This is a genomic window from Bacillus cereus group sp. Bce041 (genome assembly GCF_052646455.1).
The window spans coordinates 1-57,671 of the sequence record NZ_JBQXON010000010.1 but is presented as its reverse complement, the minus strand read 5'-3'; the positions used below and the strand labels follow the sequence as shown (position 1 = coordinate 57,671).

The following is a 57,671-nucleotide window of genomic DNA, read 5'->3' as shown; positions in this document are numbered from 1 at the left end:
TAGTATGGATTTTTTTAAGCAGGCCGTTATATATAAGGTTATATTTGATGAAAGGAAGTGCCGCATAAGTGGATTTTAAGCAATATTCACCAGAAGAGCTAAAAGAATGTTCAATGATTGAAGTTGTACATAGCGTTTTAGGGGATAAAAAACAAGCAACGACATTCAACGAGTTGGTTCAAGAAATCGCTCAAGTGCTGGGACTATCTCAAGAGCAAGTTAATGCGAAAATCGCACAATTTTATACAGACTTAAACATCGATGGACGTTTCATTAATTTAGGAGAAAATCGTTGGGGGCTACGCAGCTGGTACCCATACGAGCAAATTGATGAAGAAATCTTGCCTCAACCAAAACCGAAGAAGAAACGTAAAGTTGAAGAAGACGGTTTTGACGACTACATTGAAGAAGATGAAGATGACTTCGACGATGCAGATGTAAATGAAGATGAAGATGATGATGTAGAAGATTTGGACAAGGTTCTTGAAGAAGAAGACGGAGATGACGACGATCTTGATGATTTAGACGAAGATGACGACGACTTCGCTGAAGAAGAACTTGAGTATGACGAAACTGAAGAAGAAGAAGAGGAAGAACTGTAGTTCTTGACTTTTCATTATCGTCCATGTAGAATCATTTTTGGGCTCTTTAAAAAAGGACGATAATACTTTTAAAGTGTAAATATAAAAGAAAATTGCTCCCTACTTATTACTTTTTGTGATGAGGGGAGCAATTTTCTTTTTTGTTTTTTGTTTAGAAAATAAAAAGAGTCTAACAATAAGATGGATACAGTGTTATCTACATACGTTGCGCTTTGCAACGGTGATTATATAACAGCAAAATAGAAGGGAGCTTTTTCATGACTAAGTATATTTTTGTAACAGGCGGTGTAGTATCGTCTTTAGGAAAAGGTATTACAGCAGCATCTCTTGGAAGACTTTTAAAAAATCGTGGTTTAAACGTAACGATTCAAAAGTTTGATCCATACATTAACGTAGACCCAGGGACTATGAGCCCATATCAACACGGTGAGGTATTCGTAACAGATGATGGCGCAGAAACTGACTTAGACCTTGGTCACTATGAGCGTTTTATCGACATTAACTTAAATAAATACAGCAACGTAACAACAGGTAAAATTTACTCTTCAGTTCTTCAAAAAGAGCGTCGCGGTGAATATTTAGGAGGAACAGTTCAAGTTATTCCTCACATTACTAACGAAATTAAAGAACGCGTATATCGTTCTGGTCGTGAAACAAATGCGGATGTTGTTATTACAGAAATCGGTGGAACTGTTGGTGACATCGAGTCTCTACCATTCTTAGAAGCAATCCGTCAAATTAAGAGCGACATCGGTCGTGACAATGTAATGTACATTCACTGTACGTTAATCCCGTACTTAAAAGCAGCGGGTGAAATGAAGACAAAACCAACACAACATAGTGTTAAAGAACTTCGTAGCTTAGGTATTCAACCAAACATTATCGTTGTTCGTACAGAAATGCCTGTTTCTCAAGATATGAAAGACAAGCTTGCATTATTCTGTGACATCGATACAAAAGCGGTTATCGAAGCTCGCGATGCAGATACTTTATATGCGGTCCCATTATCTCTTCAAGAACAAAACATGGACCAAATCGTTTGTGACCACTTAAAATTAGACAATCCAGCTGCAGATATGACAGAGTGGACTGCTCTAGTTAACAAAGTGCGTAATCTTTCTAAGAAAACAAAAATCGCTCTTGTTGGTAAATATGTAGAACTTCAAGATGCTTATATTTCTGTTGTAGAAGCACTTCGTCATGCTGGTTACTCATTCGACACAGATGTAGAAGTAAAATGGGTAAATGCTGAGCACGTAACAGCAGAAAACGTAAAAGAATTAGTTGGCGATACAGATGGTATCCTTGTACCAGGTGGCTTCGGTGATCGTGGTGTAGAAGGTAAAATCGTTGCGATTCAATATGCTCGTGAAAACAAAGTTCCATTCTTAGGAATTTGCTTAGGTATGCAACTTGCATCAATCGAATTTGCACGTAATGTATTAGGTTTAGAAGGTGCTAACTCTTCTGAAATCAACCCTGACACACCATATGCAATCATCGACTTATTACCAGAACAAAAAGATGTAGAGGACCTAGGTGGTACACTTCGTCTTGGTCTATACCCATGTAAGCTTGCTGAAGAAACAAATGCTTACAATGCTTATAATGAGCCGGTTGTATATGAACGTCATCGTCATCGTTATGAGTTCAACAACCAGTTCCGTCCGGATATGGAAAAAGAAGGATTTGTATTCTCTGGTACAAGCCCAGACGGTCGTCTAGTTGAAATTATTGAATTAAAAGATCATCCTTGGTTCGTGGCAGCACAGTTCCACCCAGAACTTGTTTCTCGTCCAAACCGTCCACAACCATTGTTCCATGACTTCGTAAGAGCTTCTATTACGAATAAAGAGAGCAAGTAATAAAAAAAGCGCCTGAAATAAGGCGCTTTTTTTAATATTCATTTAACATTTCATCGATTGTGAATTTGATCCCGTGATAAGCAAATAAGGCTACTATTAAACTTGGGAATCCGTAGCGATTACCTTCATCATCTGGAATAAGACCTTTTAACAGTTTTGTATCAATATGTACGTCTGTATATCGTTCGAGTGATTCCGTACCTTCTTGAAGAGCAGAAATGCCGACAATAGAGTGTCCCTCTTCTTGTAGTTTTTTTGCAATTTCTACAACCGCTTCATCTGTTGAAAAACGGCTAATAAGAAGTACACGATCCGCAGAGGTTACTTCTGCTTCTTTACCATTTTTAAATAAGCGTTTTGCTTGCTTCATTGGTTCAGCACCGAATAGTGCCTCGGCAACAACGCCCTCCATTTCATTTGTACCATGTAAATAAATGAAACCATCGCCAACTAGTGCTTGAGCAAGTAAACGAGCGCTATCTTCTATATTCATTTCTTCTTTTTGAGAAACTCTGGAGAAATAACCACTTAATTGAGTTGAAAAAATTTTTAACATAATGTTACTCCCTTCGTACGTGTTTGCCGGCTTTCATTATAATTTATTTTTTTAGAAAGGTGAAATCGTAGGGTAGCATAACAAAATAGGAAACGGTAAAATAAGAAAGAATAGGAAGGAATTTGCCAAAGAATAGCGAAATTAAATCGTTAAGATATAAGAAGCTTTAAATCTTGTACTTACACAGAAAGGTTGGGAATTATGGAAGGTAAAATTTTAATCGTTGATGATCAATATGGGATTCGTGTGTTATTACATGAAGTGTTCCAAAAAGAAGGTTATCAGACATTCCAAGCAGCGAATGGATTTCAAGCTTTAGATATCGTGAAAAAAGATAATCCAGATTTATTAGTGTTAGATATGAAAATTCCAGGCATGGATGGTATAGAGATTTTAAAGCATGTAAAAGAAATTGATGAGAGTATTAAAGTAATTTTAATGACTGCTTATGGAGAGCTTGATATGATCCAAGAAGCAAAAGATTTAGGAGCTTTAATGCATTTTGCTAAACCATTTGATATTGATGAAATTCGTCAAGCTGTGAGAAATGAGCTCGCTGTAGAGGCATAAAAATGAATTTTTTATAAAAAATATGGAAAAAAGCGTTTACATGGACTATTGTGCAGGTGAATACGGTTGAGTTTTTGAGTACAAGTTGTTATCCTATTGAGTGTAGAAAAAAGTCCGGTATGTAGATATACATATTTTACCTTATTCTGGTCATACTACCAGCGATAAGAACTTATCGGATACAAAAAACGTTTTTTAGGAGGATTCACCATGCCTTTAGTTTCTATGAAAGAAATGCTAAACAAAGCACTAGAAGGAAAATACGCAGTTGGTCAATTCAACATGAACAACTTAGAGTGGACTCAAGCTATCTTAGCTGCTGCGGAAGAAGAAAAATCTCCTGTAATCCTAGGTGTATCTGAGGGTGCAGCTCGTCATATGACTGGTTTCAAAACAGTTGTAGCTATGGTTAAAGCTTTAATCGAAGAAATGAACATCACTGTTCCTGTAGCGATTCACCTTGACCATGGTTCAAGCTTCGAAAAATGTAAAGAAGCAATCGATGCAGGTTTCACATCTGTAATGATCGACGCTTCTCACCACCCATTCGAAGAAAACGTTGAAACTACTAAACAAGTAGTAGAATACGCACACGCTCGTAACGTATCTGTTGAAGCTGAGCTTGGAACAGTTGGCGGACAAGAAGACGACGTAATCGCTGAAGGCGTAATTTACGCTGACCCAGCAGAGTGTAAGCACCTTGTTGAAGCAACAGGTATCGATTGCCTAGCTCCAGCTTTAGGTTCTGTACACGGTCCTTACAAAGGTGAGCCTAACTTAGGATTCGCTGAAATGGAACAAGTTCGTGACTTCACTGGCGTACCTTTAGTATTACATGGTGGTACTGGTATCCCAACTGCTGATATCGAAAAAGCTATCTCTTTAGGTACTTCAAAAATCAACGTAAACACTGAGAACCAAATCGAGTTTACAAAAGCTGTTCGTGAAGTATTAAACAAAGACCAAGAAGTTTACGATCCTCGTAAATTTATCGGACCTGGCCGCGACGCTATCAAAGCAACTGTTATTGGTAAAATTCGCGAATTCGGTTCTAACGGTAAAGCGTAAGAATAAAATTCCGTTTTGGAAACCGTCTAGTCTTTTAGACGGTTTCCTTTCGTTGTATAATGAAAGCGTGAACAAGTCTAAAGATTTTATCATTTTTGGTTTTTAAATAGAAAATAATGTGCATAGTCCTATTAATAAATGTGATAACGTATCTAAATTGATAAAGTAAATTCGATGAATAGTTGATCTTTATCTATTCGTGCTACAGGAGAAATGAAGATAATGGTTTCCTATTTATTGAGTTTTGGGATGGAAAGAGTAATTGAGATTCTTAAGGGGAGCTTTCTATAAAAAGATAGAAAGTAAATACATTCACAAGAAGGGAGCTCAATATGGAAAAATTGCTAATTGAAGGCGGAAGAGCTTTAAATGGAACAATTCGAGTAAGTGGTGCAAAGAACAGTGCCGTTGCATTAATTCCAGCGACAATTTTAGCAGATACTCCAGTAACTATTGGTGGTGTCCCTAATATTTCGGACGTGAAAATGTTAGGAGACTTACTAGAGGAAATTGGAGGGAAAGTAACTTATGGACAGGAGGAAGAGATGGTAGTCGATCCTTCTAACATGGTTGCAATGCCTTTGCCAAATGGAAAAGTGAAAAAATTGCGCGCTTCTTATTATTTAATGGGTGCAATGCTTGGCCGTTTTAAAAAAGCTGTTATTGGGCTTCCGGGTGGATGTCATTTAGGACCGAGGCCGATTGATCAGCATATTAAAGGGTTTGAAGCGCTAGGTGCACATGTTACGAATGAACAAGGTGCCATCTATTTAAGAGCAGATGAGCTACGCGGGGCACGTATTTATTTAGATGTTGTTAGTGTAGGAGCTACGATTAATATTATGCTAGCAGCTGTACGAGCGAAAGGTAGAACTGTTATTGAAAATGCAGCGAAAGAGCCTGAGATCATTGATGTAGCTACATTGTTAACAAGCATGGGAGCACGTATTAAAGGTGCTGGTACTGACGTAATCCGAATAGATGGTGTTGACTCTTTACATGGTTGTCACCATACTATCATCCCAGATCGTATTGAAGCTGGTACGTATATGATTCTAGGAGCTGCATCAGGAGGAGAAGTAACGGTTGATAACGTTATTCCTCAGCATTTAGAATCAGTTACTGCAAAGCTAAGAGAAGCTGGTGTTCAAGTTGAAACGAACGATGATCAAATTACGGTGAACGGTAATAGAAAGTTAAAAGTAGTTGATATCAAAACGCTTGTATATCCAGGTTTTCCAACGGATTTACAACAGCCGTTTACGACGCTTTTAACAAAGGCACACGGGACAGGAGTTGTAACAGATACAATTTACGGTGCCCGTTTCAAACACATTGATGAATTACGTCGTATGAATGCTCAAATTAAAGTAGAGGGTCGTTCGGCAATTGTAACTGGTCCTGTGTTACTGCAAGGTGCAAAAGTGAAGGCGAGTGATTTACGAGCAGGAGCGGCACTTGTTATTGCAGGGTTAATGGCAGATGGAATTACAGAAGTAACAGGACTTGAGCATATTGATCGAGGTTATGAGAATATAGTGGACAAGCTTAAAGGGCTTGGTGCAAACATTTGGCGAGAACAAATGACAAAGCAAGAAATTGAAGAAATGAAGAACGCATAAGTGATACTTCCGCAAGGGGGAAGCGAAGCATCACTACTTGCGGAAGTACACTTTATAGAAAAATACGGTTCACAAAATACGGCAGAAATATAAAGGCTTAAAGGAGAGGGATTATCGTGGAAAGAAGTTTATCTATGGAGTTAGTACGTGTAACAGAGGCTGCAGCTTTATCATCAGCGCGTTGGATGGGGCGCGGGAAAAAGGATGAGGCAGACGGTGCAGCAACATCAGCTATGCGTGATGTATTTGATACAATTCCGATGAAAGGTACAGTTGTAATTGGTGAAGGTGAGATGGATGAAGCACCAATGCTATATATCGGAGAGAAATTAGGTACAGGATATGGACCACGTGTAGACGTTGCGGTTGATCCTTTAGAAGGGACAAACATCGTAGCAGCTGGTGGCTGGAATGCTCTTGCTGTCATTGCAATTGCAGACCACGGTAATTTGTTACATGCCCCTGACATGTACATGGATAAAATCGCGGTTGGCCCAGAAGCAGTTGGGGCGGTCGACATTGATGCGCCTATTATTGATAACTTACGTGCAGTTGCGAAAGCGAAAAATAAAGATATTGAAGATGTTGTAGCGACAGTTTTAAATCGTCCACGTCATCAAGAAATTATCGAAGAAATTCGTAAAGCTGGTGCGCGCATTAAATTGATTAATGATGGAGATGTAGCTGGAGCGATTAATACAGCGTTTGATCGTACAGGTGTAGATATTTTATTTGGATCTGGTGGAGCACCTGAAGGTGTATTAGCAGCAGTTGCTTTAAAATGTTTAGGTGGAGAAATTCACGGAAAATTATTGCCACAAAACGAAGCTGAATTAGCACGTTGTAAAAAAATGGGCATAGAAGACATTAATCGTATCCTTCGTATGGAGGACTTAGTAAAAGGTGACGATGCAATCTTTGCAGCAACAGGCGTAACAGATGGAGAACTATTACGCGGTGTTCAATTTAAAGGTAGCGTAGGAACAACGCAATCCCTTGTTATGCGCGCGAAATCAGGCACAGTTCGCTTCGTAGATGGTCGTCATAGCTTAAATAAAAAACCGAACTTGGTTATTAAGTAAAAAGCGTAAGCAGCTCCTTCAGAAAGGTTAAAATGGTCGATCTTTCTAACTATCGGAGCTAGAACTAAATTAAATAAGAAGCGAAGACAAATTTTCTTGTCTTCGCTTCTTGTATTTGTGTTCCAACGTATTGATTAAAACTAGATAAAAGGGTTACAATAGTGAATATTACCCTACTTGAACTTATTGCCTTTCATTATTAATTATTTGCCTTCCGTATTTTTTCCCTTTACCCATGAAAAAAGAGAATAACGTTAAAGTGTGGTGTCTGAATGAATTTGTCAATTGCAGCATTAGAAAACATGAAATTAAAAGAGTTATACGAGCTTGCGAAAGAATTTAAGATTTCGTATTATAGCAAGTTAACGAAAAAAGAGCTGATTTTTTCTATTTTGAAAGCTCGAGCAGAAAAAGAAGGTTTCTTTTTCATGGAAGGCGTATTAGAAATTATTCAATCAGAAGGATTTGGATTCCTACGTCCTATCAACTATTCTCCAAGCTCAGAAGATATTTATATCTCAGCTTCGCAAATTCGTCGTTTCGATTTACGTAATGGAGATAAAGTTTCTGGTAAAGTACGACCTCCGAAAGAAAATGAACGCTATTTTGGGTTATTACAAGTTGAAGCTGTAAACGGAGATGATCCAGATTCAGCAAAAGAGCGTGTGCATTTCCCTGCATTAACACCATTATACCCAGATCGCCAAATGAAATTGGAAACGGAACCGAAAAAGTTACCGACACGCATCATGGATTTAATCGCACCAGTTGGATTTGGACAACGTGGTTTAATTGTTGCGCCTCCAAAGGCTGGTAAAACAAGTCTATTAAAAGAAATCGCGCACAGTGTTACAACAAATCATCCGGAAGCAGAACTAATTGTACTTTTAATTGATGAGCGTCCAGAGGAAGTAACAGACATTGAACGTTCTGTTAAAGGAGATGTTGTAAGTTCTACTTTTGATGAAGTACCAGAAAATCATATTAAAGTAGCTGAGCTTGTGTTAGAACGTGCGATGCGTCTTGTAGAGCACAAGAAAGATGTTATCATTTTAATGGATAGTATTACCCGTTTAGCTCGAGCTTACAACCTCGTTATTCCACCAAGTGGTAGAACATTATCAGGTGGTATCGATCCAGCTGCCTTCCATAGACCGAAGCGTTTCTTTGGAGCTGCACGTAATATTGAAGAAGGCGGTAGCTTAACAATTTTAGCAACAGCCCTTGTTGATACAGGATCACGTATGGACGATGTTATTTACGAGGAATTTAAAGGAACTGGAAATATGGAACTTCACTTAGATCGTTCATTAGCTGAACGTCGTATCTTCCCAGCGATTGATATTCGTCGTTCTGGTACACGTAAAGAAGATCTATTAATTCCAAAAGAACATTTAGACAAGTTATGGGGCATTCGTAAGACAATGCGTGATACACCAGACTTTGTTGAAAGTTTCTTACGTAAGCTTCGTCAAACGAAAACAAATGAAGAGTTTTTACAAAACATTGTTGCAGACTCGAAAAGGTATGTAACAACTAAGTAAAGGGAAAAAATCAAGACTCGCTTATTTTATAGTAAGCGAGTTTTTTATGCTGTTTAGGTGATATTAAAGAGAGAAATAAGTGAAAGAACCTGAGCTAGTCAGAGCTGGATGAGCTCCCTCCAGCGGCTAAAATCTCTGGTCATTTCGCTCTCTCGCATGAAGCAAAAAGCGCTTCAAGATCGAGAGTTCGAAGTGTCCTGGATTCTTAAGTAATATCCAGTTCTGGTGGCTAGCTCTTCGCATCTAAGAACCTTCCGCCCGAAAGGTAAAAAGCACCTTTAGGGCGAAAGAGCCTTAACTGGTCAGAGCTGAGCGAGCCACCTCCACTTTTAAGATAATATCCAGCTCCAGCGGCTAGAATGGTCGGTGGCTTCGCGTCTTCCTACAAGGTAAAAAGCACCTCTACGTCAGAAGCTCCATCCCCCTCCCATTCTGAACGAGCCGCTTCTGCTTTTAAAATCAAAAAGACAAAAACAGGTAGTTGCAAAATGAAGTTAGCCTTGTTATAATTTCATCATATGTGTTTCATCAATATAGTTGTGTATGCAACTGAAGATGAAAAACTCTGTTTCGAAAATGATTCAGGGCGGAAGGAGATGAAAAGAATGAAAGCAGGAATTCACCCAGATTACAAGAAAGTTGTATTCATGGACACAAACACAGGCTTCAAATTCTTAAGCGGATCTACTAAAGGATCTAACGAAACTGTTGAGTGGGAAGATGGTAACACTTATCCATTACTAAAAGTTGAGATCAGTTCTGATTCTCACCCATTCTACACTGGACGTCAGAAGTTTGCTACTGCAGATGGACGCGTTGACCGCTTCAATAAGAAATACGGTCTTAAGTAATAAAAACATAAAACAGGCAAGTGTATGTATTCGCTTGTCTGTTTTTTTTGCGAAAATATTATACCTTTACCCTACTTTTAACTGAAAAGTAGATGAAAGGAGAGCTTCATGTACTTAATAAATCAAAATGGCTGGATTGAAGTGATTTGCGGTAGTATGTTTTCTGGCAAGTCAGAAGAGCTAATCCGCCGTGTGCGCCGTACGCAATTTGCAAAACAACATGCAATTGTATTTAAACCATGTATTGATAATCGATATAGTGAAGAAGATGTTGTATCACATAACGGATTAAAGGTAAAAGCAGTTCCTGTTTCAGCTTCAAAGGATATATTTGAACATATTACAGAAGAGCTGGATGTTATTGCAATCGATGAGGTGCAATTTTTTGATGAGGACATTGTGGAAGTGGTGCAAGTATTGGCAAATCGTGGCTATCGTGTCATTGTAGCTGGTTTAGACCAAGATTTCCGTGGTCTACCATTTGGACAAGTTCCTCAGCTGATGGCGATTGCTGAACATGTGACAAAACTACAAGCAGTATGTTCTGTATGTGGATCTCCAGCAAGTCGTACACAACGATTAATTGATGGAGAACCAGCGGCATTTGATGATCCAATTATTTTAGTTGGAGCTTCAGAATCGTATGAACCACGTTGTCGTCATTGTCATGCAGTACCTGCAAACAAAGATAAGTAAAACTCGCTGCGCAAGGCGGGTTTTTTCAAAATAGAGAGAATGAGCGGTGTGAGCCGCTTACGCTTTTAAATATAATTTGCGTTTTTTTGAGTAAGTACCATATACTATTTGTATTAGATACTAGGATGTAGAGGTGAATGATGTGTTAGATCGTTTGCAAGCTGTAGAAAATCGTTATGAGAAGTTAAATGAATTATTAAGTGATCCAGCGATTATTAGTGATTCAAATAAGCTTCGTGAATATTCAAAGGAACAGTCTGATATACAGGAAACGGTAGAGGTGTATCGTGAGTATAAGGATGTTCGTGAGCAATTAAAAGATGCGAAAGCAATGTTAGAAGATAAGTTAGACGCAGAAATGCGTGAAATGGTAAAAGAAGAAGTTTCTGAGTTAGAATCACAAGATAAAACATTATCAGAGCGTCTGAAAATTTTACTTGTTCCAAAAGACCCTAATGATGATAAGAACGTTATCGTTGAGGTTCGTGGAGCTGCTGGTGGAGACGAGGCAGCTTTATTTGCTGGTGACTTATACCGTATGTATAGCCGTTACGCTGAGGTACAGGGCTGGAAAACGGAGATTATTGAGGCTAGCTATACAGAGTTAGGTGGATATAAAGAGATTATCTTTATGATTAATGGTAAAGGAGCTTTCGCGAAGCTGAAATTCGAGAATGGCGCTCACCGTGTACAACGTGTTCCTGAAACGGAATCTGGTGGACGTATTCATACATCTACAGCAACTGTAGCTGTATTACCAGAGGCAGAAGAAGTAGAAATTGATATTCATGAGAAAGATGTTCGTGTTGATACATTCGCTTCTAGTGGACCTGGTGGACAGAGCGTTAATACAACGATGTCAGCGGTGCGTTTAACGCACTTACCGACTGGTGTAGTTGTATCTTGTCAGGATGAGAAATCACAGATCAAGAATAAAGAAAAAGCGATGAAAGTATTACGCGCACGTGTTTATGATAAGTTTAGACAAGAAGCGCAAGCTGAGTATGATCAAAACCGTAAACAAGCTGTTGGTACGGGAGATCGTTCAGAGCGTATTCGTACGTATAACTTCCCGCAAAACCGTGTTACAGACCATCGAATCGGTTTAACGATTCAAAAGCTAGATCAAATCTTACAAGGTAAGTTAGATGATTTCATCAATGCCTTAGTGATGGAAGATCAGGCTCAAAAGATGGAGGCAGCTGAGTAATGCGTGTCTATGAAGCCCTGAAATGGGCTTCTTCTTTTTTACAGGAAAATGGACGAGATGAAAATGCGGGAGAAATTGTCCTTTGTCATGTATTAAAGGTGAACAGAACAGGATTACTTATGAATATGCGTGAAGAAATAACTGAGGAACAAGAGAAAAGCTTTACGGAGTTTATCCATAAGCATGTAGAAGGTATTCCTATTCAATATATGATTGGTTATGAAATGTTTTATGGACGGTCTTTCTTTGTGAATGAAGAAGTATTAATACCAAGGCCGGAAACAGAAGAGCTTATAGTGGGAGTATTAGAAAGAATCGAGCGCCATTTTGGTGATGAGAAACTACATGTAGCAGATATAGGTACAGGTAGTGGAGCGATTTCTATTACGCTTGCTTTAGAAAATAAAAATCTTCATGTGTATACAGTAGATATTGCACAAGAGTCGATTGAAGTTGCAAAAGAAAATGCAAAAGCTTTAGGTGCAGAAGTAACGTTCTATCACGGTGATTTATTGTCACCATTTCATAAAACGGGTCAAAAGCTAGATGTTGTTGTTTCAAATCCTCCATATATACCGGAAGAGGATTGGCGTGGTCTTTCTCCTGTTGTGAAAGAGCATGAGCCGAAGAGAGCACTTGTTGGTGGTGAAGACGGATTAGATTTCTATCGCCGTTTTATGGAAGAATTGCCGAATGTGTTGCAGAAGAAAGCGATTGTGGCGTTTGAAATTGGAGTAGGACAAGGTGAGGATGTAAAAAGATTGTTACAACAAGCTTTTCCACATGCTCATGTTGAGGTTGTTTTCGATATTAACGGAAAAGATCGTATGGTATTTGCAGAGATGGAGTAAGGTTCACACCTTACTCTATTTTTTTGTGGAAAAATTCATATAGATTTTGAATTTAATAGTTTAGAAAGATGAAAGTCTGTCCACACTGTTTGTAGAAGGGACGGTGGAGGAAATGAAAAAACAAGTTATTGCTTATCTTCTTATACTATTAATTGGTGCACAGTTACTTGTGCAGTTTGGATATATGAAAGCTGATGCGAAAGGGCCTTCAGTTATTCCGAAAGAGGCCGTTCGATTACGAATTTTAGCAAATAGTGATTCAGATAAAGACCAGGCATTAAAGCGTAAAGTGCGTGATGAAGTAAAAGCACAAATTGATGGATGGGTAGCGGATTTAACTTCATTTGAAGAGGCGCGCAAAGTAATTCAAAGTCATATTCCAGAAATCGAGAAAACGGTGGAAAATACGTTAAAAAGAGAAGGAAGTAAAGAATCATTTCAAGTGAAATTTAGTAAGAATGTAAAGTTTCCTACAAAGGTATATGGGAATTTTATTTATCCGGCAGGAGAATATGAAGCGGTATTGATTACAATTGGAGAAGGTGAAGGGGCGAACTGGTGGTGTGTATTATTTCCACCAATGTGTTTCTTAGATTTTTCGAGTGGGACAGCTGTAAGAAAAGAAGAGCACGTTGTGAAGGCGGAATCTCCTGAAGAGGAGCAGGTGAAACAACTAGATAAGGAAGTAGTAAATACAGAAGAGAAGAAAGTGGATAAGGTAAAAGAAACGAAAGTTGTAAAACAGGAAGTAGTAAAAAAAGTAACATCTTCTGAAAAGAAAGTAGTAAAAAATGAAACAAAAGTCGAAGAGCAGCCTGTAAGTAAAGAAGAAACAAAAAATGTGGAAAAAGTGGAGAAACCTGTGGAGAAAAAACAAGAACAGCAAAATGAGTATGTAAAAGTAGAAGAGGAAGAAGAAAAGCCAGAAGTTAAATTGTTTATTGTAGAAGCTTTTACATCTTTATTCTCTAAATAGTACTATTAATAAATCCCTCCTCATATATAAAAATGAGGAGGGATTTATTATGAAGAAAGTGTATTTTGCTACGAAAGCAGATGTGGAAAGATTACATTCTTTTTTCGGACAAGCTAATAAAAAAGATGATAAAATAAATGAGTTGTACGCACAATTTATGATTTTGGAAGAGGCGGAAGAAATACGAGCTGTAATTGGTTATGAACAAAGTGGGGAAGATGTACTTATTCGTTCTTGTTTATTCACACCTCATGTGGATAAACAGACTTTCTTATATTTTTTTGAAATGTTTTTGCAGTATATGAAAGAAAAAAGTGTTCAACAATTGTACTTACTAACAAATCATCCACAATCTGTACCGATCTTTCAGTTCTTTGACTTTTTTACTATAGAAAAGGATGAGGTTCCAGAGGGAATTCAACAGCTAGAACATTTTTGTAAAAATATAAAAGAGCAGAATGCAATAATACTAAATTGTCAGCTATTCACAAAGTTATCCACGGATTAATTAGGTTTATCCACATTTTGTGGATAAACCTTGTTTGTCTTTTGGATAAATCTCATAGTAAACTAAAAATAGACAAGTATTTAAGGCTAGAAAAGGACGTGGAAAAAAATGCATACAAATATGTGGGTTGTGGATAATGTTGTGGAAAGAAAAAAATATTATCCACAGTTACAAGAAGCAGCAAAATTATTAAGAGAAAATGAGGCGGTTGCTTTCCCTACGGAAACAGTATATGGGTTAGGGGCAAACGCGATGGATGATGAAGCAATCGCGAAAATTTTCGAAGCGAAAGGAAGACCGAGTGATAATCCACTCATTGTCCACATAGGTACAAAATCTCAGTTAGATGGGATTGTGAAAGAAATTCCACCAGTTGCAGAGAAGTTAATGGCACATTTTTGGCCAGGACCATTAACAATTATTTTGCCGAGAAAAGAAGGAATTTCAGAGAAGGTGACGGCAGGACTTAATACGGTTGGAGTAAGAATGCCTGATCATCCAATTGCACTTGCTCTTATTGAAGAGGCGAATGTACCTGTTGCGGCACCAAGTGCGAATCGTTCAGGGCGTCCAAGTCCAACATTAGCTTCTCACGTATATGAAGATTTGAATGGGAAGATTGCAGGTATTGTTGATGGTGGTGCAACTGGAGTAGGCGTTGAATCAACTGTAATTGATTGTACAAGCACGGTTCCAACAATATTACGTCCAGGTGGGATTACGAAAGAACAATTAGAAGCGGTGATAGGTACTGTTTCTTTAGATCCAGCTTTAAAGGATGAGAAGGAAAAACCGAAATCGCCTGGAATGAAATACACACATTATGCGCCGAAAGCACCACTTAGTATTGTCGAGGGCTCACGTGAGTTTATTCAGCATCTTGTGGATGAGAAAAAGAAAGAAGGATTTAAAGTAGGCGTATTAACGACAGAAGAGTATCAGCATGTATATAGTGCAGATGTTATATTATCTTGTGGTGTTAGAAGTGACTTAGCTAGCGTTGCGACTAAATTATATGATGTACTTAGAACATTTGATGCAAGTGAAGTGGATGTTATTTTTAGTGAGTCATTCCCTAATGAAGGAATAGGGAATGCAATTATGAATCGTTTAACGAAAGCGGCAGGACATCATATTATTATTGAATGATAAGGTAAGATTAGCAAACAGAATATTTCTCCTTGGATAAGCATATTGTGAAGTAGCACGTCCAAGGAGGGGCATGAATGACGTTTGAACAGCTAATACCTTTAATAATTATGGCATTCGCCTTAGGGATGGATGCGTTCTCGGTGAGTCTTGGTATGGGGATGATGCCCCTAAAGTTAAGACAAATCCTGTATATTGGTATGACGATAGGGATATTTCATATTATTATGCCGTTTATAGGAATGGTACTAGGTCGTTTTTTATCAGAGAAATATGGAGATATCGCACATTTTGCGGGTGCTATTTTATTAATCGGACTAGGGTTTTATATCGTATATTCGACCATTTTACAAAATGAAGAGACTAGAACTGCCCCTATTGGAATTAGTTTATTCGTATTTGCATTTGGCGTCAGTATAGATAGTTTCTCAGTAGGGCTTAGTCTTGGTATTTATGGGGCACAGACAATTATTACGATTTTACTTTTTGGATTTGTTAGCATGTTATTAGCGTGGATTGGTTTATTAATTGGGAGACATGCGAAAGATATGCTCGGTACATACGGTGAGATAGTAGGTGGTATCATTTTGGTTGGGTTTGGATTATATATCCTTTTTCCTATATAATTTTATGTAGGAGGGAATTATGAACAAGCTATTGGAATGGTATGTTAAGTTTTTAACCTTCTTTCCTCGATGGCTAAGAAGACTTATAATTTGGGGTATTATTTTGCAAATTTCGATGTTAGGTTGGATTAAGTTAATTCGTGAATGGTGAGATAGTTCCTTTCTGTGAATATTTTGTTTGTACTATATTTATTACGCTAAAAATTACAGATATAGAAAGGATGAGATGAATGACGAGATTGAAGCAAGTTTTTGGTATTATTATTAGTTTTTTTGTTTTTTGGTTTAGTATGCTCGGTGTACAAATGTTTGCTGAGTTTTTAGATATTGAGTCATTGAAATTTGTTGCGGGAAAGACTGAGGCGGCGCGTGCCTTTTACTCTCCGTACCCGTTTTTAATTGTTTTTCTTATTACATTGCTTTCCCTATACTTCTTCGTAATTAAGCTAGGGAAGCCGAAAAAAGAGAAAATGCCTACTTTAGAGGAAAAGAAGGAAGAATTACAATGATAAAATCCCCTGCTAAAAAGCAGGGGATTTTATATTTGAGTGATGGGAGGAATCTAGCTGCCTCCGCTTTTAGATATTATCCAGTTCCAGTGGCCAGCTCTTCGCATCTAAGAACCTCCCGCACGAAAGGTAAAAAGCACCTTTTGTGCGAGAGAACCTTAGCTGGTCAGAGCTAAACGGGCCACTTCCACTTTTAAACTGGCCTAACTAATTCAAATTGTTCTCCTAATTTTGCATAGTTGTGTCCTGCTAGGCGGCTTATTGGTTTGAGTCCTTCGGCGTGAATGCGCCCTTTTTCATATAGATGTTCGGCAACGTGGAAACGAACGACGCGTCCAATTAGTAGATCACAAGCTGGTGAGTCTTCCGTTCCGCCAAGTGGAATTGCACGTTCTAATACGCATTCCATTCGAATATTTGCTTCTTTTACACCTGGAACAGAGATGACTTCACTTTCGATTGGTGTTAGTTTTGCTAGTTCAATTTCACTTTCATTTGGCGGGAGGTTAGCTGCTGTTTCGTTAATTGCTGCTACATATGATTCGTCAGAAATATGTACGACAAATTCTCCTTTTTCAATTGCGTTTCGGGAAGTGTCCTTTCTTTCTCCTGCTTTTCGTTGTACAGATACTGAGATAAGTGGTGGATTAGCAGCGACAATATTGAAATAACTATATGGTGCTCCGTTTAGTACACCTTCTTTTGTTACAGAAGTAACGAATGCGACAGGACGAGGGATGATACTTCCGGTAAGTAATTTGTAATTATCTTTTTCAGTTTGTTCATTTGGATTAATGGATAACATGCTTGTAATCCCCTTTCTAAATATGAATACTTATTGTTTGTTTACAAGATAACGATGAGAAAATCCTGCTGGAAATAATATTTTGTTTCATAAAAAGAACTTACTTCAATTGTAATGAAGTAAGTTCTTTTTCAAGAATCTCAAATTTGAGATAAAAATTAAAGTAAAACGTATGCGCCAGGTCCGATTAAAGCTACACCAACAGCGACAGCGATTAACATTAAGTTATATTCATATCCGTTTTGTGTTACCCAGTAACCATTTTTTCCGTGAACAGTGAAGATAGCCATTAACATTGTTCCAACGATAAATAATGAACCAACTACAATGAAAATACCTGATGCGAATAAGAAACCACCTAGTAATTCAGTTGCGCCAGCCATAAATGCCATAAATACACCAGGACGTAAACCGATTGACTCCATCCAGCCACCTGTTCCTTTTAAACCGTAACCGCCGAACCAACCAAATAATTTTTGAGCGCCATGACCCATGAATGTAATTCCTATAATAAGACGAATAATAAGTAGACCGAAATCCATCATTTTAAAAAACCTCCTAAAAGTTATTAACTTACCTTACGTAAGTAATAATAAAATAGTTACTTACTATAGTCAAGTGGATTTTGAAAAAAGTTTGAATTAAATTTTACAAATTAACAACAAAAAATAAAATGTAGTAAAGACCTCTAGACAAGTTGGGCAAAAAAAGAGAAAATATAAATAGAAGTTAACTTCTAATTGTTATTCAGACAATCAGAATTGACTGGAATTTTGTGAAGCGCTACAATAAGAGTCTATTAGTAATGACATAATTTATTTCGAAAGCGTTTTTACAGTATAATATTCGAAGTATGAAGTCTTACATGTATCCCGAGTTTTACTAGGGATTGCCCTATAAACTTTTAGGTAAATTATAAGGAGGACTATCCTATGTTTAAAAAATTATTCGGTCTTGGTTCAAAAACAAATGAAGAAACAATCGTAGCTCCATTAACTGGAGCAGTGAAAAATATTGAAGAAGTACCAGATCCAGTATTTGCTGGTCGTATGATGGGTGACGGTGTTGCAATTGATCCTACTGAAGGTGTAGTTGTATCTCCAGTTGATGGTGAAATCGTACAATTATTCCACACAAAACATGCTATCGGAATTAAAGCGAAAAACGGTACAGAAATTTTAATCCACGTTGGATTAGAAACTGTAAAAATGGAAGGTGAAGGTTTCGAAGCTCACGTTTCTGAAGGCCAAGCTGTAAAAGCTGGAGATAAATTAATCTCATTCGACTTAGAATTAATCCGTGAAAAAGCGAAAAGCACAATTACTCCAATTGTTATTACAAACACAGATGCAGCTGAGTCTATTAAGACAACTGTAGGCGTAGCAGCTACAAAAGGTTCAACAGAAGTAATGAAAGTTACAATGAAATAATTGCAATATAAGAGGAATCCGTTTCGTATGAAATGGATTCCTTATTTTTGTTGCGTGTTCAGTATGTATGTTAAAATACTCTAGGCACTTGGAAATAGGGTTTCACATATATGTGGATAAGGCGCATTTTTCTTAGAAAAAATATAAGAGAAATGCGCCTTTTGTATATTCACATTTCTTTTGTTCTATTCTAATGTAAGTTATGATGAATGATAAGAAATTGAATATAGGGGTGGGTTTGAATGAAACGAGTGTTATTTGTTTGTACTGGCAATACATGTCGTAGTCCAATGGCTGAGGCGTTGCTTCGTCATCACGGAGGAGATAAGTTTGAAGTGCAATCTGCTGGTGTTTTCGCCTATCCTGGGAGCGATGCATCGGTACATGCGAAGGAAGCTTTAGATGAAAAAGGAATTTCAATTGATCATGCGGCGCAGCAAGTAAATGAAACTTTGCTTGATTGGGCTGATATTGTCGTAACGATGACAGAAAACCATAAGCAAATTGTACTTGGGCATTATCCGAGCGTTGAAAAGAAATTAAATACGTTATATGGATTAACTGAAGGTATAGGCAAGGACATTTCAGATCCATTTGGAGGCTCGCTTTCTATTTATAAAGAAACGTTAGATGAGATGGAAAAACTTGTACAAACTTTACTGAAAAAACATTCAGTAGGTTGATGTTTCGTGTATAATACGATATTGGAGATCACTTCTTCCTATATGAGGTAGCGAGTGTGAAATGAAGATAATTGATTGAAACTTTGGAGGGGTAAAAATGAAAGTAGTAATAGCATCTGATCACGGCGGTATGAATATCCGCAAAGAACTTGTAAGTTTATTAGAAGAGTTAAATATTGAATATATTGATTTAGGTTGTGAATGTGAAGCTGGTTCTGTTGATTACCCTGACTTTGCGTTTCCAGCAGCTGAAATGGTAGCGAATGGTGAAGTAGATCGTGGTATTTTAGTTTGTGGGACAGGCATTGGTATGTCAATCGCAGCAAACAAAGTAAATGGTATCCGTTGTGCGTTAGTTCATGATACTTTCAGCGCGAAAGCGACGAGAGAGCATAATGACACTAACATGCTAGCAATGGGCGAGCGTGTAATTGGTGCTGGTCTAGCGCGTGATATCGCGAAAATCTGGTTAACAACTGATTATGAAGGTGGTCGTCACGAAAACCGCGTAGGAAAAATTAAAACATACGAAACAAAGTAATAGATTCTAACTATCAGTAGTGTGAAATATAATTTGGTGAACCAACCTGTGAAAGGAAGAGGCGTAATGACAGAAATCGTAAAGGTAAGAGAACAGCTACAAATGTCGCTTTCTGATTTCCAAGAACAAGCTTCATTACAAAGCGGTCAAATTTTTGTAGTGGGTTGTAGCACGAGCGAAGTGCTAGGCGAAAGAATTGGAACATCAGGAACGATGGAAGTAGCAGAGGCGATTTTCTCTGAGTTAAAACAATTTCAAGAGCAAACAGGTATTGAATTAGCGTTTCAATGTTGTGAGCATTTAAACCGTGCTTTAGTAGTTGAGAGAGAAGTAGCGATAAAATATCAATTTGAAATTGTAACAGTTACGCCTGTTAGATCAGCAGGTGGTGCATTGGGGACATACGCGTATCACAATTTGAAAGATCCGGTAGTAGTTGAGTTTATTAAAGCTGATGCAGGAATGGATATTGGTGATACATTTATCGGTATGCATTTAAAGCATGTAGCTGTTCCGGTTCGTACAAGTGTGAAGGAAATTGGAAGTGCGCATGTAACGATGGCCAAAACACGTGGAAAACTAATTGGTGGAGCACGTGCTGTCTATGCGGCAGTGGAAGAGACTACCACTTGCCGTTAAATATGAGAAATTAGGAAGTCATATAGTACCTGTTTATCATAAGATAAAAGGTATGTTGTCTGACTTTATAATAGAAGAAAGAAAAGACCGATTTTCGGTCTTTTTTTTCTTTTATGATATAGAAAGTCATGTTAGAATGTAGTTGAAAACATGAAGGTTCGAAAGAATTACAACCTGAATTTTCGTTTTTTCTGAATAAATAAGAAAAAACTGTTGGGAATCGATGTAATTCGTTCAGAAAAGGGGGATTTTGGTGGATCATTTAAAACGTCAAGATGAAAAGGTATTTGCTGCAATTGAGGCAGAACTAGGAAGACAGCGTTCAAAGATTGAGTTAATTGCTTCGGAAAACTTCGTAAGTGAAGCAGTAATGGAGGCACAAGGTTCTGTTTTAACGAATAAGTATGCTGAAGGATATCCTGGAAAACGTTACTATGGTGGCTGTGAACACGTAGACGTAGTAGAAGATATCGCACGTGATCGCGTGAAAGAAATTTTCGGCGCAGAGCACGTAAATGTTCAACCACACTCTGGTGCACAAGCGAACATGGCAGTATACTTCACGATTTTAGAGCAAGGCGATACAGTACTTGGTATGAACTTATCTCATGGTGGTCACTTAACACACGGAAGCCCTGTTAACTTCAGTGGAGTACAATATAATTTCGTAGAATATGGCGTGGATGCTGACTCTCACCGTATTAATTACGATGATGTATTAGCAAAAGCGAAAGAACATAAACCAAAATTAATCGTTGCAGGTGCAAGTGCATACCCTCGTGTTATCGATTTCAAGCGATTCCGTGAGATTGCAGATGAAGTGGGCGCTTATTTAATGGTTGATATGGCACATATCGCAGGTTTAGTAGCTGCTGGTTTACATCCAAATCCAGTACCACATGCACATTTCGTTACAACGACAACACATAAAACGTTACGTGGTCCGCGTGGTGGTATGATTTTATGTGAAGAGCAATTTGCAAAACAAATTGATAAATCAATCTTCCCTGGTATTCAAGGTGGTCCACTTATGCACGTAATCGCTGCAAAAGCTGTTGCATTTGGTGAAGCACTTCAAGATGATTTCAAAACATATGCACAAAATATCATTAACAATGCGAACCGCTTAGCTGAAGGTCTTCAAAAAGAAGGACTTACACTTGTTTCTGGCGGAACAGACAATCACTTAATCTTGATTGATGTTCGTAACTTAGAAATCACAGGTAAAGTAGCAGAGCACGTATTAGATGAAGTTGGTATTACAGTGAACAAAAATACAATTCCATTTGAAACAGCAAGCCCATTTGTAACAAGTGGTGTACGTATCGGTACAGCAGCTGTAACATCTCGTGGTTTTGGTTTAGAAGAAATGGATGAAATTGCGTCACTTATTGCTTATACATTAAAAAATCATGAAAATGAAGCTGCATTAGAAGAAGCACGTAAGCGTGTAGAAGCGTTAACTAGCAAATTCCCAATGTATCCAAATCTATAATAGATTGAAGAAGACTGCCGAGACTTAATTGTTTTGGCGGTCTTTTTTTTGGACATATATTATTTTTAAAGTATGTATACAAATGATGAATAAATTTTGGCGATATAATGAAGGATACAGCTCCCATAATTGGTAAAGATACTAGATAGATTCATTGTAAAATCATGATTTTGCCAAATTTGCCCTTGAATATTAGTAGCGTTTTCTTTACAATCGTAAATAGTGTAAAAAAGCGTGCAAACGCATGAATATCATCTAAAGGAGAGATTCACATGGGAAAACTGTATGTATTTGATCACCCGTTAATTCAACATAAGATTACATATATTCGCAATAAGAATACAGGTACGAAAGATTTTCGTGAATTAGTGGACGAAGTAGCAAGCTTAATGGCTTTCGAAATTACTCGCGACCTTCCACTTAAGGACATTGAAATTGAAACACCTGTAAGCAAAGCGACAACAAAAGTGATCGCTGGTAAAAAACTTGGTTTAATTCCGATTTTACGTGCAGGTTTAGGAATGGTTGATGGAATTCTGAAATTAATTCCAGCAGCAAAAGTAGGACACGTTGGTTTATACCGTGACCCTAAAACATTGCAACCGGTAGAATACTATGTGAAACTTCCAACGGATGTAGAAGAGCGTGACTTTATCGTACTAGATCCGATGCTAGCAACAGGTGGTTCTGCGGCTGAAGCAATTAACTCTCTGAAAAAGCGCGGTGCGAAACAAATTAAATTAATGTGTATCGTTGCAGCTCCAGAAGGGGTAAAAGTAGTACAAGAAGAACATCCTGATGTTGATATTTATGTAGCAGCATTAGATGAGAAATTAAATGACCACGGATATGTAGTACCAGGTCTTGGTGATGCTGGTGACCGTTTATTCGGAACGAAGTAAGACAACTGACGAGCAGGGGAGATTCCCCAGCTCGTCTTTTTTGCTGTAAGCAAGTAGGGGAGGGGGAGAGGATAAATATACATCGTATATACAACATAAGTTGCATACACCTCACATATAATATAGAAGTCTTACGTCTGAGGAACACTATATTATGGAAGAAAAGCGTTATATCTCGAAAATATAATAGTGACAAACTTGTGAACATTTCCTTCTATTATAAAGAGAAAACTGTTAGAAATTGCATATATGTAACCAGTATTTAGAAGGGGAACGTTTTCATTTTTGGGAGGAAATGCCTAATACTCAAATTTTTAGATTTTTTACGATTTCTCGTTGACACTGTTAATACCCTATTGTATGCTAACAACGGGGATAGATGGTAGGGCTTTCAGTGACAAAATTACATCTATTCCGTGACGAAAATGTAAACTTTTTGTTTTGTATAGGATTTATGCAAAAAAATGAGTTATTATTAACACATCGTGAATGAGGGTTACATATTGGAGGGATGAATCCTTGCAAAAAAACGATCGCAGCCATATAAAAGCTTATGCTTTAATGTCAGGTATTCTTGCTCAATTAGTCGGTTCTATTCTTGTTGGAATCTTTGGTGGGCAGTGGATTGATAATAAGGTTGGAACGTTTCCGTTGTTTCTTATTATAGGGTTATTACTCGGACTAGGAACAGGGGTATACGCAATGATTCGACTCATTCGACATTACTATTCGGGAGAGCAATGATGATAGACGTACATGGACTTGTCCAAAGACAAAAGAAATATATGTACTACTTGCTTGCGCTTCTAGTGCTAGGATGGGGATTTACCTCTTACAAGGATGTATTTCTTGGACTGATTATCGGTACGATTTTCAGTTTTCTTAGTTTGCGCATCATTGCACGTAGAACAGACAAGCTGCTAGATCGCGTAACAAATGGAGAAAACGTGAAGTTCAAGGCAACAGCGGTAAGTACATATTCAAGATTCGCCACGATTGGGTTATTAATTTTATTTGCAGCCAAATATCAAGAGTTAATCGCGATGTGGGGCCTAGGTGTAGGATTGCTGACAGGATACCTTGTCATGATCATAGATTTTCTTTATTTAGAGTATAAGAGCAGGGAAGAGAGGTGAATTACTAGTGGAACACGGTAAATTAGTTGAATTTCTAGGTTTAACGTTCGATTTGTCATCAGTTATGATGGTTACTGTAGCAGCAGTTATTGTTTTCTTAATCGCTGTTATCGGAACTCGCAGCTTAGCTCTGCGCCCAACCGGGATGCAAAACTTCATGGAATGGGTGTTTGACTTCGTGAAAGGGATTATCAATAGTACGATGGACTGGAAAACAGGTGGACGTTTCTTAACGCTTGGCGTTACGCTTATCATGTTTATCATCGTATCGAACTTCCTTGGTTTACCATTCATGTATTCAGCAACTGAAGCTGGCGAACATATTGCATGGTGGAGATCACCAACGTCTGATCCAGCAGTTACATTAACATTAGCCGTGATGGTAGTTACCCTCACCCATTATTATGGAATTAAGATGAAGGGTACGAAAGAGTACGTAAAAGGTTATTTCCAACCTATGAAATTCTTATTCCCATTAAAGGTTATTGAGGAGTTTGCTAACACATTAACGTTAGGTCTTCGTTTATTTGGTAACATTTATGCAGGTGAGATCTTATTAGGATTACTTGCTAAGTTGGGCGGAGCATCAGTCCTTGGGGCATTAGGTGCGCTTGTACCAATGTTAGCATGGATGGGATTCAGTGTATTCGTTGGATCAATCCAAGCATTTATTTTCGTTATGTTAACGATGGTTTATATGGCTCATAAAGTAAGCCATGACCATTAATATAATTTAAGTAAGAAAAAATTTATTTTTTTATAATACAAAGGAGGACAAATTAAATGAGTTTAGGTGTAATCGCAGCTGCAATTGCAATTGGTTTATCAGCATTAGGTGCAGGTATTGGTAACGGTCTTATCGTATCACGTACAATCGAAGGTGTTGCTCGTCAACCAGAATTAAAAGGCGCACTTCAAACAATTATGTTCATCGGGGTTGCTTTAGTTGAGGCACTTCCAATCATCGGTGTAGTTATTGCATTCATCGTAATGAACAAATAAGGGAGACTCCCCTTACATAGATGGCGAAGAGTGTTTTTCCGAACTTTCTTCGCCATTGCTTTATGAACGAAACGTATGTCTTTTTTTTTCATATGATCAATTTAGATATTTTGAAGGGAGTGAATCCTTGTGCCAACTTTATTATTAGGAGCTTCCATTCCATTTGGAACGATTGCTTATACATTGTTCATTTTCTTACTTCTATTAGTAATGCTACGCAAATTTGCGTGGGGTCCTTTAATGGGAATTATGAAAGAACGTGAAGAGCACGTTGCTAATGAAATCGACGCTGCAGAAAGAAATAATGCTGAAGCGAAGAAATTAGTAGAAGAACAACGTGAGATGTTAAAACAATCGCGTGTTGAAGCACAAGAGTTAATCGAAAGAGCGAAAAAGCAAGCTGTAGATCAAAAGGATGTTATTGTTGCTGCTGCGAAAGAAGAAGCAGCAGCAATTAAAGCATCTGCTGTACAAGAAATTCAACGCGAAAAAGAGCAAGCAATTGCTGCTTTACAAGAACAAGTCGCTTCTTTATCTGTTCAAATTGCTTCTAAAGTAATTGAAAAAGAATTAAAAGAAGAAGATCAAGTGAAGTTAATTCGCGATTATATTAAAGAAGTAGGAGAAGCGCGATGAGCAATGGGATTGTAGCAAAACGTTATGCTGTCGCTCTTTTTAAAATTGCAAAAGAAAAACACGTATTAGAAATGTTTGAAGAGGAATTACGCCTTGTACAAAACGTTTATGTAAAGAACGGAGAACTACATAGCTTTTTAACGCAACCGAACATTTCAAAGGAACAAAAGAAAACGTTTCTTGCAAACGTATTCGGATCTGTTTCTGAATCTATTTTAAATACGTTATATATTTTAATTGATAACAAACGCATTGATATCTTACCTGAAATTGCAGATGAATATGTTGTTCTTGCTAATGAAGAACGTAACGTAGCGGATGCAACTGTATATTCTACTCGTCTTCTATCAGAAGAAGAGAAGCTTAACATTGCTGAAGCATTTGCAAAGAGAACGGGAAAAGATGCAATTCGCGTGAAAAATGTTGTAGATGAAGATTTACTAGGCGGAATTAAAGTACGTATTGGAAATCGCATTTATGACGGAAGTTTACAAGGAAAATTAGCACGTATTCAGCGTGAATTAATGAAGAATAGATAGGGGTGAAGCACATGAGCATCAGAGCTGAAGAAATTAGCGCACTGATAAAGCAACAAATCGAGAACTATCAGTCTGAAATCGAAGTTAGTGATGTTGGTACAGTTATCCAAGTTGGTGACGGTATCGCGCGTGCTCATGGTCTTGATAACGTTATGGCTGGTGAACTTGTAGAGTTCTCTAACGGCGTTATGGGACTAGCACAAAACTTAGAGGAAAACAACGTAGGTATTATCATTTTAGGACCTTACACAGAAATCCGTGAAGGTGACGAAGTTCGTCGTACTGGTCGCATCATGCAAGTACCAGTAGGAAAAGAACTAATTGGTCGTGTTGTAAACCCATTAGGTCAACCAGTTGATGGTTTAGGCCCAATCAATACAACAAACACTCGTCCAATCGAAAGTCCAGCACCAGGTGTAATGGATCGTAAATCTGTTCATGAGCCACTTCAAACAGGTATTAAAGCGATCGATGCTCTTGTACCAATTGGCCGTGGTCAACGTGAGTTAATCATTGGTGACCGTCAAACTGGTAAAACAGCAGTTGCACTTGATACAATCATTAACCAAAAAGATGAAGACATGATTTGTATCTACGTAGCAATTGGACAAAAAGAATCAACTGTACGTAACGTAGTAGAAACACTACGTAAGCACGGTGCATTAGAATACACAATCGTTGTAACTGCATCTGCTTCTCAGCCAGCTCCATTATTATACCTAGCTCCTTATGCTGGTGTAACAATGGGTGAAGAGTTCATGTACAATGGTAAACACGTATTAGTAGTATATGATGACTTATCAAAACAAGCAGCGGCTTACCGTGAGCTGTCATTACTATTACGTCGTCCTCCAGGTCGTGAAGCTTACCCAGGGGATGTATTCTACTTACATTCTCGCTTATTAGAGCGTGCAGCAAAATTAAGTGATGCAAAAGGCGGCGGTTCTTTAACTGCACTACCTTTCATCGAAACACAAGCAGGGGACGTATCAGCATACATCCCAACAAACGTAATTTCTATTACGGATGGACAAATCTTCTTACAATCTGACCTATTCTTCTCTGGCGTACGTCCAGCGATCGATGCGGGTACTTCTGTATCTCGTGTAGGTGGATCTGCTCAGATTAAAGCAATGAGTAAAGTATCAGGTACACTTCGTCTTGACCTTGCATCTTACCGTGAGTTAGAAGCGTTCGCTCAGTTCGGTTCTGACCTTGATAAAGCAACTCAAGCGAAATTAAACCGTGGTGCTCGTACTGTTGAGGTATTAAAACAAGGATTACACAAACCGTTACGTGTAGAGAAACAAGTTATCATTCTTTACGCTTTAACACGTGGATTCCTAGATGATATCCCAGTAGTAGATATCACTCGTTTTGAAGAAGAATTCCATGCTTGGTTAGATTCTAATGCGACTGACTTATTAGAAGAAATCCGCACAACTAAGAAACTTGCGGATGACGACAAATTTGCAGCAGCAATCAATGGATTTAAAAAAGTATTCGTAGCTTCTGAATAATAAAAGCGGAAGCGGCTCGTTCAAGCCGCTGGAGCTAGATAGTATATATAAAAGGCATCTCGGGCTCTGAGATTGCTAAAGGTCATGTAAAGGAAAAGAGTAGGTGCACCTATTCTTTTCCTTCAATCATGAGCAAGAATATCTTGCAACGTAGATTAGGAAGAGGATTCTTACTAATCGTGCCAACTTCCGGAAAAAAGGTGGTGAAAACCTGTGGCATCTTTACGCGATATAAAAGCGAAGATTAACTCGACAAAGAAAACGAGTCAAATTACGAAAGCGATGGAGATGGTATCTGCATCTAAGTTAAACCGTGCAGAGCAAAATGCTAAATCTTTCGTTCCGTATATGGAAAAGATTCAAGAAGTAGTAGCGAGCATTGCGCAAGGAAGCAAAGGGATTAATCATCCAATGCTAAATGCGCGTCCTGTAAAGCGTACAGGATACATCGTTATTACGTCTGATCGCGGACTAGCAGGTGGTTATAACAGTAACGTATTACGTACAGTAAGTAACGTAATTCGTGAACGTCATAATATGGATTCAAACCAATATTCTATTATTGTGCTTGGACGACTAGGACGTGATTATTTAAAACGTCGCGGCTTTAACATTATTGATGAAGTAGTTGGATTATCTGACCACCCATCATTTACTGATATTAAAGACCTTGCTTCTCGAGCAATTGCGATGTTCGCAGATGGTGCTTATGATGAGCTGTACATTTACTACAACCATTACGTAAGTAAAATTTCACAAGAGGTAACGGAAAATAAAATTTTACCGCTTACTGATGTGGCGTCTGACAAACCGACGACAGCTTATGAATTCGAACCTTCTGAAGAAGAAATTTTAAAAGTACTATTGCCACAATACGCAGAAAGCTTAGTGTACGGTGCATTACTAGACGGTAAAGCAAGTGAGCACGCAGCGCGTATGACAGCAATGAAGAGTGCTACAGACAACGCAATGGAAGTTATCGATTCACTTACACTTTCATTCAACCGTGCGCGTCAGGCAGCGATTACGCAAGAAATTACGGAAATCGTTGGTGGAGCAGCAGCGTTAGAATAGTATTAAAAAGCGGAAGCGGTTCGTTCAGAATGAGAGGGGGATGGAGCTTTTGACGTAGAGGCGATTTGTGCCTCGTAGGAAAAAGCGAAGCCACCGAACATTCTAACCGCTGGAGATAGATTCAATAAAAAGCGGAAGCGGCTCTTTCAGGAGAGTCGCGTAAGCTAAACTAATAAAAAATTAAAAGCTAACTTCTCTGATAGAGGTAGCTAATTAAAAGAAAGCTAGGAGGGAACCCGATGAATAAAGGGCGCGTTACGCAAATCATGGGTCCGGTTGTAGACGTTAAGTTTGATGGCGGAAAGCTACCAGAAATCTACAATGCCCTTACGGTAAAACAAAGCAACGAAAACGGAAGCATGAACTTAACATTTGAAGTTGCACTTCATTTAGGTGATGATACAGTTCGTACAGTTGCGATGTCTTCCACAGATGGACTTGTTCGTGGCACAGAAGTAGAAGATACTGGTAAAGCAATCTCTGTACCAGTTGGTGATGCAACACTTGGACGTGTATTCAACGTATTAGGTGATGCAATTGACTTAGATGGTGAACTTCCTGCGGATGTACACCGTGATCCAATTCACCGTCAAGCACCTGCATTCGAAGAATTATCTACTAAAGTAGAAATTCTTGAAACTGGTATTAAAGTAGTAGACTTACTTGCTCCTTACATTAAGGGTGGTAAGATCGGCCTATTCGGTGGTGCCGGCGTAGGTAAAACAGTATTAATTCAGGAATTAATCAATAACATCGCACAAGAGCATGGTGGTATCTCTGTATTCGCTGGTGTAGGTGAGCGTACTCGTGAGGGTAATGACTTATACCACGAAATGAGCGATTCTGGCGTAATCAAGAAAACTGCGATGGTATTCGGACAAATGAACGAGCCACCTGGAGCACGTCAACGTGTTGCATTAACAGGTTTAACAATGGCTGAGCATTTCCGTGATGAGCAAGGACAAGACGTACTTCTGTTCATCGATAACATCTTCCGTTTCACGCAAGCGGGTTCTGAAGTATCTGCCCTTCTTGGTCGTATGCCATCTGCGGTAGGTTACCAACCGACACTTGCAACAGAAATGGGTCAATTACAAGAGCGTATTACATCTACAAATAAAGGGTCTATCACGTCTATCCAAGCGGTATATGTACCAGCCGATGACTATACTGACCCAGCACCAGCTACAACGTTCGCTCACTTAGATGCAACAACAAACTTAGAGCGTCGTTTAACGCAAATGGGTATTTACCCAGCCGTAGATCCATTAGCATCTACATCTCGTGCACTTTCTCCAGAAATCGTAGGAGAAGAGCATTATGAAGTAGCTCGTCAAGTACAGCAAACTTTACAACGTTATAAAGAACTTCAAGATATCATCGCTATCTTAGGTATGGATGAGTTATCTGAAGAAGATAAGTTAGTTGTACATCGTGCTCGTCGTATTCAATTCTTCTTATCTCAAAACTTCCACGTAGCTGAGCAGTTTACAGGTCAAAAAGGTTCTTACGTACCTGTAAAGAATACAGTTAGTGGTTTCAAAGAAATTCTAGAAGGAAAATATGATGACCTTCCAGAAGATGCATTCCGCTTAGTAGGTGGCATTGAAGAAGTTATTGAAAACGCGAAGAAAATGATGGCGTAAGGCCTTAGGAGGGACGAAGTATGAAGACATTTCCAGTCAGTATTGTAACTCCTGATGGACCGGTTTACGAAAAAGAAGTAGAAATGGTAAGTGTAAAAGCAGAGAGTGGGGAAATGGGGATCTTACCAGGTCACATTCCAACTGTTGCACCATTAAAAATTAGTGCAGTTCGTCTGAAAAATGGTGGACACACTGATTATGTAGCAGTAAGCGGTGGCTTTATCGAAGTTCGTCCAGATAAAGTGACTGTATTATCATCATCTGCTGAAGAAGCAAACCATATCGATATCCATCGCGCAAATGAAGCGAAGCGTCGCGCTGAGCAACGTCTGCAAGATAAACAAGCACATGTTGACTTTAAACGTGCAGAAATGGCATTACAACGTGCCGTGAACCGTTTAAACGTTTCCGATATGAAGTAAAAAAATCCGTAAGGGCTTTGCCTTTACGGATTTTTTTGTGTGTATTTTATGGATAATTTTACAAAAATGGTATAATTATATTGATGCTTGTATAAGTAGAAGTGTACAACAATTTATATTTCATAAAGGGGATGGATCAATGATTGGTGAAATGAAGCGAGAAGCATTGTACTCTTTAAAGGGAAAATGGGGACTAGGTGTTGGATCAACAATTTTATATTTTATTTTAAGTTATGTCGTTTCGATGGCTGCAATGCTTATACTGTTAATTCCAGGAATTATTATATTTCTCTCAGTTGCAGGCTTAACTGGATCATTTGAAGAGGAAACGATGTCAATTGGAGCAGGTATTACCTTTGGAATTTTTTATTGCATTATGATAATTTTGAGTAACGCATCGTATGGGATTACGTCATATGGTTATACAAATGTATTTTTACAGATTAGTAAACGAGAAGATGCTAAAGTAGATTACTTATTCGAAGGATTTCGTGGCTTTAAAAGAATGATGAAAACAATGTGGGCAATGCTTGCGATTTTGTTATATACAGGTACATGGATTCCGATGCTGTTAATAGGCTTATTTGCATTGTTAGGTGAAGAAGGGAATACGTCATTTGCAATAGCTTTCTTCGTACTATTAGCAATTTCAATTGTTGGTATGATTGTGATGTATTTTTCTTATGCACTGACGTACTATGTGATGATTGAAAATCCAGAATATAGTGTTTCGCAGGCGATGAAGGAAAGTAAGAATCTTATGAAGGGTCATAAGTTAGATTTGTTTCTTTTATGGCTGAGCTTCATAGGATGGGCTATTTTAGCGCTGCTTACTTTTGGAATAGGATTTCTTTGGCTTAGTCCGTATATGAGTACGACGACAGCACACTTTTATCGCTACATTTCAAAAGGTGAATTTCAATAGGAACATGCTATACTAATAGAATTATTGTGTATAGGAGGCGAGGCTACGCATGATTAGTGATTTAAAAGGAGAAGCACTAGATTCATTAGAAGGGAAATGGGGATTAGCTGTTGGAGCTACACTACTCATTTCAATTCTTATCACGGCTTTTAGTTTTAGTGTTGATTGGGGATTTTCTTTAATTTTCGGTTGGCAAAAAACAAATGGTTCACTTTCAACGAATATTCTTTCATTTTTTGTTACTGGACCGTTAACTTTAGGTGGATATTACCTTGGTTTAAATATCCTTCGTGAAAAGCAAGCTAGTATTGGTAATGTATTTATTTGGTTTTCAGAGGGAAAGAGATTTCTAAAATCATTTTTATTATATTTATTAGTAAATCTTTATCTTTTCTTATGGACGTTATTGTTCATTATTCCAGGTATTATTAAATCATTTTCTTATGCGATGACATACTTTATTATAAACGATCATCCTGAGTATTCACTGAACCAAGCTATTACAGAAAGTCGTCGTATGATGGATGGACATAAGATGGAGTATTTCATTTTATGTTTAAGTTTTATTGGCTGGTTTATATTAAGTTGTATTACGTTAGGGATTGGATTCTTATGGTTAATTCCATATTTCTATACGACATCTGCAGCTTTTTACGAAGAGATTGCAGAAGAATATTATGAGAAAAAAATTTAGCACTATAAAACCCCCAGTATGAATTATTTGTTCATACTGGGGGTTTTTTGTAGAAATTTTATAAATTGATTACTAGTAAGTGGTTTACTGAAATAGTAACCTTGCATATATTTACAGTTATGTTTTTGCAGAAACTTAAGTTGTTTTTCGGTTTCAATTCCTTCGGCAACGACTGAAAGATTTAAAGTATTTGCGAGGGAAAGTATTGTAGAAACGATGGCTCGTTCTTCAGGACGATGATCAGCTAATTGTGTAAATTCTCTCGGTACTTTTAATGTGTCGATTGGAAAAATTGATAAATAAGCAAGAGAAGAATACCCAGTACCGAAGTCATCAATGGAAGTTTGGATACCGTACTCTTTTAATTGCTTCAGTCTCAATAATGTTTCTTTCTCGTCAATCATTGCAATTCTTTCTGTTAACTCAAGTGTTACATATTTTGGATCGACTTGCACGTCGTTTAATATTTGTGAAATGTTTTCGATTAATTGATCTTGCCGGAATTCTTTTGCGGATAAATTAACACTTATTTTTAAATTTTGGTAGCCAAAGGTATGCCATATTTTTAATTGGAGACAAGCTTCTTGTAATACCCAATGTCCAAGTGGGACTACTTGTGGCGTCTCTTCTACAATTGGAATAAACTCACATGGTGAAATGTCACCTAATAGTGGGTGTTTCCAACGTATTAAAGCTTCAGCACCGATAATTTTATTTGTTGTCGTATCAATTTGTGGTTGATAAACGAGATAAAATTCTTTGTTTACTAAAGCGATTGGCAAATCTTTTTCAATTCGAGCTCTTCGTTCCATTTTTTTATATAGTTCTTTCGTGTAAAGAGAGCTACCGTTTTTTCCTTTATTCTTTGCTTCGTACATGGCCATATCAGCATGCTGCAAAATGGATAGCGCATCTTCACCTGCTTCAGGATATATTGCAATTCCGATACTCGGTGAGATTTGTAAATGTTGATTTTCGATTTCAAATGGCTCATTCATGGCCGCTACAATCCTATCAGCTATTTTTTGGACATCTGGCTTTTTTTTGTAATTCTCGATAAGGATTGTGAACTCATCCCCAGCTAGCCGCGCGAGTTTCATATTTGATGTTGCTATTCTTTCGAGCCTTTTTGCTACTGCGATGAGTAATAGGTCTCCTACTCGATGACCGAGGGTATCATTAATAACCTTAAAACGGTCTAGGTCGAGAAACATAACAGCAAAAGGCTTTTTCGATATTTTTGCTCGCGCAATTGCCTGTTCTAAATGTTGATGAAATGCACGACGATTTGCAAGCTCTGTTAAAGTATCATGGTATGCTAGGAAGTTGATTTGTTCTTGTTGTTGTTTGCTTTCCGTAATATCTTTAATCATTAAATAAACCCCAGAAATTTTCTCCTTTAAAAAGATCGGTACGGCGGTAACGTGCAAGTAGTAAATATCTCTGTTTTTATGGTAAGCCCGTATTTCTAAAGAAATAGAATATCCCTTTTTCACGCGATGAAAGGCGTTAATCATTTCTTCTAAATCTTCTTCGTATATGAGTGAGTAGTAAGGCTGGTTTAATAATTCATTCGTTTGATAACCGAGTAAAGTAGTACCAGCGTTATTTACTTTGAGAAAATTACCGTACAAATCTAATGTGAAAATTGGATCGGGATGATGCTCGTATAAAGATTTAAACATTTGTTGATTATGATAGAGTTCATTTTTCTGTTCTACTAAATCTTCTGTACGTAGTTTAATTTGTTTCTCGAGTTCTGAGTTGAATTGCATTTGAGCGATCAATAATATTTTATTTTGTTTTCGAACTAAACTATGACGTATGAGAACGAAAGAAAAAGTTATTATAAGTCCGATTACTATAATAGGCGCAAAAACGTATTCAACTAATATAAAAACAATAAGCATTACTACCGAAATATACGGTAATGATAATCGGATTGATTCGCCAATTTTAGGTGTTAGTAGTACTTGTTCTTGTTTTTCAGGCTTTTTTGTATGGAGAATACAGGCGATTGCTACTAGTACTAAGGTTACTTGATAGAAAGGCGTAACTGTAAACATAGAATACTCTGGTATGAAGTATTTTATATAAGCATAAATCGCATCTGTAGTAGCATATAAAATTAAAGCACTGCCAAGAAGTGCACCGATCTTTTTAGGTAATAAGGATAGTGGTTTGAATAAAAGGTTGATTCCTATTAAGAGAAAGAGTAAATCAGCCATTGGATAGGTAAGTTGAACAAATATGTCGATATAGGATGTTGTAAAGATATGAATAGTTCGTTCAATAAGTAAGTAGTAACTTAAAGTAAATTGGGCTGTAACGATAATACAAATATCACATAGCATAAAAAGTTTTTCTAATAAATCTCGGTTATAAATGATTTCGTATAGAAAGGCAAACGTAAAGCTAACTAAAAAAAGTAAGTAAAAAAAGTCAGATGGATCAACGAACGTATAGAAGTCCTTTACAATTAAACGCTGATAGGCAACGACTATATCACCGATAAAATAAGAGAGAGCTCCAACAGATAATATGATCCAAAATAAACGAGATAGCCCTTCTTTCATGTTTGAAAAATAAAGTATATAACTACAAGCGATAATATCAATTAATAGGGTGCTCGTTCCGATTAATAGCTGAAAAGGAAATGAGTATTCATATACAAAAGGCATTGCTACATAGTGAAGCGTTATAGACAGCAATACAATGCTTATAAGAATACTTACATGTGTTTGTTTTTTCATTTATATCACCTACGGTTTCTTGAAAAGCATATATAAGTTTTATATTTATTTTGCACAATTATAGCAAGTTGTAAAGATAGATTTTAATAATTCTTGTTTCTGTCTCCCAACATATCGACATAGGAATTTGAAGTTTGCTATAATGATTAGAATAGTTGCATTATTTAGAAAAATTTAAAAATAATAATTACTGCAACTAGGACATATTGTTTACTATGTGAACTTGTTCTTAATTTAGGGGGGAGGGTTTCACAATGGCAAGTGTATATGAAAATAGTTATATGATCGTTTTGATTTTCTTGCTATTAGGTATATTGCTGCCGGTAATGGCTCTTACATTAGGAAGGATGCTGCGCCCAAATAAACCAAGTGCAGCAAAGGCGACGACGTATGAGAGTGGAATTGAGCCTTTTCATGATGCAAATATTCGGTTTCATGCTCGTTATTATATTTTCGCTTTATTGTTTGTGATCTTTGATGTAGAAACTTTATTTTTATATCCTTGGGCTGTTGCGTATGACAAGCTAGGTTTATTTGCATTAATTGAAATGCTCATCTTTGTTGTAATGTTGCTAGTTGGATTAGCGTATGCTTGGAAAAAGAAGGTGTTACAATGGTTATAAATTTTGAGGAATTACATCCAAATGAGCGAGCAGAATTAGAACGAAATATCTTTTTTTCTACATTGGAACAGTTGAAAGGATGGGCGAGGAGCAACTCTTTATGGCCGATGACATTCGGACTGGCATGCTGTGCAATTGAAATGATGGGGGTAGGCTCATCACATTACGATTTAGATCGATTTGGGTCATTTTTTCGAACTTCACCAAGGCAATCGGACGTCATGATTGTATCGGGAACAGTAACGAAGAAGATGGCTCCTATTGTTCGGCGTTTATATGATCAAATGCCCGAACCGAAATGGGTTATTGCGATGGGATCTTGTGCGACAGCAGGTGGTCCGTATGTAAATTCATATGCTGTTGTGAAAGGTGTAGACCAAATCGTACCAGTTGACGTGTATATTCCTGGTTGTCCCCCAAATCCAGCTGCTTTAATCTATGGAATTAATAAATTAAAAGAGAAAATTCGTTACGAGGCAAAGACCGGAAAGCAGGTGACGAATAAATGAGTAATCCAAATAAAGATTTAGAGGATCTGAAAAAAGAAGCAGCTAGGCGTGCGAAAGAAGAAGCGAGAAAACGCCTTGTAGCGAAACACGAGGCGGAAATAAGTGAACTTGAGGAGGAAGATCAAGAAAAAGAGAAAGCGCTACCAAAAAATGATGATATTACTATAGAAGAAGAAAAAGCGAAAGCCAAGGCGAAGGCAGCAGCCGCAAAAGCAAAAGCGGCGGCGTTAGCGAAACAGAAAAGAGAAGGAACCGAAGAAGTAACGGAAGAAGAAAAAGCGAAAGCCAAGGCGAAGGCAGCAGCAGCTGCAAAGGCAAAAGCGGCGGCGTTAGCGAAACAGAAAAGAGAAGGAACCGAAGAAGTAACGGAAGAAGAAAAAGTGAAAGCCAAGGCGAAGGCAGCAGCAGCTGCAAAGGCAAAAGCGGCAGCGTTAGCGAAACAGAAAAGAGAAGGAACCGAAGAAGTAACGGAAGAAGAAAAAGCGAAAGCCAAGGCGAAGGCAGCAGCCGCAAAAGCAAAAGCGGCAGCATTAGCGAAGCAGAAAAGAGAAGGAACCGAAGAAGTAACGGAAGAAGAAAAAGCGAAAGCCAAGGCAAAGGCGGTGGCGGCGGCAAAGGCGAAAGCGGCAGCATTGGCGAAGCAGAAAGCCTCGCAAGGTGATGGGGATTCGGGAGATGAAAAGGCAAAGGCAATTGCAGCGGCAAAAGCGAAAGCAGCAGCGGCTGCAAGAGCGAAGACAAAGGGAGCTGAAGGTAAGAAAGAGGATGAGCCGAAGCAGGAAGAACCGTCCGTAAATCAGCCGTATTTAAATCAGTATGTTGAGGCTATTAGGGAGAAGTTAGGAGAGGGTGCATTAGTAGATTCCTACATTAATAAACTGTCAAAGGATGTGCCAACTCTTGTGGTGGATCCCGAAAAGTATTATGAAGTGATGGAGTCACTGCGATTCCATGAGGGACTTGCTTTTGATTATATGTCAGAGCTACATGCGACGGATTTTGTGACACATATGGAAGTGTATGTTCATTTGTTTTCATATGGCAAGAAACAATCGGTAGCGGTGAAGGTAAAGCTAGACCGGGAAGCGCCGCAAGTCGAATCTGTGACAGCGCTTTGGAAAGGAGCTGACTGGCCGGAGCGAGAAGCATACGATTTGCTCGGCATTGTATTTAAAGGGCATCCGAATTTAACGCGTATTTTAATGCCAGATGATTGGATAGGATATCCGCTTAGAAAAGACTATGAACCGTATGATGTGGAGGTGTAGCTATGATCCGCACGGAAGAGATGCTTTTGAATGTAGGACCTCAGCATCCGAGTACACATGGTGTGTTCAGGCTCGTAATTAAGATTGACGGGGAAATTATTAAAGAAGCTACACCTGTTATTGGATATTTGCATCGCGGGACCGAAAAGATCGCTGAGAGCTTACAGTATACGCAAATTATCCCTTATACAGATCGAATGGACTATTTATCAGCCATGACGAATAATTACGTCATTTGCCATGCTGTGGAGGCGATGATGGGGCTTGAAATTCCGGAGCGTGCCGAATACTTGCGAGTACTTGCGATGGAGTTAGGAAGAATTGCGAGTCATCTCGTTTGGTGGGGGACGAATCTTCTTGATATAGGAGCGGTCAGCCCGTTTTTGTACGCGTTTCGTGAACGAGAGATGATTATAAATTTATTAAATGAATTATGCGGGGCACGGCTTACTTTTAACTATATGAGAGTTGGTGGTGTGAAGTGGGATGCGCCAGATGGTTGGATTGAAAAGGTGGAAGAGTTTGTTCCGTATATGAGGGAGCAATTAGCAGGTTATCATGATCTTGTTAGCGGTAATGAGATTTTCTTAAATCGTGTGAAAGGCGTTGGTATATATAGCGCGGAAGAAGCGATCTCGTATTCTTTAAGCGGAGCAAATTTGCGGTGCACTGGAGTAAACTGGGATCTTCGCAAAGATGAGCCGTATTCGATTTATGATCGTTTTGATTTTGATATTCCTGTTGGAAGCGTGGGAGATGCTTGGGATCGCTACGTTTGCCGAATGCAAGAAATCGAGGAGTCTTTAAAGATTGTTGAGCAAGCGGTTCAGCAGTTCCCGAAAGATGGAGCTGTGCTGGCAAAAGTACCGAAAATTATTAAGGCACCTAAGGGAGAAGCATTTGTACGTATCGAATCGCCGCGCGGAGAGATTGGTTGTTATATCGCAAGTGACGGAAAGAAAGAGCCGTACCGTTTGAAGTTTCGTAGGCCATCTTTTTATAACTTGCAAATTTTACCGAAGTTATTGAAAGGTGAAAACATCGCTAATTTAATTACGATTTTAGGTGGAGTTGATATTGTACTTGGGGAGGTTGATGGCTAATGATTGAGACGCTCTTACAATCACCTTCAAGCTGGACGAATTTCTTCATTTTTTTCGGATTAGCGGTACTTCTACTATTTGCAGTCCTTGGCTTCGTTACATATGGAATTTTGGCAGAACGGAAAGTGATGGGGTTTATGCAAGGGCGGATTGGACCAAACCAGGTTGGAGGCCGATTCGGTTTACTGCAAACGGTAGCTGATGTTTTAAAACTATTATTGAAAGAAGATAGTATTCCGAAAGCAGCAGATAAACCGCTGTTTATATTAGCGCCTGTCATTGCATTTGCACCAGCATTTATGGTGCTTGCGGTTATCCCGTTCACTGATAAATTTCAATTTGCAGATATTGGAGTCGGGCTACTTTATTATATTGCTGTTTCCGGTATTACGACGATAGGTGTTGTAACTGGGGGATGGGCATCGAATAATAAATATTCCCTTTTAGGAGGGATGCGTGCGGCGGCGCAAATGATTTCTTATGAGATTCCGCTCGTAATGAGTGTAATTGGCATCGTTTTGCTAGCTGGTAGTCTGAATTTAAATGAGATTGTAGCGGCGCAGGAGAAGGTCTGGTACATTTTCGTACAGCCAATTGGATTCGTCGTTTTCTTAATCGCAGCAGTTGCAGAGTTAAATAGGACGCCATTCGATTTGCCGGAAGCGGAGTCAGAACTTGTTTCTGGATATCATACGGAATACTCAGGTTTTCGCTGGGCGTTTTTCATGCTTTCAGAGTACGTATATTTCTTCGGGATGGCATCGTTAATTACAGTGCTCTTTTTAGGCGGATGGAATCCAGTCATGTTTCTTGGATTTATCCCAGGTGCCGTATGGTTTGCTTTGAAATTTAGCAGTGTAGTCTTTCTATTAATTTGGTTCCGCGTTACGTTCCCACGTATAAGAGGTGACCAGTTAATGGAGTTTGGATGGAAAGTATTATTGCCGATTGCACTTGCAAATATTTTCTTAACGGCATTGATTAAGGAGTTATTCTTCTAATCTATGAGGGGGGTGCCAGTAAGAGATGAAAGGACTATTTAAAGGGTTAAAATATACATTAAGTAATTTGAGCAAGAAGAAGGTAACGTATGATTATCCAAATCAACCGTTGCCGTTGCCAGACCGTTTTCGGGGGATTCAAAAATTTTATCCGGAGAAATGTATTGTTTGTAATCAGTGCTCTAACATTTGTCCGACAGACTGTATTCAGTTAACAGGAAAGAAACATCCGGATCCTACGAAAAAAGGAAAAATTATCGACACGTATGATATTAATTTTGAAATTTGTATTCTTTGTGATTTATGTACAGAAGTTTGTCCGACAGAGGCAATTGTCATGACAAATAACTTTGAACTCGCGGAATATTCACGTGATTACTTATTTAAAAATTTGCAGTGGCTTGACGAAAACGACGAAAACGTCAGGAAGGAGAATAAGGCATGAATGGCGAGTTTGTAGCATTCTTTATACTATCCTTGTCTGCAATTATCGGCGGTGTTCTTATGTTGAACTTAACGAAAGTTATGCACATGATGCTAGCTCTCGTTCTGACATTTCTCAGCATTGCAGGTTTGTATTTTCTTTTGTCAGCCGAATTTATAGGCGTTGCACAAATTTTACTTTACTCTGGTGCAATCACAATTATTATGATTTTCGGCATTATGTTAACGAAACATAACGCGGAAAATGAATCGCGTCTTACTCTTCGAAAATGGATTATCTTCTTTGCAGTTGTAGCATTTGGAGCGGTTATGTATTTCGCTGTTAATAATGTTGATTTTGCAAATGAAAGCACACAAGGAAGTTTACCTCTCCATGAAAACAACACACTTCAAATCGGTACGCTTCTCTATTCAAAATATATTATTCCATTTGAACTAACTTCAGTTATTTTACTTGTAGCACTCGTTGGCGCAATTATACTTGCGAAAAAGGACGAGAAAGAGGAGGATTCCAATGAGTAGCGTTCCAGCTTCTGCATATTTAACACTTGCGATTATTTTGTTTTGCATCGGTCTATTTGGAGCTTTAACAAAGCGGAATACAGTAATCGTATTAGTTTGTATCGAATTAATGCTGAATGCTGCCAATTTAAACTTAGTGGCGTTTAGTAAATTAGGCTTATTTCCGAATTTAACAGGTCAAATTTTCTCACTGTTTACGATGGCTGTAGCGGCAGCGGAAGCGGCGGTAGGACTCGCTATTTTAATTGCTTTATATCGTAATCGTACAACAGTTCAGGTGGATGAAATGGATACGCTTAAAGGATAGCATTGTGACCGAAAAAGGGGGAAGGAAACAATGATCGATTATGCATGGCTCATACCGCTTTTCCCACTCGTTTCGTTTTTGTTACTTATTATATTCGGGAAGAAAATTAGAGAAGGAAGCAGCGTACTTAGTATTTTTTTCGTCTTTCTCTCCTTTATACTTGCGGTACTTGTGTTAATAGAAAGGTTTTCAGAAGCAAGCGTGAAGCATAAGTGGGTGTGGCTTAGAGCTGGAGATGTGGATATATCATTCGGCTTTGAAGTAACTGCATTAGGAGCTTTAATGTTATTTATCGTGACGCTTGTGAGTCTACTTATACATGTGTATTCGAAAGGTTATATGAAAGGTGATGAACGATTACCAACCTTTTACGCATATTTAGGACTCTTTACATTTGCGATGTTAGGGCTTGTTATATCAACGAATTTATTACAGCTTTATATATTTTGGGAATTAGTTGGGCTTGGTTCATTTTTACTTATCGGTTTTTATTTCTTTAAAGAAGAAGCGAAGGCTGCTGCAAAAAAGGCTTTTATTATGACCCGTATTGGGGATGTTGGTTTATTTATCGGGATGATTTTAATTTTTTGGTACGCAGGTAGTTTTGAATATGACGCAATATTTAGGGCGATTTATACAGGGGATCTACCTCCTTACATGATTACAATAACAGCGATATTAATTTTTATCGGGGCGATGGGAAAATCAGGTCAGTTCCCCCTTCATACGTGGTTGCCAGATGCAATGGAAGGGCCAACGCCCGTTTCGGCACTTATTCACGCGGCGACGATGGTCGCAGCTGGCGTATATTTAGTAGCGACGATGTTCCCTCTATTTTCAGCAAGTACAGTGGCGATGCAGACAGTGGCAATCGTTGGAGCTTTCACTGCAATCTTTGCGGCCTCTATTGGTCTTGTGCAAACAGATATAAAGAGGGTGCTTGCTTATTCTACAGTTAGCCAGCTCGGGTATATGATGCTCGCGTTAGGTTCTGCCGGTTATGTAGCTGGTATATTCCATTTAACGACACACGCTTTTTTTAAAGCACTATTATTTTTGGCGGCAGGAAGTGTAATTCATGCTGTGCATACGCAAAACATTAATAAAATGGGCGGTTTACAGAAGAAGATGAAAGTAACTGGTACGCTATTTTTAATAGGTACCCTTGCCATTAGCGGTGTTCCGCTGCTTTCCGGTTTTTTCAGCAAAGATGAAATTTTAGCGGCGACGTGGATGAATGGCAATTACGTTTTATTTACTTTAGCGGTAATTGCGGCGTTTTTAACAGCATTTTATATGTTCCGCCTATACTTTCTTGTCTTTACTGGAGAAACGAAGACGAAGGAAGAAGTGCATGAATCGCCTCGCGTTATGACGTATCCAATGATTGTTCTCGGCGTTCTTGCGGTAGTGGCAGGATATATAAATACACCATGGTTTGGGACATTTCTCGGAGATTGGTTGACGAAAGATGTAGGGTTTAAGGTTGAAGAAGCGCATGGACCAGTTTGGATTATGATTGTTGCGACACTCGTTTCATTTGCGGGAATCGCTCTTGCATATTTCATATATTGCAAGAAATCAATTTCTAGAGATTGGGCTGGGGGTACGGAAACATCTCTTTATAATCTTTTGAAAGAAAAATATTATGTGGATGAACTATACAACATGACGGTGATCCCTATTACGAAAGGAATCGCTCATGTGCTTCGCTTATTTGAAATGTATGTAGTCGAAGGAATTGCAGTTTTAATTGGAAGTGTAGTTAAAGGCACAAGTAATCTTGGATCGAAACTTCAAAACGGGAATGTACAAGTGTACGGTACTGTAACGGCGGTTTCGCTCGCTGTACTCGTCATTATTTTGCTCTATACGGGAGGGGATTTACGATGAATGATTTGTTGTTAACGTTCTTCATTTTTTCCCCGCTTTTAGGAATTTTATTGCTTGTATTAACACCGAAAAAGGAATTGCGTACAGTGCGAGCGCTTGGCTTATTTGGGACGGCACTTCCATTTGGAATCGCTATCGTCCTCGCTTGTACATATGCTTCTGGAAAGAATTTGTCACTATTCGATGAAAAGATGAAATGGATTAAGTTCGGCGATTTTACAGCGGTAGATAAAAGGTGGTTTTCTATTTATTACGAGCTCGGTATTGATGGTTTGTCGCTTGTCATGATGGTACTGACGGCTCTTCTAGCAACGCTTGCAGCAATTGCAGCCTTTTCTATTAAAAGAAATTTAAAAGCATTTTATATGCTGTTACTCATGCTAGAAATAGGAATGCTCGGCGTCTTTGCTGCTCAAAACTTAATGTTGTTTTTTATCTTCTTTGAAATTACGTTGCCACCAATGTTCTTATTAATTGGAAAGTGGGGAAAATTGTCGAGTGAAAAGGCTGCGTATAGTTATTTAATATATAACGGTATTGGCTCAGCTATTTTGCTCATTGTTTTCTCAATTTTGTTCGCGAAAACAGGTACAACAAATATTGTGGAGCTGAAAGAGATATTAAGAAGCGTAAACGCAGAGGGAGCACTCGTCATCCCAAGTAGTTTGCAGCTTAGTGTATTTATTGCCATAATGATTGCTTTTGCAATTAAACTACCTGTTTTTCCGTTGCACCGCTGGATGGTCAATGTACACATAGAAGCGCATCCAGCTGTAGTTATGCTTCATGCGGGTGTTTTGCTGAAGATTGGAGCGTACGGTATTATTCGCTTCGGGAAAGGGCTATTCCCGGAATATTTTCACGATGTTGCAACACTAATTGCGATATTAGGCGTAATTAATTTATTATACGGTGCCTTTTTAGCGCTCATCCAAACGGACTTTAGGAAAGTACTGGCTTACTCTAGTATTTCGCATATGGGAATTGTGTTAATGGGACTTGCGTCACTTAATGCACCTGGTACACAAGGAGCGTTATTCCAGGTTGTATCACATGGTTTAATTGCAGCCTTGCTGTTTTTCTTACTCGGTGTTATAGAACAACGTTTCGGAACATCAGACATTACAGCGCTTGGTGGACTCGCAAAAAGTGTCCCAGTACTTAGCGGCTTCTTCTTAGCAGGAGGAATGGCATCGCTTGGATTACCAGGGATGTCTGGGTTTGTTAGTGAATTTCTTGCCTTACTCGGTTTATTTCAAGGAGAGCCCGTCATTGCTGCAGTCGGTGTGATTGGCATCATTTTAACCGCTGTGTATGTATTAAGGGCGACACTTCAAGTGACATTTGGAAAGAAAGAGTGGGAAGCAAAATCTGATATACACGGATGGGAGTATGTCCCTGTTTTACTACTTATCTTTTGTATTATTGCAATTGGAGTTATGCCAGAGATACTAGGGGATCCGCTTCAAAATACATTGAAAACATTGGGGGTGAAGTAGGATGGATATGAATACGTTACTTAGCTTATCGTGGCATCTAATGGTGCCAGAATTTATTATTCTCGGCGCCGCCATCCTCCTTTCCATATGTGATTTGTTTTTTAAGCTGAACCATAGATATGTAGCTCTTGGTGCGATTGCTGCCATCGTATTAGCAATCGTGTCATTAATTACTCTATATAGCGAACCGGCAGGAGATATTTTAAATGGATCGTTTGTGTTAGATGGATTTTCAAAAGGGTTTAAAACGTTGCTATTAGGTGCCTCAGCTCTCATTTTATGCACCGCGATGAGCGATGATAAGAAGAATCCAATCGAAGATAAGGGCGAATATTATTATTTATTTTTAATGGCGCTTCTTGGTGCGATGTTCATGGCTTCTAGTGTTGATTTTATTACCCTTTTCGTTGGTTTGGAGTTACTTTCACTTTCTTCTTATATTTTAGTAGGAATACGAAAAAAGAGCCGTGCATCAAATGAAGCGGCAATGAAATATGTCATTAGCGGAGGAATTGGAACGGCGATTACGCTCTTCGGAATGAGTTATTTATACGGTATTACAGGTTCAACTAACATTGTAGATATGCAAAAGGTACTCACTGGGGAGCTCGCTAGTGGTATTCAGTTATTGTTAGCTCTCGCATTTCTTTTATTGCTAGTTGGTCTCTCATTTAAAATTGCCACAGTGCCGTTTCATATGTGGGCACCTGATGTGTATGAAGGAGCGACTACACCTGTTACTGCTTTTCTTGGAACGATTTCTAAAATTGCTGGGTTCCTACTCATTATTCGTTTGTTCCTTATGATCTTTGCAAGTGTATTAATACAAGGAGATATGCAATCTTTATATGGGCATATGAGTATATATATTGCAGTGCTAGCAAGTATTACGATGATTGTTGGGAATGTAGTCGCGTTAAAACAATACAATATAAAGCGTTTATTTGCTTATTCAGGCATTGCACATGCGGGGTATTTACTCGTTCCACTTGTGGCATTATCACCATTTACGATGGATAGCATGTGGTTTTATATGCTGGCATACATGCTTATGAATATAGGCGCATTTGCCATTATCCACGGCTTAATCTTACAAAATGATGAGGAAAATATAACAATTTTCACAGGTTTATATAAAAGGTCGCCATTTACAGCGATAATGATGACAATTTTTATTTTATCGTTGGCTGGGATACCAGGAACGGCTGGATTCATTGGAAAGATTAATATCTTTTTAGGCGCACTTCATGTAGAGCCAGCACATTACGTACTAGCTTCGATTATGATGGGTACGACGGTTGTTTCATTCGTATATTATTTCCGTATTTTACAACAAATGTTTTTCCGCACCGGAGAGACAGAAGAGAGAATACGGTTACCGTTAAATATAAAGGTTGTTATGAGTCTTTGTGCAATTTCGATTGTAATACTAGGGATTATGCCGATGATTGGGTACAATTTCTTTTATGAATATTTTCCATTAATGAAAGATTTCTTCTTCTTAGGGAACGTGGTACAATAGTGAAAATAAAAGGTGTGGAGTCAGTACTCTGCGCTTTTTATTTTGTGTTAACTTGTAATGTAGATATACGTTTTTGGAAAGAAAATCACGATGTAAAATGTAAGATGTCTATGTGCATTTGAAAAAGTGTAGCTCCTACTTATTATGGTATCGTTTTTATATTCTTTCATAAGTAGTAGCTGAGTAAAAAGGGGTCGATTTTTTGGCACAACTTTTAGGGCAACAAGCACTGATTGCCATTGTTTCGCATTTATTGTTTATTACCATTACGTGGTGGGCCTTACAAGGCATTCACATTGAGCGTTTAATGAAGTCCGGAAAAGTGCTGCAGACGCGAGTATTACTCATCTTAATTACAATTGCAATTGGGACATCTGTAAGTAACTTTTTCCTTGATTATTTAGGCTATTCGAAGAGTTTAACGTATTTAGTAAAGTAAGTGTATAGAACCTCAAATCTCCGTTAACAATGGGGATAGGAGGGGATGAAATTGAAGCTTAAAGCCATTCTTATTGTTGCACTTAGTGTTGTTTTATTTTTGGTTGGATATAGAGAGATGAAACCGATAAGCGATGAAAAGAAAATGGAGAGCATGATCAAGGCTTTAGAGAAAAATGATGCTAAAGTAGAAAAATGGTCATGGTTAGCGAGAGAAACAAAAACAATTTCTAACATACATACGTTTCAAAAGTTGTTAAACGATGTGAAGGAAAAGGCAAATATTCAAAAGTGGGAAGTAGAGCAATCTCCAGATGGATATAAAGCTACATCCTATAAAAAGCTTTCTTCTTATGAAGAACGAGTAGTAGTAACTTGGAGTAAAGAAAATACTAAAGAAAACACTTTCATTATCTTTGAAGTAAGTGGGGCGAAATGGGACCCGAAGTATGTTCAAAACATGAATAAAATTTTTAGTGAAAAACCTATAATTTACACTTGTGTTCAAGGTGTACTGAATGATAAGATTGAAGGTGTTTTGCAAAATAAAACCAATCAGGTTTTGAAAGATCTTTCAGCAAGAGCGATCGAACAAGTAGAAGAAAGAGCATTTGTGTCAGTCTCCGCATACAATAAAAAGTGGGATGACGCTCTTTCAACAAATAGAGAGAAAATAAATGTGCAAATAGCAATACGTTCTACAGACAACAAAGATACAATTGTGGTTGGCACACCGATCATAACTTCTGAGTATTGAGTGAATAGATACTGAAAAAAGGACACGGAGGGGAATAATTTGGAAAAGATCATCGTCCGTGGCGGAAAGCGGTTAAACGGCACAGTGCGTGTTGAGGGCGCAAAAAATGCTGTATTACCTATAATCGCTGCAGCCCTATTAGCGAGTGATGGAAAGAATGTACTATCTGAAGTACCAGTTTTGTCTGATGTATACACAATTAATGAGGTATTACGTCATTTAAATGCTGAAGTCGTATTTGAAAATAATCAAGTAACAATCGATTCTTCTAAAGAACTAAACATTGAAGCACCATTTGAATATGTACGTAAAATGCGTGCATCTGTTCAAGTAATGGGACCATTATTAGCACGTAACGGTCGTGCTCGTATTGCACTTCCTGGTGGATGTGCAATTGGTTCACGTCCAATTGACCAACATTTAAAAGGCTTCGAAGCAATGGGAGCAAAAGTACAGGTTGGTAACGGTTTTGTTGAGGCATATGTTGAGGGAGAACTAAAAGGAGCTAAAATCTACTTAGACTTCCCAAGCGTAGGCGCGACAGAAAACATTATGTCTGCAGCTACATTAGCAAAAGGGACAACAATTCTTGAAAACGCAGCGAAAGAACCAGAAATCGTTGACTTAGCTAACTTCTTAAATGCGATGGGAGCGAAAGTACGCGGAGCTGGAACTGGAACGATTCGTATCGAAGGCGTTGATAAATTATATGGTGCAAACCACTCTATTATTCCTGACCGTATTGAAGCGGGAACATTCATGGTTGCAGCAGCAATTACTGGTGGAGACATCTTAATTGAAAATGCTGTACCTGAACATTTACGCTCAATTACAGCGAAAATGGAAGAAATGGGTGTTAAAATTATTGAGGAAAACGAAGGTGTACGTGTTATCGGCCCAGATAAGTTAAAAGCGGTTGATATTAAAACTATGCCCCACCCAGGTTTCCCAACAGACATGCAATCACAAATGATGGCATTATTACTACAAGCTGATGGAACAAGCATGATTACAGAAACGGTATTCGAAAACCGCTTTATGCACGTTGAAGAATTCCGTCGTATGAATGCTGATATTAAAATTGAAGGTCGTTCTGTTATTATGAACGGTCCAAACAGCTTACAAGGTGCTGAAGTAGCAGCAACTGACTTACGTGCTGCAGCTGCATTAATCTTAGCTGGTTTAGTATCAGAAGGTTATACTCGTGTAACTGAGTTAAAACATCTTGACCGTGGCTATGTAAACTTCCATAAGAAATTAGCTGCATTAGGTGCAACTATTGAACGTGTAAACGAAAAAGTAGAAGAAGTGAAAGAACAAGAAGTTTCTGATCTTCACGCTTAATTAAAATAGTCTCTATGTCTTTTGACATAGGGGCTATTTTTTTGGGTTATTACTGTTATAGTCAATAAATTCTATACTTATGCACGTACCAGTAAAAATATTTAGAAAATTTCTGTTTTATACTCTTCCCCTTAAGTATGTTCTAAAAGAAAGAGTTGTTCCATAAGAATGAATGGAGTAAAGCTTTTATATTGGAGGAAAATAGGATGAAATTTTCAAAGCCACTTTTTATTACAGTAGCGCTCTTAATAGCGCTCGTTATCATTGTACCTGCAGCCCTTGTTATTCCATTTGCGAAAGCAAAAGTAGGGGAAGAAACGGCCTCTAAAACTCCTCCAGCGATAGAAAGCATACCAGCTCCAGGAAAAGTGGATACAGCTGTTCAAGTTGCTGTATATCGCGAAAAACAGAAGAAGGTAGAAACATTACCAGTGGAGGAGTATGTGACAGGTGTAGTAGCTTCTGAGATGAATGCCAGTTTTGAAATAGAGGCACTAAAGGCGCAGGCATTAGCAGCGAGAACATTTGTAGTACAACGTATGTTAAGCGGAGGAAAGAAAAATAATGCGGATGTGACAGATACGGTGAAAGATCAAGTGTACAAAAGCAAAGATGAATTGAAGAAGCAATGGGGTAATAACTACGAAAATAATTTGAAGAAAATCGAAGAAGCCGTTTCGAAAACAGCAGGACAAGTTTTAACGTATGATGGAAAACCAATTTCAGCATCCTTCTTTTCAACGAGTAATGGCCGAACAGAAAATGCAGCTGACTATTGGGGAAATGATTATCCGTACTTGAAAAGTGTAGATAGTCCGTGGGATCAAGCCTCTCCAAAGTTTACGAGTGAGCAAACATTTACAGTAGCTGATTTTCAAAAACGTCTCGGTGTGAAAGTGTTAGCAGACGGGAAGGTTGGAAATATTAAAGACCTTACGGAAGGAAAGCGCGTAAAGGATGTAGCTTTTCAAGGAAAAACATTAACAGGAAAAGAAGTTCGTGAAAAGTTAGATTTACGTTCTTCTGATTTTACGTGGAAACAACAAGGAGATAAAATCATCGTTACGACGAAAGGCTTCGGTCACGGCGTTGGTATGAGTCAATATGGGGCGAACGGCATGGCAGCGGAAGGAAAGAAATATACAGATATCGTCGCTCATTACTATAAAGGCGTTGAAATAAAGACGATGAATGATTATGAAGGAAAATTGATGGTGAAGAAATAGGTGTCAGAACTCTGGCATCTATTTTTTGTTTAAAATATCATAATTTTCCATTAACTGTTTGATATAATAGGATAAAAAGGCATTTGGGGGAAATGAAATGGCGTTACTAGAGTTGAAACAATTAGGGAAGACGAACCAGTTACCGGCAATTGAGCTAAAGGTTGAGAAAGGACAATGTATTGTTTTGCAATGCAATAATCATACAGCTAAAGTGTTACACCGCATTATTATTGGTGAAGAAGAAGCTTCGACTGGCAATGTACTGTTTGAAGGAGAAGCAATTGGAAAGAAAAATTATTCCCGCATCGGCTTTTGTTTTTTGAAGGATGAGGCATATGATCGTTTGAAGGTGAAAGAATACTTTAAGTTTTTAATAGGGCTTTATGAATCAAAGATAAGTATAGAAGAAGTTGTGCAGTCTGTTGGTCTCCTAGATAAGCTAAACGTTAAAATAGAAAAACTATCATTTTCAGAGAAGCGTCGTCTTCATATTGGACGAATAATGATTCATAATCCGGATTTAATTATTTTGGAAGAACCGGAGCAAAATGTAGATATAGAGAGTACGGTTATTATTCGAAAAGCAATTATGAAAATGAAAGAGCAAGGAAAGGCAATCTTTATTACGTCATCATTTTTATCGGATGCCCTTTCGTTAACAGAGGATGTATACATATTAAACAATGATGGTGTGAAAAAGATAGAAATTGAGCAAGAGGAAGTGGAAGAAGTCGGTGAAGAAAAAGTCATTCAAATGATTCCGCAAATGAAGTTAGAAAGAATACCTGCGAAAGTGAACGATAAAATCATTTTACTTGATCCGATGGAAATCCATTTCATTGAAACGCAAAACGGAGTAACGCATATTCACGTTCGTGAAGGTGATTTCGTATGTGCATTAACATTAAGTGAACTAGAAGCAAGATTAACAGGTTTTGGTTTCTTTAGATGTCACCGCTCGTATCTTGTGAATTTACAAAGAGTACGAGAAGTGATTACTTGGACTCGTAACAGTTTTAGTTTAATTTTGGATGACGAAAGAAAAAGTTCAATTCCGCTTTCAAAAGGACGCATGGATGAATTAAAAGGCGTGATTGGGCTATAAAAAGTGTTCCAATAAGCTCAACATGCGATTCATTCACCGGTAAAAATACTCCTTTTACCGGTATTTTACTGCGTAATCCCTTTGTTTTTCATATGATTGAGTCAAGAAAAGCGAAACAAACGAACGAAAAGCGCTAAAGCGACTTTCATCTATAAAGAAGAAAAACAAAGGGGATGAAGAAATGACATTGGCAATTGAAATGAAAGATGTAATGAAAAGTTTCAGTGGAAAAACGGCACTTCGAAATGTAAATATTGAGGTGAAGCGAGGAGAGATATTCGGATTCCTCGGACCGAGTGGATCTGGTAAGACGACAACAGTAAAAATTTTAACTTCTCAATTGCTTCATAGTGTTGGAACGGTAAGAGTATTAGGGAAAGATATTACAGGACCAAGTAGCATCGATTACAAACGAATTGGTATTTTAACAGATAACAGCGGCTTATATGAAAGACTTAGCATTTATGATAACTTACTATTATTTTGTGACTTATACGATTGCAAAAAAGAACGAATCGATGAAGTACTAACACAAGTAAATTTATTAGATGATAAAAAAACACCAGTAAAGAAACTATCAAAGGGAATGAAGCAACGCGTCACACTAGCGAGAGCAATCCTTCATAAACCAGATATCCTCTTCTTAGATGAACCAACATCTGCACTTGATCCAGTAAACGTACAAAACATTCATAAAATCTTAAAAGACTTAAATGAAGAAGGAACGACGATTTTCTTAACGACTCACAACATGGATGAAGCAGAAACGCTTTGTAACCGTATTGCCTTCCTTTGTGGCGGAGAAATTGTAGCACTCGATACGCCAGAGAACCTGCGCTTACAATACGCTAAGGATCAAATAGAGGTCGTATTAAAAGGTAAACGAAAAGAAGTAGTGCAAAAAGATGAATTAGGCGCAAATCGTATTTCAGAATGGATGAAAAAGGGCGAACTGTTATCTATTCATTCATACGAACCAACGCTAGGCGATATCTTTATTGAAGTTACTGGGAGGGGATTATAATGACATTTTCAATGAAACGGTTTTCGGCTATTGTAAGAAAAGAAATAAGTGATGCAGGTAAAAACTCACAAGTTATATTAATGGCGCTATTACCTATTCTACTTGCTGTATTTTATAGTAATATGGATTCTATAAAAGAGTTCTTTGCAGGTTTTATTATTGTAATGACGATTACCATGGTGGGAAGTTATGTGCAAGCAATTATTATTGCAGAGGAGAAGGAAAAACACACGTTACGAGTATTGATGTTGTCTCCAGCAAGTCCAATAGAAGTTATTTTAGGTAAAAGTGTATTAACTGTATTTTTTGTACTAGCATCTAGTTTTATTAGTTTAGTGATTTTAGATACTTTTAAAGGAAATATTAGTATGCTAGTTATTATTATTTTAATAGGAACATTGTTATGTGTCGTTTTAGGTACTATAGTTGGCTTACTATCCCAAAATATAGCACAAACATCTATATTGGGGCTTCCGATTTTTATAATATTCATAATGGGGCCGATGCTACAAGAAATGGTTAAGAATGAGTTTATTATAAAAGTAGTTAAGCTTCTTCCGACAAATCATGTTATGGAAGCATTGCAAAAAGTTATAAAGGGAGAAGGATTTATTGCAATTCAAGAACATATTTTAAACAATACAATTTGGACTATATGCCTTATCATTCTTTGTATTATTGTGTACAAAAAGAAACAATTAGACTAAAAACTGAGCTAAAAGTGCTCAGTTTTTTCTTTTTTCTATCATTTCCTCGGAAATTTTACAGTTCTTATACATATTTTTACAGATTTTGTCGAAAAGTAATTAGTTATACGTTGTATAGGATACGTGAATATTGTTCAAAATGATTGCTGAGGTGATGATGGAATGCGAGGAAGAAATAATAAAAAGTCGCAAAAGGTAGTACATTTGTTTCAAAAAAGATGGGTGTTTCCGGCACTATACATTGCTTGTGCAGCGGTAATCTTAATGGTTGCGCTATGGTTCCAAGGAGCTAATCCGAAGAAGACTCCAAACCACGATCAAGCAACACCGTATACACAATCGGAAGATCCAGCAGTACCAGTAACGAAATCTTCAGAAGTAGTGAAAATGCCAGCTGCCGCGAATGCGGAAGTAGTCGTACAGAAGAAATTCTATGAAGATGCAGCAACTGAGGCGGAACAAGAAAAAGCACTTGTCTTTTATAACAACACATATTCCCCAAACAAAGGAATTGACATTGCTGCGAAGAATGGAAAAGAATTCAATGTTGCTGCTGCTTTAAGTGGTACAGTAACGAAAGCTGAAAAAGATTCACTTCTTGGTTATGTTGTAACAGTTGATAGTGGAAATGGTGTAGCGGTATCTTATCAAAGCTTAGGCAGTGTGAAAGTAGAAAAAGGTGCAAGAGTTGCACAAGGTGAAGTATTAGGAACATCCGGTCTAAGTGCAATGAATAAAGAGGCAGGCTCTCACGTTCACTTTGAAGTACGTAAAGACAATGTGGCTGTGAACCCTGAACGTTACTTAAATAAATCAGTAACAGAAATTAAAGCTGATGCAGGTGCTGCAAAGGCTACGAATGCTTCTGGTAAAAAAGCTGATGACAAATCTCAAAAAGAAGAGAAGTCAACGAGCACGAAACCAGAAAGTAAAACAGAAGACAAGTCTCAAAAAGAAGAGAAATCAACAAGCGGTTCAACTAGTGATAAAAAAGAAGAACCGAAGAAAGAAGAAAAATCAACAAATGGTTCTACAGAATCATCTAACGATTCTTCTTCACAAGAATAAGAAAGTGAAAAAATCAGTTCCCACTAGGGGAGCTGATTTTTTTATTTTTATCCCGCATTAAAGGGCAGTAAGACCCCTACTTCAAAATTTAGTGAAAGCTAAGAAGTTAGATCGGGGATCAACTGCCCGTAAAAGCCCGATTGGTGAAAGCTAATAATCAGTGGGAAATGGCACCCACTGATTAAAGTTTCACTTTATATAAAAATACTCAATTTCGAGAAAAAAGTTGTAAAAACAAGGAAAAATGACGAGATTCTCGAATATATATTATAAAAGGGAGGGGATACTGTGTCATTTTTATTTGTTCTGTCGACTGCTATTATTTTATTGTTTGTTTTATTCACCTTATATTATTATATTGCCGGTAAGAAAGAGGTTCCCCACCATCAATTATTAGAAGAAGAGTTTGAAAGAGAAGAATGACGCCTTACATATAAGGTGTCTTTTTTTTCGCCAAAATAGTCACTGTTAACGTATTTCTCACAAAAAAACGTAATTTTTCTTAACTTAGTCCGCAAAAATAGTGAACATGTAGCATATATCAGTAGTGCGGGCAATACAATGGTATAAACCAAAGCAAAGAGAGTGTTTGAGGTGAGAAATCGTGAATCATTTCATTATAAATCCAAGAATGTTTAACGCTTACAAACAGCACTCACACTTACTTCTTAGTCGTATGCAGCGAGGCTCATTTCACCCTTCTCACATCCAAATTAGGGAGGCGAGTGGTGTGCACGATTACATCAAAGAGAGAACTATCAAGATTGGTAAGTATATCGTGGAGACAAGAAAGACAGTGCGTGTCATTGCAAAGGAATTTGGGGTATCAAAGAGTACAGTCCATAAAGATTTAACAGAACGTCTACCAGAAATTAATCCAGAGCTCGCAAATGAAGTGAAAGAAATTCTTGATTATCATAAGTCTATTCGTCATTTAAGAGGTGGAGAAGCAACAAAGCAAAAGTATAGAAAAGAAGATGTAGAGAAGCCTGTACGTCAATAATGTTACAGTAGCAAACATTCCGTTCACATTCGGTAATATTTTTCAGAAGAATTCTTTTTGCGAATATTACGTTTCTGTTAAATTTATGATAAAATCAGAAATTAGGTGAAAAGAATTCGGGTGTAACCTGATTTTGAATATCGAGGAGGAAAAAACGGGAATGTTTGCGCGAGATATCGGAATTGACCTAGGTACGGCTAACGTATTAATTCATGTTAAAGGTAAGGGTATTGTATTAAATGAGCCATCTGTTGTGGCAATTGATCGTAATAGTGGTAAAGTATTAGCAGTAGGTGAAGAAGCGAGAAGTATGGTGGGACGTACGCCTGGTAATATTGTAGCAATTCGTCCACTTAAAGATGGTGTAATCGCAGATTTCGAAATTACAGAAGCAATGTTAAAGTATTTCATTAACAAATTGGACGTAAAGAGCTTCTTTTCAAAACCTCGTATTTTAATTTGTTGTCCAACAAATATTACATCAGTAGAACAAAAAGCAATTCGTGAAGCTGCTGAACGTTCAGGTGGTAAAACAGTATTTTTAGAAGAAGAACCAAAAGTAGCCGCAGTTGGTGCTGGTATGGAAATCTTCCAACCAAGCGGTAACATGGTTGTTGATATTGGTGGAGGTACAACAGATATCGCTGTACTATCTATGGGTGATATTGTTACCTCTTCCTCTATCAAAATGGCTGGCGATAAGTTTGATATGGAGATCTTAAACTATATTAAACGTAAGTATAAGCTATTAATCGGAGAACGTACTTCAGAAGATATTAAAATTAAAGTTGGTACAGTATTCCCAGGTGCACGTAGCGAAGAGCTTGAAATTCGCGGACGTGACATGGTAACAGGCTTACCACGTACAATTACAGTATGCTCTGAAGAAATTACAGAAGCATTAAAAGAAAATGCAGCTGTTATTGTACAAGCTGCAAAAGGCGTATTAGAGCGCACACCACCAGAACTATCTGCAGATATCATCGACCGCGGTGTTATTCTAACAGGCGGTGGAGCTTTACTACACGGTATCGACATGCTTCTAGCAGAAGAACTAAAAGTACCAGTATTAATTGCTGAAAACCCAATGCACTGCGTTGCGGTTGGTACAGGTATTATGTTAGAGAATATCGACAGATTACCAAAGCGTGCTTTGAGATAATTTGAAAGAACTAAGGCTAATGCCTTAGTTCTTTTTTTCGTTTTTATATTTTTTTATTTTGTTTTTTTGCGAAAATGGAAGGAAAATAGAGAAATATGAAGGAAACAGGTAAAATATTCATATATATGGTTAAATTTAATATTTCCTTAATTGAAAACGTTTATAATATAATGAGTCGAATACGACATTAAGGCAAATAATGTTTCAATACATATTGCCTTTCCCTAATTTGGGCATACACTCTTTTCCACCTCCGTGTCAGTTGCAAAAATGTGCAACTATTTTAATGGAATAGAGTGTGTGCATTTTTTTTAGGAAGTTGTGCTAAATATAAAATGTTACTTTGTAATGACAAACAATAAACAAAATGGGATAATAGCAATATGTCCAAGTGGTAAGACCAATATTACAAAAGGGGCGATTGTTACATGCTAAATATAGAACAAATTAAAGAAATCATTCCTCACCGCTATCCATTTTTACTTGTTGATAAAATATTAGAAGTAGATGAAGGCAAAAGAGCGGTTGGGATTAAAAATGTATCCGCAAACGAAGAATTCTTTAACGGACACTTCCCTGACTATGCAGTTATGCCTGGTGTACTTATTGTAGAAGCATTAGCACAAGTCGGAGCAGTTGCAGTATTAAAGAAAGAAGAAAACCGCGGAAGACTTGCTTTCTTTGCAGGTATCGACAATTGCCGTTTCAAAAAACAAGTACGCCCAGGTGATCAGCTTCGTCTAGAAGTAGAAATGACACGCGTACGCGGCCCAATTGGAAAAGGAAAAGCAATCGCAACAGTAGATGGTGAAGTTGCATGTGAGGCAGAAATTACATTTGCAATTGGTGATAAAAAAGAATAGATAGTACTAAAAAATCTCCTTGTGAAAAAGACAAGGGGATTTTTTGTTTACTGCTATATAACGATGAAAAGATAATATACAAACTAATCAGAAAATATCTTGTGAATAGATGGTAATTACCATATACTTACTTTATTATTTATTTAGAAAACAGGATAAGTGATAAAGGTAATAAAGAAATAAAGGCATTGTCATATTGTTAAGGTACTTAAGTAAGACAAAGTAGAATGTTATTGATTATGATGAGATATGGGGAAATCAGCAAAAATATTAATTAGACGTATGAAATCGAGCATAAAAGAGAGAAAAGGGAAATGTCGCATTTCACAAAAGGAGATTATGAATATGTTCGGGAGAAAGAAAAGAAAACCATTACGACAATTAATTACATATAAAGAGCCTAAATCGCGTATTACAGAACAATACCGTAACATTCGTACAAACATTGAATTTACATCTGTAGATAATCATGTTCGTTCTATTATTGTTACTTCAGCCGATCCAGGTGATGGGAAAACAACAACAATCTCAAACTTAGCAGTTGTTTTTGGACAACAAGGAAAGAAAGTTTTATTAATTGGAGCTGACTTGCGTAAGCCGACGATACAAAACTTATTTGCCATTCATAGTTCAAATGGGTTAACAAACTTATTATCAGGACAAGCAAAACTTATGCAATGCATTCAAAAAACAGATATAGAGAATGTATACTTAATGGCAGCAGGTCCAATCCCCCCAAACCCAGCAGAACTATTAGGGAGCCGGGTAATGGACGAGGCATTGCTAGAAGCATATAACATGTTTGATATTATATTAATCGACACACCACCTGTGCTTGCGGTTACGGATGCACAAATACTAGCGAACAAATGTGATGGAATCGTACTCGTTGTACGAAGTGAAAAGACAGAAAAAGATAAAATCGTAAAAGCGAAACAAATATTAGATAAAGCATCAGGCAAAATACTCGGTGTCGTTTTAAACGATAAAAGAGAAGAAAAAGAGCAGTATGGTTATTACTAAAATAGAAAAAAGCCAATAAGAATGAAGTGACCCCCGAAAGTTAGACAGGTCGTTTCATTAGGCAGCCTCTAGGGTATGAGCCCGGTATTGTACTGGGCTCATACCCTTTAATTTTGCCTTAATTCTTTTATGG

The 57,671-nt window shown here is 37.9% G+C and carries 65 protein-coding genes; 60 read left to right on the top strand and 5 right to left on the bottom strand.

Annotation, left to right across the window (positions count from 1 at the left end; genetic code table 11):
- Positions 1–68: 68 nt before the first annotated feature.
- Complete coding sequence (gene rpoE, locus ACUN13_RS24105; protein ID WP_000346278.1) at positions 69–602, top strand: DNA-directed RNA polymerase subunit delta; 534 nt, start codon at positions 69–71, stop codon at positions 600–602.
- A 257-nt stretch (positions 603–859) separates the two neighbouring features.
- Positions 860–2,467, top strand: a complete 1,608-nt coding sequence (gene pyrG / locus ACUN13_RS24100; RefSeq protein WP_000170460.1) for a CTP synthase — start codon at positions 860–862, stop codon at positions 2,465–2,467.
- Positions 2,468–2,498: 31 nt separating this feature from the next.
- Here pyrG and ACUN13_RS24095 read toward each other — a convergent pair whose 3' ends face one another.
- Complete coding sequence (locus ACUN13_RS24095) at positions 2,499–3,023, bottom strand: DUF2529 domain-containing protein (protein ID WP_025688613.1); 525 nt, start codon at positions 3,021–3,023, stop codon at positions 2,499–2,501.
- Positions 3,024–3,224: 201 nt separating this feature from the next.
- Between ACUN13_RS24095 and spo0F the strand changes: the two genes are divergently transcribed.
- The 15 genes from spo0F to ACUN13_RS24020 all read left to right on the top strand — a co-directional run bounded on the left by spo0F (position 3,225) and on the right by ACUN13_RS24020 (position 16,285).
- Positions 3,225–3,593: a sporulation initiation phosphotransferase Spo0F gene (spo0F, locus tag ACUN13_RS24090; protein ID WP_445423995.1), complete on the top strand. Its 369-nt coding sequence runs from the start codon at positions 3,225–3,227 to the stop codon at positions 3,591–3,593.
- A 210-nt stretch (positions 3,594–3,803) separates the two neighbouring features.
- Positions 3,804–4,661 carry a class II fructose-bisphosphate aldolase gene (locus ACUN13_RS24085; protein WP_001131855.1) on the top strand — a complete coding sequence of 286 codons (858 nt, stop codon included), beginning with the start codon at positions 3,804–3,806 and terminating at the stop codon, positions 4,659–4,661.
- 332 nt (positions 4,662–4,993) lie between these two features.
- Positions 4,994–6,283, top strand: coding sequence for a UDP-N-acetylglucosamine 1-carboxyvinyltransferase (gene murA, locus ACUN13_RS24080; RefSeq protein WP_000413254.1), 1,290 nt, complete (start codon positions 4,994–4,996; stop codon positions 6,281–6,283).
- Positions 6,284–6,399: 116 nt separating this feature from the next.
- A complete protein-coding gene (glpX, locus tag ACUN13_RS24075; RefSeq protein ID WP_000442340.1) occupies positions 6,400–7,365 on the top strand; it encodes a class II fructose-bisphosphatase in 966 nt (321 codons plus the stop codon).
- 272 nt (positions 7,366–7,637) lie between these two features.
- The gene (gene rho / locus ACUN13_RS24070; protein ID WP_001053903.1) at positions 7,638–8,909 is read left to right on the top strand and encodes a transcription termination factor Rho; all 1,272 of its coding nucleotides are present in this window, start codon (positions 7,638–7,640) and stop codon (positions 8,907–8,909) included.
- 605 nt (positions 8,910–9,514) lie between these two features.
- Positions 9,515–9,760, top strand: a complete 246-nt coding sequence (locus tag ACUN13_RS24065) for a type B 50S ribosomal protein L31 (RefSeq protein ID WP_000643433.1) — start codon at positions 9,515–9,517, stop codon at positions 9,758–9,760.
- 108 nt (positions 9,761–9,868) lie between these two features.
- Positions 9,869–10,456, top strand: a complete 588-nt coding sequence (locus ACUN13_RS24060) for a thymidine kinase (RefSeq protein WP_025688625.1) — start codon at positions 9,869–9,871, stop codon at positions 10,454–10,456.
- A 142-nt stretch (positions 10,457–10,598) separates the two neighbouring features.
- Entirely contained in the window at positions 10,599–11,666 is a 1,068-nt protein-coding gene (gene prfA, locus ACUN13_RS24055) for a peptide chain release factor 1 (RefSeq protein ID WP_000887064.1), read from the top strand.
- Positions 11,666–12,517, top strand: a complete 852-nt coding sequence (gene prmC / locus ACUN13_RS24050; protein WP_001267065.1) for a peptide chain release factor N(5)-glutamine methyltransferase — start codon at positions 11,666–11,668, stop codon at positions 12,515–12,517. The genes prfA and prmC overlap by 1 nt, the downstream gene beginning before the upstream one ends.
- A gap of 112 nt (positions 12,518–12,629) precedes the next feature.
- The gene (spoIIR, locus tag ACUN13_RS24045; protein WP_025688628.1) at positions 12,630–13,493 is read left to right on the top strand and encodes a stage II sporulation protein R; all 864 of its coding nucleotides are present in this window, start codon (positions 12,630–12,632) and stop codon (positions 13,491–13,493) included.
- A 49-nt stretch (positions 13,494–13,542) separates the two neighbouring features.
- On the top strand, positions 13,543–14,001 hold the full coding sequence (locus ACUN13_RS24040; protein ID WP_000758437.1) for a mechanosensitive ion channel protein: 459 nt from the start codon (positions 13,543–13,545) through the stop codon (positions 13,999–14,001).
- 108 nt (positions 14,002–14,109) lie between these two features.
- Entirely contained in the window at positions 14,110–15,150 is a 1,041-nt protein-coding gene (locus tag ACUN13_RS24035; protein WP_000557353.1) for an L-threonylcarbamoyladenylate synthase, read from the top strand.
- A gap of 77 nt (positions 15,151–15,227) precedes the next feature.
- Positions 15,228–15,776: a manganese efflux pump MntP gene (locus ACUN13_RS24030; protein ID WP_000142475.1), complete on the top strand. Its 549-nt coding sequence runs from the start codon at positions 15,228–15,230 to the stop codon at positions 15,774–15,776.
- Positions 15,777–15,795: 19 nt separating this feature from the next.
- Positions 15,796–15,927 (top strand): hypothetical protein, encoded by a 132-nt coding sequence (locus ACUN13_RS24025; RefSeq protein WP_001037634.1) that lies wholly within the window; start codon positions 15,796–15,798, stop codon positions 15,925–15,927.
- 79 nt (positions 15,928–16,006) lie between these two features.
- Complete coding sequence (locus ACUN13_RS24020; RefSeq protein WP_000197472.1) at positions 16,007–16,285, top strand: DUF3935 domain-containing protein; 279 nt, start codon at positions 16,007–16,009, stop codon at positions 16,283–16,285.
- 193 nt (positions 16,286–16,478) lie between these two features.
- Here ACUN13_RS24020 and ACUN13_RS24015 read toward each other — a convergent pair whose 3' ends face one another.
- Together ACUN13_RS24015 and ACUN13_RS24010 are read right to left on the bottom strand one after the other, a co-directional pair.
- A complete protein-coding gene (locus ACUN13_RS24015; protein ID WP_000949055.1) occupies positions 16,479–17,090 on the bottom strand; it encodes a flavin reductase family protein in 612 nt (203 codons plus the stop codon).
- Between the two features lie 158 nt (positions 17,091–17,248).
- The gene (locus ACUN13_RS24010; protein ID WP_000968616.1) at positions 17,249–17,635 is read right to left on the bottom strand and encodes a DoxX family protein; all 387 of its coding nucleotides are present in this window, start codon (positions 17,633–17,635) and stop codon (positions 17,249–17,251) included.
- A gap of 387 nt (positions 17,636–18,022) precedes the next feature.
- Here ACUN13_RS24010 and ACUN13_RS24005 point away from each other — a divergent pair, with 387 nt between their 5' ends.
- From ACUN13_RS24005 to ACUN13_RS23915, 19 genes are all read left to right on the top strand, one after another.
- Entirely contained in the window at positions 18,023–18,520 is a 498-nt protein-coding gene (locus ACUN13_RS24005) for a PTS sugar transporter subunit IIA (RefSeq protein WP_000473665.1), read from the top strand.
- Between the two features lie 242 nt (positions 18,521–18,762).
- Complete coding sequence (locus tag ACUN13_RS24000; RefSeq protein ID WP_025688631.1) at positions 18,763–19,203, top strand: low molecular weight protein arginine phosphatase; 441 nt, start codon at positions 18,763–18,765, stop codon at positions 19,201–19,203.
- Between the two features lie 97 nt (positions 19,204–19,300).
- Positions 19,301–19,744 (top strand): ribose 5-phosphate isomerase B, encoded by a 444-nt coding sequence (rpiB, locus tag ACUN13_RS23995; protein ID WP_000869542.1) that lies wholly within the window; start codon positions 19,301–19,303, stop codon positions 19,742–19,744.
- Between the two features lie 66 nt (positions 19,745–19,810).
- The gene (locus tag ACUN13_RS23990; RefSeq protein WP_000136379.1) at positions 19,811–20,383 is read left to right on the top strand and encodes a TIGR01440 family protein; all 573 of its coding nucleotides are present in this window, start codon (positions 19,811–19,813) and stop codon (positions 20,381–20,383) included.
- A 253-nt stretch (positions 20,384–20,636) separates the two neighbouring features.
- On the top strand, positions 20,637–21,878 hold the full coding sequence (glyA, locus tag ACUN13_RS23985; protein WP_000349805.1) for a serine hydroxymethyltransferase: 1,242 nt from the start codon (positions 20,637–20,639) through the stop codon (positions 21,876–21,878).
- A gap of 272 nt (positions 21,879–22,150) precedes the next feature.
- Positions 22,151–22,780: a uracil phosphoribosyltransferase gene (gene upp / locus ACUN13_RS23980; protein WP_445423994.1), complete on the top strand. Its 630-nt coding sequence runs from the start codon at positions 22,151–22,153 to the stop codon at positions 22,778–22,780.
- A gap of 379 nt (positions 22,781–23,159) precedes the next feature.
- The gene (locus tag ACUN13_RS23975; RefSeq protein ID WP_000232962.1) at positions 23,160–23,273 is read left to right on the top strand and encodes a DUF4024 domain-containing protein; all 114 of its coding nucleotides are present in this window, start codon (positions 23,160–23,162) and stop codon (positions 23,271–23,273) included.
- A gap of 26 nt (positions 23,274–23,299) precedes the next feature.
- Positions 23,300–23,524, top strand: coding sequence for an AtpZ/AtpI family protein (locus tag ACUN13_RS23970; RefSeq protein WP_001171223.1), 225 nt, complete (start codon positions 23,300–23,302; stop codon positions 23,522–23,524).
- Positions 23,524–23,916 carry an ATP synthase subunit I gene (locus ACUN13_RS23965; RefSeq protein WP_000567600.1) on the top strand — a complete coding sequence of 131 codons (393 nt, stop codon included), beginning with the start codon at positions 23,524–23,526 and terminating at the stop codon, positions 23,914–23,916. Before ACUN13_RS23970 ends, ACUN13_RS23965 begins: the two co-directional genes overlap by 1 nt.
- A gap of 7 nt (positions 23,917–23,923) precedes the next feature.
- On the top strand, positions 23,924–24,643 hold the full coding sequence (atpB, locus tag ACUN13_RS23960) for a F0F1 ATP synthase subunit A (RefSeq protein ID WP_000399871.1): 720 nt from the start codon (positions 23,924–23,926) through the stop codon (positions 24,641–24,643).
- Between the two features lie 56 nt (positions 24,644–24,699).
- Positions 24,700–24,918, top strand: coding sequence for a F0F1 ATP synthase subunit C (gene atpE, locus ACUN13_RS23955; RefSeq protein WP_000052064.1), 219 nt, complete (start codon positions 24,700–24,702; stop codon positions 24,916–24,918).
- Positions 24,919–25,047: 129 nt separating this feature from the next.
- On the top strand, positions 25,048–25,554 hold the full coding sequence (gene atpF / locus ACUN13_RS23950; protein ID WP_445423993.1) for a F0F1 ATP synthase subunit B: 507 nt from the start codon (positions 25,048–25,050) through the stop codon (positions 25,552–25,554).
- Complete coding sequence (atpH, locus tag ACUN13_RS23945; protein ID WP_000064683.1) at positions 25,551–26,093, top strand: F0F1 ATP synthase subunit delta; 543 nt, start codon at positions 25,551–25,553, stop codon at positions 26,091–26,093. The genes atpF and atpH overlap by 4 nt, the downstream gene beginning before the upstream one ends.
- Positions 26,094–26,104: 11 nt before the next feature.
- Positions 26,105–27,613 (top strand): F0F1 ATP synthase subunit alpha, encoded by a 1,509-nt coding sequence (gene atpA, locus ACUN13_RS23940; RefSeq protein ID WP_000027518.1) that lies wholly within the window; start codon positions 26,105–26,107, stop codon positions 27,611–27,613.
- A gap of 213 nt (positions 27,614–27,826) precedes the next feature.
- Positions 27,827–28,687 (top strand): F0F1 ATP synthase subunit gamma, encoded by an 861-nt coding sequence (gene atpG, locus ACUN13_RS23935; protein WP_000157696.1) that lies wholly within the window; start codon positions 27,827–27,829, stop codon positions 28,685–28,687.
- Between the two features lie 239 nt (positions 28,688–28,926).
- Positions 28,927–30,333 (top strand): F0F1 ATP synthase subunit beta, encoded by a 1,407-nt coding sequence (gene atpD, locus ACUN13_RS23930; RefSeq protein ID WP_001032595.1) that lies wholly within the window; start codon positions 28,927–28,929, stop codon positions 30,331–30,333.
- 20 nt (positions 30,334–30,353) lie between these two features.
- Complete coding sequence (gene atpC / locus ACUN13_RS23925; RefSeq protein WP_000847211.1) at positions 30,354–30,755, top strand: F0F1 ATP synthase subunit epsilon; 402 nt, start codon at positions 30,354–30,356, stop codon at positions 30,753–30,755.
- Positions 30,756–30,894: 139 nt separating this feature from the next.
- Positions 30,895–31,680 (top strand): DUF975 family protein, encoded by a 786-nt coding sequence (locus ACUN13_RS23920; protein ID WP_000578827.1) that lies wholly within the window; start codon positions 30,895–30,897, stop codon positions 31,678–31,680.
- Between the two features lie 49 nt (positions 31,681–31,729).
- Positions 31,730–32,374, top strand: coding sequence for a DUF975 family protein (locus ACUN13_RS23915; protein ID WP_000622462.1), 645 nt, complete (start codon positions 31,730–31,732; stop codon positions 32,372–32,374).
- Positions 32,375–32,397: 23 nt separating this feature from the next.
- Here ACUN13_RS23915 and ACUN13_RS23910 read toward each other — a convergent pair whose 3' ends face one another.
- Positions 32,398–35,127, bottom strand: coding sequence for an EAL domain-containing protein (locus ACUN13_RS23910; protein WP_089607759.1), 2,730 nt, complete (start codon positions 35,125–35,127; stop codon positions 32,398–32,400).
- 254 nt (positions 35,128–35,381) lie between these two features.
- Here ACUN13_RS23910 and nuoA point away from each other — a divergent pair, with 254 nt between their 5' ends.
- From nuoA to ACUN13_RS23790, 24 genes are all read left to right on the top strand, one after another.
- Complete coding sequence (gene nuoA, locus ACUN13_RS23905; protein ID WP_445423992.1) at positions 35,382–35,750, top strand: NADH-quinone oxidoreductase subunit NuoA; 369 nt, start codon at positions 35,382–35,384, stop codon at positions 35,748–35,750.
- On the top strand, positions 35,741–36,259 hold the full coding sequence (nuoB, locus tag ACUN13_RS23900) for an NADH-quinone oxidoreductase subunit NuoB (RefSeq protein WP_000236331.1): 519 nt from the start codon (positions 35,741–35,743) through the stop codon (positions 36,257–36,259). Before nuoA ends, nuoB begins: the two co-directional genes overlap by 10 nt.
- Entirely contained in the window at positions 36,256–37,527 is a 1,272-nt protein-coding gene (locus ACUN13_RS23895; protein ID WP_445423991.1) for an NADH-quinone oxidoreductase subunit C, read from the top strand. Before nuoB ends, ACUN13_RS23895 begins: the two co-directional genes overlap by 4 nt.
- A gap of 2 nt (positions 37,528–37,529) precedes the next feature.
- Positions 37,530–38,630, top strand: coding sequence for an NADH-quinone oxidoreductase subunit NuoD (nuoD, locus tag ACUN13_RS23890; protein ID WP_445423990.1), 1,101 nt, complete (start codon positions 37,530–37,532; stop codon positions 38,628–38,630).
- On the top strand, positions 38,630–39,631 hold the full coding sequence (gene nuoH, locus ACUN13_RS23885) for an NADH-quinone oxidoreductase subunit NuoH (protein WP_000573426.1): 1,002 nt from the start codon (positions 38,630–38,632) through the stop codon (positions 39,629–39,631). The genes nuoD and nuoH overlap by 1 nt, the downstream gene beginning before the upstream one ends.
- A gap of 25 nt (positions 39,632–39,656) precedes the next feature.
- A complete protein-coding gene (gene nuoI / locus ACUN13_RS23880) occupies positions 39,657–40,076 on the top strand; it encodes an NADH-quinone oxidoreductase subunit NuoI (protein ID WP_025688652.1) in 420 nt (139 codons plus the stop codon).
- The gene (locus ACUN13_RS23875; protein ID WP_001012812.1) at positions 40,073–40,597 is read left to right on the top strand and encodes an NADH-quinone oxidoreductase subunit J; all 525 of its coding nucleotides are present in this window, start codon (positions 40,073–40,075) and stop codon (positions 40,595–40,597) included. Before nuoI ends, ACUN13_RS23875 begins: the two co-directional genes overlap by 4 nt.
- Positions 40,590–40,904 (top strand): NADH-quinone oxidoreductase subunit NuoK, encoded by a 315-nt coding sequence (nuoK, locus tag ACUN13_RS23870; protein ID WP_000100079.1) that lies wholly within the window; start codon positions 40,590–40,592, stop codon positions 40,902–40,904. The genes ACUN13_RS23875 and nuoK overlap by 8 nt, the downstream gene beginning before the upstream one ends.
- Before the next feature lie 30 nt (positions 40,905–40,934).
- Positions 40,935–42,797, top strand: a complete 1,863-nt coding sequence (gene nuoL / locus ACUN13_RS23865; protein ID WP_025688654.1) for an NADH-quinone oxidoreductase subunit L — start codon at positions 40,935–40,937, stop codon at positions 42,795–42,797.
- Positions 42,794–44,296: an NADH-quinone oxidoreductase subunit M gene (locus ACUN13_RS23860; RefSeq protein ID WP_445423989.1), complete on the top strand. Its 1,503-nt coding sequence runs from the start codon at positions 42,794–42,796 to the stop codon at positions 44,294–44,296. The genes nuoL and ACUN13_RS23860 overlap by 4 nt, the downstream gene beginning before the upstream one ends.
- A gap of 7 nt (positions 44,297–44,303) precedes the next feature.
- Positions 44,304–45,818: an NADH-quinone oxidoreductase subunit NuoN gene (gene nuoN / locus ACUN13_RS23855; protein ID WP_342761920.1), complete on the top strand. Its 1,515-nt coding sequence runs from the start codon at positions 44,304–44,306 to the stop codon at positions 45,816–45,818.
- 202 nt (positions 45,819–46,020) lie between these two features.
- Positions 46,021–46,257: a DUF1146 family protein gene (locus ACUN13_RS23850; RefSeq protein WP_000057889.1), complete on the top strand. Its 237-nt coding sequence runs from the start codon at positions 46,021–46,023 to the stop codon at positions 46,255–46,257.
- Positions 46,258–46,308: 51 nt separating this feature from the next.
- The gene (locus tag ACUN13_RS23845; RefSeq protein ID WP_025688661.1) at positions 46,309–47,013 is read left to right on the top strand and encodes a YwmB family TATA-box binding protein; all 705 of its coding nucleotides are present in this window, start codon (positions 46,309–46,311) and stop codon (positions 47,011–47,013) included.
- 39 nt (positions 47,014–47,052) lie between these two features.
- Entirely contained in the window at positions 47,053–48,357 is a 1,305-nt protein-coding gene (gene murA / locus ACUN13_RS23840) for a UDP-N-acetylglucosamine 1-carboxyvinyltransferase (RefSeq protein WP_000411274.1), read from the top strand.
- Between the two features lie 206 nt (positions 48,358–48,563).
- On the top strand, positions 48,564–49,583 hold the full coding sequence (spoIID, locus tag ACUN13_RS23835) for a stage II sporulation protein D (RefSeq protein WP_000672663.1): 1,020 nt from the start codon (positions 48,564–48,566) through the stop codon (positions 49,581–49,583).
- Between the two features lie 97 nt (positions 49,584–49,680).
- Positions 49,681–50,688: a LytTR family transcriptional regulator DNA-binding domain-containing protein gene (locus ACUN13_RS23830; RefSeq protein ID WP_075676678.1), complete on the top strand. Its 1,008-nt coding sequence runs from the start codon at positions 49,681–49,683 to the stop codon at positions 50,686–50,688.
- Positions 50,689–50,869: 181 nt separating this feature from the next.
- Positions 50,870–51,712 (top strand): ABC transporter ATP-binding protein, encoded by an 843-nt coding sequence (locus ACUN13_RS23825; protein ID WP_089607754.1) that lies wholly within the window; start codon positions 50,870–50,872, stop codon positions 51,710–51,712.
- Positions 51,712–52,419, top strand: coding sequence for an ABC transporter permease (locus ACUN13_RS23820; protein ID WP_006926555.1), 708 nt, complete (start codon positions 51,712–51,714; stop codon positions 52,417–52,419). Before ACUN13_RS23825 ends, ACUN13_RS23820 begins: the two co-directional genes overlap by 1 nt.
- Before the next feature lie 162 nt (positions 52,420–52,581).
- Positions 52,582–53,487 carry a M23 family metallopeptidase gene (locus tag ACUN13_RS23815; protein WP_001214926.1) on the top strand — a complete coding sequence of 302 codons (906 nt, stop codon included), beginning with the start codon at positions 52,582–52,584 and terminating at the stop codon, positions 53,485–53,487.
- Between the two features lie 288 nt (positions 53,488–53,775).
- Positions 53,776–53,910, top strand: a complete 135-nt coding sequence (locus ACUN13_RS23810) for a hypothetical protein (RefSeq protein ID WP_000008901.1) — start codon at positions 53,776–53,778, stop codon at positions 53,908–53,910.
- Positions 53,911–54,217: 307 nt separating this feature from the next.
- Complete coding sequence (gene spoIIID / locus ACUN13_RS23805; RefSeq protein WP_000544012.1) at positions 54,218–54,490, top strand: sporulation transcriptional regulator SpoIIID; 273 nt, start codon at positions 54,218–54,220, stop codon at positions 54,488–54,490.
- 160 nt (positions 54,491–54,650) lie between these two features.
- Positions 54,651–55,652, top strand: a complete 1,002-nt coding sequence (locus ACUN13_RS23800; RefSeq protein ID WP_000457978.1) for a rod shape-determining protein — start codon at positions 54,651–54,653, stop codon at positions 55,650–55,652.
- A gap of 428 nt (positions 55,653–56,080) precedes the next feature.
- Positions 56,081–56,515, top strand: coding sequence for a 3-hydroxyacyl-ACP dehydratase FabZ (fabZ, locus tag ACUN13_RS23795; RefSeq protein WP_000931959.1), 435 nt, complete (start codon positions 56,081–56,083; stop codon positions 56,513–56,515).
- Positions 56,516–56,860: 345 nt separating this feature from the next.
- Positions 56,861–57,538 (top strand): CpsD/CapB family tyrosine-protein kinase, encoded by a 678-nt coding sequence (locus tag ACUN13_RS23790; protein WP_445423988.1) that lies wholly within the window; start codon positions 56,861–56,863, stop codon positions 57,536–57,538.
- A 57-nt stretch (positions 57,539–57,595) separates the two neighbouring features.
- On the opposite strand, the gene ACUN13_RS23785 is transcribed toward ACUN13_RS23790, so the two are convergent.
- A partial coding sequence (locus ACUN13_RS23785) for an IS3 family transposase (RefSeq protein WP_142309144.1) occupies positions 57,596–57,671 on the bottom strand: 76 nt, incomplete at its 5' end.

Excerpts from the sequence above, each read along its gene's own strand:
- pyrG (WP_000170460.1), top strand. The coding sequence starts at position 860 with ATGACTAAGTATATTTTTGTAACAGGCGGTGTAGTATCGTCTTTAGGA.
- ACUN13_RS24095 (WP_025688613.1), bottom strand. The coding sequence starts at position 3,023 with ATGTTAAAAATTTTTTCAACTCAATTAAGTGGTTATTTCTCCAGAGTT.
- spo0F (WP_445423995.1), top strand. The coding sequence starts at position 3,225 with ATGGAAGGTAAAATTTTAATCGTTGATGATCAATATGGGATTCGTGTG.
- ACUN13_RS24085 (WP_001131855.1), top strand. The coding sequence starts at position 3,804 with ATGCCTTTAGTTTCTATGAAAGAAATGCTAAACAAAGCACTAGAAGGA.
- murA (WP_000413254.1), top strand. The coding sequence starts at position 4,994 with ATGGAAAAATTGCTAATTGAAGGCGGAAGAGCTTTAAATGGAACAATT.
- rho (WP_001053903.1), top strand. The coding sequence starts at position 7,638 with ATGAATTTGTCAATTGCAGCATTAGAAAACATGAAATTAAAAGAGTTA.
- ACUN13_RS24065 (WP_000643433.1), top strand. The coding sequence starts at position 9,515 with ATGAAAGCAGGAATTCACCCAGATTACAAGAAAGTTGTATTCATGGAC.
- ACUN13_RS24060 (WP_025688625.1), top strand. The coding sequence starts at position 9,869 with ATGTACTTAATAAATCAAAATGGCTGGATTGAAGTGATTTGCGGTAGT.
- prmC (WP_001267065.1), top strand. The coding sequence starts at position 11,666 with ATGCGTGTCTATGAAGCCCTGAAATGGGCTTCTTCTTTTTTACAGGAA.
- spoIIR (WP_025688628.1), top strand. The coding sequence starts at position 12,630 with ATGAAAAAACAAGTTATTGCTTATCTTCTTATACTATTAATTGGTGCA.
- ACUN13_RS24040 (WP_000758437.1), top strand. The coding sequence starts at position 13,543 with ATGAAGAAAGTGTATTTTGCTACGAAAGCAGATGTGGAAAGATTACAT.
- ACUN13_RS24035 (WP_000557353.1), top strand. The coding sequence starts at position 14,110 with ATGCATACAAATATGTGGGTTGTGGATAATGTTGTGGAAAGAAAAAAA.
- ACUN13_RS24030 (WP_000142475.1), top strand. The coding sequence starts at position 15,228 with ATGACGTTTGAACAGCTAATACCTTTAATAATTATGGCATTCGCCTTA.
- ACUN13_RS24025 (WP_001037634.1), top strand. The coding sequence starts at position 15,796 with ATGAACAAGCTATTGGAATGGTATGTTAAGTTTTTAACCTTCTTTCCT.
- ACUN13_RS24020 (WP_000197472.1), top strand. The coding sequence starts at position 16,007 with ATGACGAGATTGAAGCAAGTTTTTGGTATTATTATTAGTTTTTTTGTT.
- ACUN13_RS24015 (WP_000949055.1), bottom strand. The coding sequence starts at position 17,090 with ATGTTATCCATTAATCCAAATGAACAAACTGAAAAAGATAATTACAAA.
- ACUN13_RS24010 (WP_000968616.1), bottom strand. The coding sequence starts at position 17,635 with ATGATGGATTTCGGTCTACTTATTATTCGTCTTATTATAGGAATTACA.
- ACUN13_RS24005 (WP_000473665.1), top strand. The coding sequence starts at position 18,023 with ATGTTTAAAAAATTATTCGGTCTTGGTTCAAAAACAAATGAAGAAACA.
- ACUN13_RS24000 (WP_025688631.1), top strand. The coding sequence starts at position 18,763 with ATGAAACGAGTGTTATTTGTTTGTACTGGCAATACATGTCGTAGTCCA.
- rpiB (WP_000869542.1), top strand. The coding sequence starts at position 19,301 with ATGAAAGTAGTAATAGCATCTGATCACGGCGGTATGAATATCCGCAAA.
- ACUN13_RS23990 (WP_000136379.1), top strand. The coding sequence starts at position 19,811 with ATGACAGAAATCGTAAAGGTAAGAGAACAGCTACAAATGTCGCTTTCT.
- upp (WP_445423994.1), top strand. The coding sequence starts at position 22,151 with ATGGGAAAACTGTATGTATTTGATCACCCGTTAATTCAACATAAGATT.
- ACUN13_RS23975 (WP_000232962.1), top strand. The coding sequence starts at position 23,160 with ATGGTAGGGCTTTCAGTGACAAAATTACATCTATTCCGTGACGAAAAT.
- ACUN13_RS23965 (WP_000567600.1), top strand. The coding sequence starts at position 23,524 with ATGATAGACGTACATGGACTTGTCCAAAGACAAAAGAAATATATGTAC.
- atpE (WP_000052064.1), top strand. The coding sequence starts at position 24,700 with ATGAGTTTAGGTGTAATCGCAGCTGCAATTGCAATTGGTTTATCAGCA.
- atpH (WP_000064683.1), top strand. The coding sequence starts at position 25,551 with ATGAGCAATGGGATTGTAGCAAAACGTTATGCTGTCGCTCTTTTTAAA.
- atpA (WP_000027518.1), top strand. The coding sequence starts at position 26,105 with ATGAGCATCAGAGCTGAAGAAATTAGCGCACTGATAAAGCAACAAATC.
- atpD (WP_001032595.1), top strand. The coding sequence starts at position 28,927 with ATGAATAAAGGGCGCGTTACGCAAATCATGGGTCCGGTTGTAGACGTT.
- atpC (WP_000847211.1), top strand. The coding sequence starts at position 30,354 with ATGAAGACATTTCCAGTCAGTATTGTAACTCCTGATGGACCGGTTTAC.
- ACUN13_RS23920 (WP_000578827.1), top strand. The coding sequence starts at position 30,895 with ATGATTGGTGAAATGAAGCGAGAAGCATTGTACTCTTTAAAGGGAAAA.
- ACUN13_RS23915 (WP_000622462.1), top strand. The coding sequence starts at position 31,730 with ATGATTAGTGATTTAAAAGGAGAAGCACTAGATTCATTAGAAGGGAAA.
- ACUN13_RS23910 (WP_089607759.1), bottom strand. The coding sequence starts at position 35,127 with ATGAAAAAACAAACACATGTAAGTATTCTTATAAGCATTGTATTGCTG.
- nuoA (WP_445423992.1), top strand. The coding sequence starts at position 35,382 with ATGGCAAGTGTATATGAAAATAGTTATATGATCGTTTTGATTTTCTTG.
- nuoB (WP_000236331.1), top strand. The coding sequence starts at position 35,741 with ATGGTTATAAATTTTGAGGAATTACATCCAAATGAGCGAGCAGAATTA.
- ACUN13_RS23895 (WP_445423991.1), top strand. The coding sequence starts at position 36,256 with ATGAGTAATCCAAATAAAGATTTAGAGGATCTGAAAAAAGAAGCAGCT.
- nuoD (WP_445423990.1), top strand. The coding sequence starts at position 37,530 with ATGATCCGCACGGAAGAGATGCTTTTGAATGTAGGACCTCAGCATCCG.
- nuoH (WP_000573426.1), top strand. The coding sequence starts at position 38,630 with ATGATTGAGACGCTCTTACAATCACCTTCAAGCTGGACGAATTTCTTC.
- nuoI (WP_025688652.1), top strand. The coding sequence starts at position 39,657 with ATGAAAGGACTATTTAAAGGGTTAAAATATACATTAAGTAATTTGAGC.
- ACUN13_RS23875 (WP_001012812.1), top strand. The coding sequence starts at position 40,073 with ATGAATGGCGAGTTTGTAGCATTCTTTATACTATCCTTGTCTGCAATT.
- nuoK (WP_000100079.1), top strand. The coding sequence starts at position 40,590 with ATGAGTAGCGTTCCAGCTTCTGCATATTTAACACTTGCGATTATTTTG.
- nuoL (WP_025688654.1), top strand. The coding sequence starts at position 40,935 with ATGATCGATTATGCATGGCTCATACCGCTTTTCCCACTCGTTTCGTTT.
- ACUN13_RS23860 (WP_445423989.1), top strand. The coding sequence starts at position 42,794 with ATGAATGATTTGTTGTTAACGTTCTTCATTTTTTCCCCGCTTTTAGGA.
- nuoN (WP_342761920.1), top strand. The coding sequence starts at position 44,304 with ATGAATACGTTACTTAGCTTATCGTGGCATCTAATGGTGCCAGAATTT.
- spoIID (WP_000672663.1), top strand. The coding sequence starts at position 48,564 with ATGAAATTTTCAAAGCCACTTTTTATTACAGTAGCGCTCTTAATAGCG.
- ACUN13_RS23830 (WP_075676678.1), top strand. The coding sequence starts at position 49,681 with ATGGCGTTACTAGAGTTGAAACAATTAGGGAAGACGAACCAGTTACCG.
- ACUN13_RS23825 (WP_089607754.1), top strand. The coding sequence starts at position 50,870 with ATGACATTGGCAATTGAAATGAAAGATGTAATGAAAAGTTTCAGTGGA.
- ACUN13_RS23820 (WP_006926555.1), top strand. The coding sequence starts at position 51,712 with ATGACATTTTCAATGAAACGGTTTTCGGCTATTGTAAGAAAAGAAATA.
- ACUN13_RS23815 (WP_001214926.1), top strand. The coding sequence starts at position 52,582 with ATGCGAGGAAGAAATAATAAAAAGTCGCAAAAGGTAGTACATTTGTTT.
- ACUN13_RS23800 (WP_000457978.1), top strand. The coding sequence starts at position 54,651 with ATGTTTGCGCGAGATATCGGAATTGACCTAGGTACGGCTAACGTATTA.
- fabZ (WP_000931959.1), top strand. The coding sequence starts at position 56,081 with ATGCTAAATATAGAACAAATTAAAGAAATCATTCCTCACCGCTATCCA.
- ACUN13_RS23790 (WP_445423988.1), top strand. The coding sequence starts at position 56,861 with ATGTTCGGGAGAAAGAAAAGAAAACCATTACGACAATTAATTACATAT.